The sequence below is a fragment of the Flavobacterium xanthum genome (genome assembly GCF_900142695.1).
Classification (GTDB): domain Bacteria; phylum Bacteroidota; class Bacteroidia; order Flavobacteriales; family Flavobacteriaceae; genus Flavobacterium; species Flavobacterium xanthum.
The window spans coordinates 1-57,671 of the sequence record NZ_FRBU01000021.1 but is presented as its reverse complement, the minus strand read 5'-3'; the positions used below and the strand labels follow the sequence as shown (position 1 = coordinate 57,671).

Here is a 57,671-nt window from a genome sequence, read left to right as displayed (position 1 = left end):
CTTCTGCTTTGGCTGGAATGATTTTAAAAATGATAAAAAGCAGTAAGATGACCACTACTAAAAAGAAACTCAATCCCATCATCCAATAGTAATTGCCTAAATACTTTTCGGAATGATTAAACACTGAAACGAATACATTAAACGGAAAAATAATAGCTCCTGAAAAGCTGCCGTATTGATTTATTATTTCTTCAAAAAGCCATCTTTTTTCTTGGGTTTGCTTTTTTCTTTTATTGTTTTTATTGTTTTTGAAAAGTTCGTAAAAAGTAAATCCTACTACAATAAGAGAGAGACCTACAAAAATCCATGCGCTATAAGCACTTATTTTTAAAATACTGTATAAAACTAGCGTCATGGCGATTGTCAATATAATTTTTGGGATGCCAAAGAAATCTTTGAAATGTTGCCAAACCAAACCATTGTATTTTTTACCCAAAACGGCTTGTCGTTTTTCGACCACATCCATAAACCCAAAAACACCAAACTTTTTGAATTCAAGTTGCAGCGCTTCATCAAACGAGCGATTTGGGTTTTCTTGCCATTGGGTTTCGATAGCGTTTGCTATGTGATCTACCAATTCTGATTGTAAGTCGTACCACTCTACATAATGCTGGCGAGTGAAAGTGAATAGGTGGTCAATTTGTTGAGAAGTTAATTTCATATTCTATTTTGCTATTCTTGAAAGTTATTTGTCACTTACGATTTTCTTGCTTTATTCGCTCTTTTTTGTCATGCTGAGGAACGAAGCATCTCTGTATTGCTACTCAAACAAGTGGTTCAAAAAATTCAACTTCGGATTAATTGTTTTTATTAGTGTGATTTTCTTGTCTTTTTTCCATCCTTTTATTTCTTTCTCTCTTGCAATTGCTATTTGAATCCAAGTGAACTTATGGAAATACAACAAATAATGTACATTATACTTGGCTGTAAACGAATTAGGATTTAAGGATTGCTTGTGCTGTTGCAGCCTTATTTTCAAATTATTGGTTACGCCAGTATATGAAACCGTTTTCGCTTTGTTAGTCAAAATGTAAACATAATACTTATGGTACCCTTCTTGAAATTCAATCATCTTTTTTCGCTCTAAAAGTGAATTGCCAATTTTGTGGAGATGCTTCGTTCCTCCGCATGAAAAATTTGTGCGATGTAGTTTATTAGTAACTGAACTAGCCTAATTTTCATTCTTTATGTTTTTGTGGCGTTATACACAAGACCGTTTGAAACCAAGATTTCCTCATATTGAGCGATTTGTTGTTTAGTTAGTTTCATTTTGTAACTTTATGAAAGTTGGTACTGTTTTTTGATTTTTGAAATAGTCATTTTTTGTAGGTGAATTGCTGTAATCATGAATAATATTCCTAATACCCAAAAACAACAAAAAAGCAATACGAGCCATTGGTGTTCCACTAATTCTTCTTTTAACTGTGTTGTGATGTTCATTCCTAAAGATGGAAAAGAAAACACTAAAAGGTTCGGATCCAAGGTTTGAAGAGTCAAAAATTGATTGCCATCAATTTCTTTACTTTTCCACCAATAATAAAGTAATGGTAAACCCAAAATCAATAAAGAAGAAAATAATACCGCTAAATATTTCTGAGGACTAACAAAATAAACTGAAAAAGCATATGCTAAATACACTAAAGTAATACTACCGATGATTTTTGGAAATGTTAAATAGTTCGCAATCATTTTTCTATGTTCTCTAGTTAATTCTTTTCTTAAACTTTTTGTACGCTCCTTTTCAATCGCTTTTATATCTTGTCTACTAAATTTATTAAATGCGTTTTCTTTCACCTGATCAAAAGTGAAATTAGGATTTATTGCCCAAAACTCCTCCATACTAGAAACTACGTGATCCGTCAATTCTAATTGCAACTCATACCATTTTATGCCAAAATCTGTAATTTTATTAAAAATATGTTGTGTTTGTTCTTGAGTTAATTTCATGTTATGTTTTGGTTTTTTTTGAATATTATTTACCGCATACGATTTTCTTGCTTTTTTCACTCTTTTTTGTCATGCTGAGGAATGAAGCATCTCTGCTCATTGCTACTCAAACAAGTGGTTCAAAAAATTCAACTCCGGATTAATTGTTTTTATTAGTGTGATTTTCTTGTCTTTTTTCCATCCTTTTATTTCTTTCTCTCTTGCAATTGCTATTTGAATCCAAGTGAACTTATGGAAATACAACAAATAATGTACATTGTATTTGGCTGTAAACGAATTAGGACTTAAGGATTGCTTGTGCTGTTGCAGCCTTATTTTCAAATTATTTGTTACGCCAGTATATAAAACCGTTTTCGCTTTGTTAGTCAAAATGTAAACATAATACGTATGGTACCCTTCTTGAAATTCAATCATCTTTTTTCGCTTTAAAAGTGAATTGCCAATTTTGTGGAGATGCTTCGTTCCTCAGCATGACAAATTTGCGCGATGTCGTTTATTAGTAACAGAACTTACCTAATTTTCATTCTTTATGTTTTTGTGGCATTATACACAAGACCGTTTGAAACCAAGATTTCCTCATATTGAGCGATTTGTTGTTTAGTTAGTTTCATTTTGTAACTTTATGAAAGTTGGTACTGTTTTCTGATTGTATTAATTGATTGCTTTTGAAGGTAAGTAGCACTCGCGACAAATAAAATCCCGAGTGTCCAAATCAAACAAAAAACTAGAACTACTGCTGGGTATTGATTAATTTCCTCTTTAAATGGATTAATTGAGCACATTCCTAATTGAGGCACTCCCATTATTGTTAAATAAGGATGTACAGATTCAATGGCGAGAAAACGTTTACCATTTATCTTGCGGTTTTTGTGAAAGAAATAAAGCAGTGGAATTGCTAAAACATATAATGACCAAAACAATGCTAGTATATATTTGTAAGGGCTTTCGAAATAGAATGATACTTTAAAACTTATAATAACAAGCAAAATACAACCCATAATTTTAGGAAACTTAAAATAAGTTCCAACCATTTTTCGTTGTTGTTTATTGTACTCTTCGACAAGAATTTGTTTACGCTGCTTTTCAATCGCTTTTAATTCTGGTTTTGTGAATTTTTTAAATGTGTTTTCTTTTACTTGCTCAAAAGACAGCTCAGGATTCTGTTCCCAAAATTCTTCCATACTAGTAACCATGTGATCGGTGAGTTCTAGTTGCAACTCATACCATTTGATATCTTTGGATTCAATGTGATTTGAGATGCATTGTATTTGTTGGTTGGTTAGTTTCATCCTTAGTTATTTTTTAATTTTCTTTCAAACTGAAAATGTTTCAGAGCAAATTGCAAATAAAACATACCCATTACAACATAAATAATAGATATAAAAATAGTAACAAAAGCAATTTTAAAATCCGGATGATTTAATTGCGCGGGAAACATTCCGATTCCTATCATAAAAAGAAATAAAATGACACCAAGACCTTTTTTCTTCATTAAGTAACTATACGTTGTTTGTCGCTTGGTGCTCCAAACCAAACCCAAGGATAAAATAACCAAACAAAATTCAACAACAATAAAAGATTTAAAAACTTGTTCAATGCTTTTGAACATGCTATTAAAAGTTGAATATGATATCAAAAACAAAACCAAGCATGTAAGTAAACCAGCTACAAAAAGTGCAAATAATAATTGATTTTTTATTAAATCATGGCATTTCGAAGTGATGATTTTAGGGTTGGAAAATCCAATTAATCCAGAAAAAGATAGCTGTAATTGTGGCTTCCATTTATCCAATACCAATTTAAAATTTTCTTCAAAAGGCAGTGCATTTTCCTCCATCAGAATTTCTATTTCTGAAGCCATATGATCCATCATCTCTAATTTTACATCATCATACATAATGCCGTTTGATAATAAGATGGAATCTATAAATTCTATTTGTTCCGCTGTTAATTTCATCTTCAAAAAATTAAAATTCTAAATTGGGTTTTGGGCTTACTAAACTTTGCATGTTCCTGATGAAATCTTCGAGCTCGGAGAGTCGGTTTACGGTTTCCTTGGTGCCAGCCTCCGTCAATTTGTAATATTTACGCATGCGATTGTCTACTTTCTCCATCTCTACGTCTAGAATTCCTTCTGCTTCCATTTTGTGTAGCGCAGGATATAAAGCGCCCTCGGTAATGTTGAGTTCGCCTTGCGTGATGGCCTTTACTTTTTGCGTGATTTCGTATCCATACATCTTGCCGTTTTCTTCTAGCAATTTCATGATGATGGTATTCAGACTTCCTTTGTATAATTGCGAGTTTTTCATTTTTTTAGTCATTCCGAGGCACGAAGCAAGCTCATATTGATACACAAATATACATAAGATTCTTATACATAACTTCATTAGGTATATAAATTTCAATCTTTTTAATTTTTTAGAAACCTATACACTTTAGTATATTTGCAAAAAAATAATCAGATGTCATCCTTTTTAAAATTAATTATAAAAGAAGTAAAACGCGAAACCAAAGATGCGGTTTCCATACTTTTTAATGTCCCTCAAGAACTAAAAGCGAACTATACCTTTATTGCGGGTCAATACTTAAACTTGAGATTAACCCTTGATGGTGAAGAAATTCGCCGTGCCTATTCGATTTGCTCTTCACCCGATAGCGGAGAATTACGTATTGCAGTAAAAGCGGTGCCTAGCGGTGCTTTTTCTCAGTTTGCTAATACCAAACTTAAAGTAGGTGATGCATTAGAAATAGGAACTCCAGAAGGTAAATTTACTTTTGAACCTCAGGCTGAACGCCAAAAAAACTATGCGGCATTTGCTGCTGGAAGCGGAATTACACCGGTAATGTCCATCTTAAAATCCGTATTGAAAAACGAACCGAATAGCTCTTTTGTATTGGTTTACGGTAACAAAACTCCCGAAGAAACCATATTTCATCAAGAATTACACGACTTGCAATTGCAATATGTGGGTCGCTTTTTTGTACATTATGTTTTCAGTCAAGCCAAAGTAGATCAGGCTTTATTTGGCCGAATTGAAAAATCAACAGTGAACTTTGTTTTAAATAATAAACACAAAGAACTTGATTTTGATAAGTTCTACTTGTGCGGACCGGAAGAAATGATCAATATTGTTTCCGGAGTTTTGAAAGAAAAGAACGTAAAGGAATCAAACATTAAATTTGAATTGTTTGCTACTTCAACACAGGTAAACGAGATCAAAAAATCATTAGGCGGACATTCTAAAATTACCATTTTGGTAGATGATGAAGAGACCACTTTTGAAATGTCACAAAAACAAACCGTTCTTGATGCAGCCTTGAAACAAGGTATTGATGCGCCGTATTCTTGCCAAGGCGGAATTTGCAGCAGCTGCTTGGCGCGTGTTACTTCAGGAACTGCCGAAATGTCTAAAAACTCTATCTTGACGGATAAAGAAATCGCCGATGGTTTGATTCTTACCTGTCAAGCACATCCAACATCAGAATCTATTTATGTAGATTATGATGATGTTTAAAAGATAAATTGCTTTATACATGAAACTTCTCTGAAAAGGGAAGTTCTTTTGTTTTAGGGAGGTTGGGATTCTTAGTATTTTGGTGAAATGATGAAACTGTAGAAAATCATCTAGTTACCAAAGGATAAAACACTAATAAAAGTGACTTTGCAGTTTTACATATCCTACTTAATTTAATGTGACAATCCATAACAACAATCTTAACATAATCTCAAAACCCTAGCGAGGAGGACAGAACGTTAAATTTTCCGAAAAAACATTTCAATTGTTACCAATATTTGGTACTTTAGTAAAAAATTAAAATCATGGGAAAGAACACATCAATCTCTTTAGGAAACCATTTTGAAACTTTTGTAGAAAAAAGTATTTCAAAAGGTCGGTTTCAAAATGCAAGTGAGGTTATCCGGGCCGGACTTCGCATGCTAGAAGAGGAAGAAGATAAAGTTTTACTATTAAAAAATGCCATTCAGGAAGGTATTGATAGTGGGCTTGCAAGAGACTTCGATCCAAAAAAACACTTAGAAACGTTACAAGCAATGAAAAAAGCAAATGGCTAAATATTATTTGACCAATTTAGCTGTTACCGATTTAGCTGAAATCTGGGAGTATACTTATGAGGAATGGTCAGAAAAACAAGCCAATAAGTATTATAAACTTCTATTAGCATCTTGTCAGGAATTAGCTAATTACCCTAACTTTGGCAAAAATTACGAGCTAATTCAACCTGATCTTTTAGGATTTAAAACTAATCATCACATTATTTTTTTTAGAATTATTTCGGTCAAAGAAATAGAAATAATACGAATTCTTCACGAAAGAATGGATTTAAAATCTAAGCTTTAATCCAAAAGTAGCCACTAAACCGTTTTTAAAATGAAATCCATTCGAGAACTTTTCAAAAATAACCCTTCCCTTCTTGACGAACCAGAAGTAGCGCAACTTTTGGAATATTGTGAGCAATTGCAAGATGAAATCGTGGAATTCAAATTTCAAAAAACAAACAACAAAGAATTAGCGATGCTTGATATGATTAAAGAAGTCATAAAAGGCTGCGATGCTACCGAGAAAGAACATGCTGAACATGACCGTTTTGGGTATGATGCGCCAAATTATCAAGAAACCATTTCGAATTTAAAAAGATATATTTTGGTTCGCTGTCGGGAGGAGAAAATTTGGCTTTAATTGCACTCCTTATTTAAACATCATTTTCAAAAATCAGTAATTTGATAATAGTCAAAACATTACAAGAAAGCATTCCACAAGAACATATTTTTCTGTCTTTTATTCTCTTCCTTGTCCTCTCCGTACGTATACCAATCCTTCGTTTTTTCTTCTATTAATGTTTTGAGTTCTTTTAAATCATAGGTTTTTTTAGCTATAGCAGGTTTAATCACAGTGCTATCTTTAATTTTTAAATCAATTTTGGTGGCTATGTATGACGTATACAATCTTGGTATTGAAAGTCCTAAAATCATTCCCGGTAAACCATTTATACTACATGGACCGCCAGAAATTGTAATGTCATCCGTATAAAAAGCAAACACATATACATCATCAAATATTTTACCAACCGCTTTTCGACAATTATAGCCTGCTATTTCTCTGCGCTCATTGGTGATTTTCCATTGAATATTCGGAATGCTATCCGCAATCACAAAATTAGTACCTACAATTTGTTTCTGAAGGTTCATTTTTTGGTTTGTAAAATCAAAATACCAAGAGTTTTCTTCGTCAGCTTCTTTCTCCTGTTTTGGTATTCTTGTTTTTGGACTCCATCGATCAAATTTAAATACACTTTTGTTGTCTTCAAAAGTATAGGTATAATACGATATTTTTAAGTCGGATAAATTATCTTTCATCATTTCATCCCAACTGTCATTGCTCATTGTTTTTTTGAGATTGGTGTTGACTTCGTATTCAATTACAGCTTTATCTACAAACTGTTGTGCATAAGATCCAGTAGTGAAAACAAATAATGTGAGGTAAAAATATATTGATTTCATTGCGTTGTATTTTAAAGTATTGAGATGATTAATTTTAAAAAATAATACTATTTTTCGATGTTGAATTACAATTTGTATCCGGCTTCTTTATTTTTTTTCGATGCCGCTTTTATTTTTAAAATTCCATGTAAACCCGATCATAGCATAGCGTCGGAGTCTATCATTTTGCTCTTCTCCTATTGTATTGTCATAAACAAATCTACTAATACCTATGTTTTGATTCAAAATGTCACGCACCATTACATAAGCGGTAAACTCATCGTTCTTAAAAGTACGTTGGAACCTGGCATTCCACAATTGATTGGTAAGATTATTTTGAAAATCAACTGTTTTTTGACGAGAATACAAATTATAATCTGTTGATAATTTCCATTTTTCTCTAAAATAAACGGCAACATCTAAACCTAAATTATTGGTATTAAATGATTTTACTTCATTGTTTTGAGAGGTACTGTTACGGCTATTTGAAAAAGTATTGCTTAGATTAATATCGTATTTCTTTTCTTTGGATTTATTCAAATAAACAGAAAAATTAGAACTTAATATATTCGAATTGTTGATTTGTCTATTAATGCTATTGACCGATTTATTGTAATTTATAGATGGACTAAGGTTAACATACATATTCATTTTTTTGACTTTAAACCCGTAACCCATATACAAGTTGGCTGAAAAATTACCATTTGTATTTATAGGTGTACTAATTGTTTTTGCACTTTCAGGGTCAATATCTCTATTGAAAGAAATCAAATTAGAGGTTGTTCTAAAAGAGAGGCTTTGATAAAAATTAGTTTCGGTCAAAATGCTGTAGCTGTTGTTAGAAACGTTGATGCTATTTGTGAAAGATTGTTTTAAATCCGGGTTTCCTAGCACTTGATTAAAAAAGTCTTGATTGTTTCGTAAAGGCTGTAATTGGTCAATAGTAGGCTGTCTTGTTGCACCTTGATAATTTACACGCAAATTACTGTTGCTTTTGTACTTATACGAAAAATTTGCGCTTGGGAAAAAGTTAGTAAAACTGCGTTTGTATTCCCTATTTAGGGTTTGATCTTGTAAATCAAATGAGGTAAAACCAAAACCACTACCAAAACTATAATTGATTTTTTTGGCATTATAACTTAATTTTAGAACGGGTTTATTTGTTGTAATGCTCTGCTTGAATTGGTTTGAAAGCGAATCAACTACTACATCATACTTGCCTGTTAGGTCTGAAAAATCGTAAGTCACAAAGTTACTATTGCCCGTATTGTGCGTAATTTGATAGGATAATTGCAAAGCAAATTTCTTTCCAATAGGCTCTGTATAGGCTACATTTAGAGCCAGATTTTGATTGCTTTTATCTCCAATTTTATTTTGATCTACCGCGTTACTAAAAGCAAAATCGCCTCCTTCATAACTCTCGTTAGCCGATTTTAAAAAATTATTAGCATTTGAATTCAACGTACTCCAACTCGTATTTACTGATAATGTTCTACGTGGTTTTACAAATTTATGCTTAAACAAAGCACTCGCAGACACCGATTCCTTGTTTGATTTTGTCGTAAATAATCGTTCCTGTCTGTTTCTTAACAATCCATCGCTTCCAGTGGTATTTCCCGTAGTAAATTCGTCACTTTCAGTATTATAAAAATTAGTTTTAGCCGTAAATTTCAGGGTATTTACTGAATCTATTTTTACATCATAAACCGCATTAAGTTTAAAATTATCTCTATCTACATGACTAGCAGTAGCTCTGTTCTCATTCAATTGAGTCGCTCCTACTTGAGTTTGCGTATTCCTAGTGCTATTGTTTTGATAACTTTGACTGTTGTATTTTGGTGATAAATTTAAGGAATGCTTGTCATTCCATTTGTTGTTATATTGCAATCCTGCATTAGTGTTTTTTATAAAACCGTTTTGAGTGTCTACATAAGGTTCGCCATCATTATCGCCACCGGTCCATTCGTAATTTACATTTCCGTCATCATCCATACTCATGCTGACATTTCCGTCTCCTCCACCAAATTTGTCACTGTCCTGCCAGCTTAACCCATCTTGACCCGTGTTTCCGTTTAACAAAAATGCCGAAAGCTTTCTTTTTCCTTTGAAACTACTCACCATGATATTGCTATTGTATCTAGAATCCGAACCAGTAAAGGGTTGGTTTGCTCCATCTATTTTACCAAAATAGCCTTTCTTTTTATCCTCCTTTAATCTCAGATTAATTGTTTTTTTAGAGTCGCCATCATCTATTCCTGTAAACTCCGCTTGATCGCTTTTCTTATCAAAAACTTGTACTTCTTTTATAGCATCGGCACGTAGGTTTTTTACAGCCATGCCTGGATCATCACCAAAAAATTCTTCGCCATCAACTAGAACTCTTTCTACTGTTTCGCCCATAGCTTTGATGGTTCCATTTTTATCAACTTGTATTCCCGGCAATTTTTTTAGCAATTCTTCCACATTGGCATTGGCATCAACTTTAAAATCACTAGCCCTGTAACTAGTTGTATCGCCTTTAATCTTGATAGATCCCGTTTTTATAATCACCTCTCGCAACAATTCCATTTTGCTCATCAAAGCAATGGCTCCTAAATCCTTATCAGTGCTAGTTACGGTAATTTCATCTAAATAATCCGCATATTGACTGTGCGATGACATTAGAATGTAATTACCCGGTTTTACATTATTAAGGTTGAATTTACCCGCTTTGTCTGATCGTGTAAATTGGTATAAAACCGAGTCTACCGGAGTTAATAAAGCAACAACTGAATTGTAAATGGGGGTTTTTTCACTTCCAGCGGTCAAAATACCTGAAAGTTTATTTTTTTGAGAAAACGCAGAAAAGGAGAAAATCAACAAAATTGCAATTGTTACCGTAATTTTTGACATAAATAGTTTCATATTTTTGTTAATGGCATATTTCAAAGTATTTCCAAAAAGTTGAACTAGCAAATAAGCATTTTTATTTAGTCTTTACTTTACGGTTTACGCTGAACGTATCAAAATCAAAAATAGTATTTTTCCCACTATGTGTTTATGCCTATTTGTTATAAAAGTGTTAAAATTAGCATTGCGTGAAAATTACATCAAACATACAAAAGGAAAATACAGTCAAGGATATGTAAACTGTAGCTAGAGTGCCTTAAGAATTGTATCAACGGTAATCGTTCGCATGGCATCTTCATAACCAGCTACTTTCTTGTTCCCATACACCGAAGTTGGTAGTTTAGGAAACCCATTTCTATCCGATACCAAAGCATTTTCCATTGGTTGATTAAAAGGTGAAAATCCCGAATACGGATGCGTAGCGCCCCAAAGCGTAATGACTTTTACACCAAGCATGGCCGCAATATGCGCATTCCCGGAATCCATGGAAAGCATGACATCAAGATTGCTAATGAGTTGTAATTCCTGCTGAAACTTAATTTTTCCTGCAACAACAATCACATTGTCTTTATTCGCAGCAAGCGAATTTAAGAGTTCTATTTCCTTTTTTCCACCGCCAAAAAGCAGAATAGTTTGGGTTGAATCCAAAGCCAATTGATCAATCACTTCCTGCATCAAATCCAACGGATACACTTTAGAATCGTATTGTGCAAAAGGTGCAATTCCAATTAGTTTCTGATGATTGGTTCCAATTATTGTTGAAATCTCCAGACTTAAAACTACCTTTTCAGGAAAAACTACATGCGATAAATTAACATTAAAACCGAGTTGTTCAAACACTTTCACATGTCTTTCGAACATCGTAGGCAGTTGCTGGAACACTTTATTCTCGGCTTGCGTCAAAGCTTTCTTCTCTTCTCTTCCTTTATCCACCGAAGCTGTTTTTTTTCCGCTTAACGCAAAAAGGTTTTGGATTATTTTAGAACGTAAAACGTTATGTAAGTCGGCGAAAGCATCAATTTCTAAACCTTTCAAATCTTGGAACAAACGCAACAATCCTAAAAATCCTTTGTGTCGTTCTTTTTCATCGAAAGCAAAAAAAGAAAGATTAGGAATTCCTTCAAAAAAGGGTTTAAAAAAAGGTCTAGAAATAACGGTGATTTTTACTTCTGGGTACTGATTTACAAAAGCGCGTAAAACAGGAACCGTCATGGCGACATCTCCCATTGCGGAAAGTCTCATGACGGCTATATGTTTGATAGTAGTTGACAATTAATTAATGTTTAAAAACCATTAAGGTATTGAGGAAAACTTAATGAATCTTAATACCTTAATGGTTCAAAAAATATTTTTTTACTTCTTGTTCTGATACAAAACAGGATTCAATTCATCGTCATTGTACATTTTCATTTGTTTGTACACTTTCATGAATTTATCACCGTTTTCGATGTCTGTTAACAAATCATCTATAGCGGCTGACAAATCGGATCTTTGTTCCAATAAAATATTCAATTTGGCCTGACATTTATCTCTGTGGTCTTGGGAAGCTTCAGAACGAGTCGCTTCTTCATTCATGTGATAAATTTTTAAAGCTAAAATTGACAATCGGTCAAAAGCCCAAGCTGGACTTTCTGAGTTGATTTTTGCCTCCTCTTTTACTACAACATGACTGTATTTTTGAAGAAAATAACTGTCAATATATTCCACCATGTCCGTACGTTCTTGATTAGAAGCATCGATTCTTCTTTTCAAAGTCAACGCTGCAACTGGATCGATATTTGGATCCCGAATAATATCTTCAAAATGCCATTGAACGGTGTCAATCCAGTTTTTGTGGTATAACAAATGTTCGAATTTATCCTTCGGGAAAGGATTGTTTATAGGCTGATCGACATTATCAAATTGATGATAATCCTTGATACTTTGTTCGAATACGGAGTACGCTAGTTTTGAAAACATATCTTTATATATTAAAAGACAAAGATACTTTTTATACTTTTATACCATAAAAAAATAACTAGAAGTTTAATTACAAATATACAACCATGCAAATTCATTATTTATCAGAAGGAAACAGTGTCCTTAATCATTTTTTGGGGCAAATACGGAATGTGAATGTTCACAATGACAGCATGCGTTTCCGAAGAAATATTGAGCGTATTGGCGAAATAATGGCGTATGAATTAAGTAAAGAACTGCATTACGCACCCATTGAAATCCAAACGCCGTTAGGCATAAAAAATACGACTGAGATCAAAGATCAGTTGGTTTTATGCTCCATTTTACGGGCTGGCTTACCTTTGCATCTGGGTTTTCTGAACTATTTCGATAATGCCGAGAATGGTTTCGTATCTGCTTTTAGACATCATCCCAATAATGACGATTACTTTGATATTTTAGTCCAATACCAAGCCATCGCTGATATCAATGGGAAAAATTTAGTACTAGTAGATCCCATGCTTGCCACAGGTCAATCCATAGTTGCTGTTTACAATAAATTAATGGAAAATGGGACACCAAAAGAAATTCACATTGCAGTTGTGATTGCCGCGCCTGAGGGAATTGCTTATCTAGAGGAATACTTGCCAGAACAATGTCATCTTTGGGTGGCTTCCTTAGATGAAAAATTAAATGAACACCGCTACATCGTCCCAGGATTAGGTGATGCAGGTGATCTTGCCTATGGAAATAAGTTATAGCTGGCTAAAAAAAGCAAATAAACTGCAGATAATTAGTACTGAAAGTACCATCTCTTGCTTTAATTTAAGCTGTGGTATTTCTATATAACTAGTTGCCATTATTGCTAAAGGTGCAACCGTAAAAATTAATAGGTCATTGCTTTTATTAGATGAGATCAAGAAAATAAGTACTCCAATAAAAAAAGAAGCAATGATTTTTTTGAAAGAAGTATGCAATAGTTGTGGTCTGCCTGATAATGTGGCAAACATAGAGACTAGAAAAAATAAAGCGATTGTAGCATAGATTGACAAAGCCGCATTTTGATAATTATTAGTAAAATAATCAATGCTAAAGTTTGTCGTTACACTATTAGTTATGTATTCTAGCACGTTTACATTGAACACTGTAGCATATACTAAGAAAATAATTGAAGTAATAAAAAAAGCAATAAAAGGCAGTATCCAGTTTCTATAGTCTCTAGAAACATGGAAAATTATAGATATAAAAACCAATACAATAAAAATTATACTCCAGAAATGAAATAATGTTGCCAGAAAAATCCACAAAGAAGCATCAAATATTTTTTCTTTGGACGCTTTCAAAGATTGTAACGAAATCAATCGGCGTAGGGCTAATAAAATAAAGAAATTAGACAAAATCAGACTTAAATTATCCAGTACGGTTGGAAAAAAAAGCAGCAATAAAAAATAAAAAAAGATCGTGTAGGTACTGTCTTTGCTCAATCCGTTCTTTTTAGCTACAAAATCTGTAATGAAGATAGAAGCCAATAAAAGACACAGTAATCCACCCTTACTTAGCATTAATAAAAAGGAATTGGTCCAAGATAAATCTTGAATTTGAAACAGGAAAAAGAAAATCAGCATTAAAATTAAGACCAATGAAAAATTTAATGGTGTAGATTTTCTAAAAACACTTGTTATCATAAGGATATTTTATACTTTTGTGTTCGTAAATATAATACTTGTTTAAAAAGTAAACCCTGCAAGTTCAAAAAGATTCTTCTAAATAAGACTTTTTACTTTCCAGAGTTCCTCAAAAACAATTAATAAAATTAATTTTATACATTATGAAATCATTTTTCGAAGGAATACAGTACTTATTTGTAAATATTTTATTTGCTCCTCTAGACTTTTTACGCTCATTAGAGCTATCTTCTTGGTTTGTTGCTAATACAATCAACTGGATTTTCATGATTATTTGTGCCTCTGCCATGGTGTATTGGATCAAACAATTGAAAATTTTTGAAGACGCTGGAACAGAGAAGCAAGATACTACCGCTCACTCTTTCTTAAAATAATATTTAAAAAAAAGTGAACGATAATTGGAAATTATTTTAAATCGTTTCCAATATCTTTTCTAAAATACATCTTATCAAAGTGTAGCTTGTCTATATTTTGGTAAGATTTTTTTATGGCCTCTTCAAAATCATTTCCATACGAAGTTACGGCTAAAACCCTTCCTCCATTTGACACTATATTTCCATTATCCAGTTTGGTTCCAGCATGAAAAACAATTGAATCTTGAACGTTCTCTAATCCAGAAATTACTTTTCCTTTTTCGAAATCCTCCGGATATCCACCAGAAACAACCATAATTGTAGTGGCGCTTCTTTCGTCAATTTCTAAGGTGATTTCATCCAGTTTTTTATTGGCTACAGCCAAAAACAATTCTACTAAATCTGTTTTCAATCTAGGAATCACGACTTCGGTTTCCGGATCGCCCATTCTTACATTATATTCTATTACGATTGGCTCATTATTGACATTAATCAACCCAATGAAAACAAAACCTTTGTAAGGAATTCCATCTTTTTGAAAACCATCAATTGTTGGTTTTACAATACGTGTTTCAATTTTTTCCATCAAAACAGCATCAACATAAGGAACTGGAGAAACTGCTCCCATTCCGCCTGTATTCAATCCTGTATCGCCTTCGCCAATGCGTTTGTAATCTTTAGCAGTTGGCAATATTTTATAATTTTTTCCATCGGTGAGAACGAAACAGCTTAATTCTATTCCGTCAAGAAATTCTTCTATTACCACTTTAGAACTGGCGTCACCAAATTTTTGATGAACCAGCATGTTTCTTAATTCTTCTTTGGCTTCTGCCAAATCTTGAATAATCAAAACCCCTTTTCCTGCAGCTAATCCATCAGCTTTCAAAACATAAGGCGGTTGCAGCGTTTCCAAAAATTTACATCCATTTTCCACCGTTTCAACTGTGAAACTATCATAAGCGGCAGTTGGAATGTTATGTTTGATTAGAAATTCTTTGGCAAATTCTTTACTACCTTCCAATTGTGCTCCCATTTTTGATGGACCGATGACCGGAATATGATTTAACGCAGGATCATTTAAAAAGAAATCATAAATCCCTTTTACCAAAGGATCTTCTGGTCCCACCACTACCATTGCTACTTTTTCCTGAATTACAAATGCTTTTATGGCTTCAAAATCAGTTGGACTCATCGCAACATTCGTCGCTATTGAAGCAGTTCCAGCATTTCCTGGCGCTACAAAAAGTGTGTCGCAAAGCGGACTTTGAACCATTTTCCATGCAAAAGCATGTTCTCTTCCGCCCGAACCCAGTAGTAAAATTGTCATGTGTAGTTGTGTTTAGTTGTCGTGCAAAAATAGTTCGTTTTATGTTGAAATAATAATTTTTTTTACTTACTTTTAACGTTAGTAACGCTAAAGATATGATAATTTCATTTGGCTCTAAAGAAACCGAAAAAATATGGAATGGAATTGTTGTAAGGAAGCCTTCAATTGAATCCCACAAGAAAAAACATTCTTATACCTGCGAAATGACAAAGTGGGCTCCTGACGACCTTGGGCAAATAACTGCTCTTCCGGAAGAAATTCAAAAAATTGGCAGACGAAAATTAAGAATGCTTAACAATTCGCAAGATTTGAATGACTTGAGAATACCTCCATCTAACCGATTAGAAAAATTAAAGGGCACTTTAAAGGATTTTTACAGCATTCGAATTAACAATCAATGGCGTATTATTTTTATTTGGAAAGACGGAAATTCAATTGCTGTGGAAATAATAGATTATCATTAAAATCGTTAAAATGGAAAAATTAAAAAACATACATCCAGGTGAAATTCTGTTGGAAGAATTTCTTATTCCTTTAGAAATATCAGCCTATAGATTAGCTAAAGATTTGAAAATTCCACAAACCAGAATTTCTGAAATTACTAAAGGAAACCGACGAATTACAGCTGATACCGCTTTGCGTTTAAGTCTGTATTTTGGCAATTCTGCGAAGTTTTGGCTTGGTCTTCAAGATGATTTTGACATTGAAGAAGAAAAGGAAAATAAAGCCGAGGAATTGCAATCCATCAAACGTTTTGATGTTTCAAAAGTAGCGTGATGTTTCCACTATTCGACTTATCCTTGCGACTAAATGGCTTTCCTATGAAGGAAGCTAAAGCCGAATTGCGGAAAATTGTAGCCTTTTCTGAAAAAGAACATCAAGTTTTTGTTCAAAATAAAAAATTGGAAATTGTCCATTTTCATTTGCAAAATAACGCTTTTTATAAAGATTTAGTCGGTTCAGAAAATTATGAAAACTGGGAAGATTTACCAGTTCTAAATAAGAAAAACTTACAAAAACCATTACTGGAAAGACTTTCAAAAGGCTATTTCGTTAAAAACAGTTATGTAAACAAAACTTCCGGTTCCAGCGGGACTCCGTTTATTTTTGCCAAGGACAAATATTGTCATGCCTTGACTTGGGCTTCAAATATGTACCGTTTTGGTTGGTACGGAATTGATTTTAATACTTCCTATCAAGCGCGGTTTTATGGAATTCCGATGGATTTTATTAGCAACAAAAAAGAACGTTTCAAGGATTTTTTAAGCCATCGTTTTCGGTTTTCCATTTTTGATTTATCGGATGACGTTTTAGAAAAGATACTGAAAAAATTTCAGAATGAAAAATTCGATTACATCAATGGCTATACGAGTTCCATTGTTTTATTTGCTAAATTTTTGCAAAAGAAAAACATCGTATTAACTTCAATTTGTCCGAGTTTGAAAGTTTGCATGGTAACTTCTGAAATGCTTTTTGATGACGATAAAATGCTTTTAGAAAAACAATTTGGCATTCCTATCGTCAATGAATATGGTGCTTCAGAATTGGATTTAATTGCTTTTCAGAATACGGAAGGAGAATGGCAAGTGAATTCAGAAACGTTGTTTGTAGAAATTTTAGACGAAAATAATAAAGCGGTTGCAAATGGTACTTCGGGCCGAATCGTCATTACCTCCTTGTTCAATAAAGCGCATCCTTTTATACGATATGACCTTGGTGATATTGGAATTTTGGATGAAAAAAGTACGTTACAAAAACCCATTCTGAAAAAATTAATAGGAAGAACTAATGATGTAGCAGTTTTGCCCAGCGGGAAAAAATCACCTGGACTTACCTTTTATTACGTCACAAAAAGTATTATTGAGGATGACGGAAACGTCAAAGAATTTGTGATCAAACAGACCAAAATAGACTGCTTCGAAATTGAATATGTCAGCGAAGCCGAATTGAATTTGGAACAAATAAAAAAGATTAAAAAGGCGATTGAATTGTATCTCGAACCGCATTTGAATTTTATATTTATCCGAAAAAATAGTTTAGAAAGAAGGAATCGAGGAAAATTAAAGCAGTTTAAATCGATGCTTTAATGGTTTTAGAATAGCGTGGTTTGAGTAGCAATTGTGTGAATAAAAACCCGATCATACAAAGCGTTGCGCCAATTAAATTCAAACGGTGATGCGTTCTATAAACCGAAAAATTATGTTTAATCAGATCGAGTTTAGAGGCCGAAATCGAGTTTTCTCGAATGCGATACAGCGCTAAACTTTCCGGAACAGGTTGTGCGAATTGTATTTTTTTTAGAATAGTCAACCACATCATCCAATCTTGCCGTTTCCGAATTGAGGAAATAGCAATTTTTCCAAAATAATTGACATCATAGATTCCCGTAAGGTTCCCAATATAATTACAAAAAAACAACTGTTGGTACGAAAGATGCAAAGGCGCTTCTACTCTTTTGTTCAAAGGTATGCCTGCTTCGTTAATGCAATCATAAAATGAAAAGGTGAAAGGAAGGTTATTCGCTTTCATAAAAGTAAGCTGTTTGTCTAATTTTTCGGGTTTCCACAAATCATCCGCATCTAGAAAAGCAATGAATTTGCCAGTTGCTTTCTCCAAAGCAGTATTTCGGGCAATTCCAGTTCCAGCGTTTTTCTGGAGTTGAAAAAGATGAATTCTATTGTCATTATTCACGATTTCTTCAATAATGGAAATCGTTTCATCTGTTGAACAGTCATCCACAATAATCATTTCCCAGTCCTGATACGTTTGATTTTGGACTGATTGGATCGTTTCTGCAATGAATTTAGCCGAATTAAAAGAGGGTGTGATTATGGATACAAGTGGGTTTTCCATTTCTAATATGCTTTTTTATCACCTCTTAAAGTGTTGTATATTGTGATGAAAATGATCTTTATGTCTAATAAAATAGACCAATTTTCCATGTAAAAGATGTCAAATTTGACGCGGTTGATAATATCCTCATCGGTTTCTACTTCACCTCGAAATCCTTTAGTTTGAGCAAGCCCCGTAATTCCTGGTTTGACAAAGTGACGCACCATAAACTTATCAATTTTTAGAGCATACATTTGGGTATGACTTACCATGTGCGGTCTAGGCCCAACAACAGACATATCTCCAAATAATACATTGAAAAATTGTGGAAGCTCATCAATGCTTGTCTTGCGTATAAAGCGCCCTATTTTAGTAACGCGTATATCATTTTTACAAACCTGATTTAAATGTGCCTCCTCATTAATCTCCATCGATCTGAATTTGTAGCAACTAAATTCTTTATAATTTAATCCGTTGCGCTTTTGGATAAAAAACAAAGGTCCTTTGGATTCCCACTTAATTAAAATTGCAAGAATTATACTCAACCATGAAAGCAGACCAAATATGACTACAATCGAAAACAAAAGATCAAAAACGCGTTTGATTATCTTATTCAAAGTATCATCTAACAAGATATTTCTCAACGAAATTACCGGGATGTAATTGTAATATTCAAAAGTGAAATTTCGAGAAAGAATTTGCTTTTCATCAGGAATAAACTTTAACGTCTTCAGATTATTATCAGCAAAATAAACGATCTCATTCATCTGATTTTGTGTTAAATCACGCATCGAGCAATACATTTCATCTATTTTTTGCTCTAAAACATAGTCAAAACTCTCCCGAAGAATGCGGGTTTTATCCTTTTCAAGATCAAAAACACGTTCTAACTTATATCCATAATCTGGATTCTCCGTAAAGAAATGCTGTAAGGGTTCAATACTTTTAGCTGTTCCTAATAAGATAACCGTTCTGAAATTCCCACCGAAAAGAACTCTGAATTTCTTTAGAAAGTAATAAATACATAATTTAACCACTAAGATTACTGCAAGTGATAGCGCAGTAAAAAGGACAACTTTTTTAAAACTAGAATTTTCCGAATCAAAAAAAGCTAAGGCGAGACAAAAAAGAGTAAACAAAACACCTTGCTTTAGGGCGCAGTTTAGTATTGATATCACTTTAGTGTATCTGTAAACTTCGTAAAAGCCAAGGTTTGCAGCGATGACAAACCAACTGACACTGATAAATAAAGGATAAAAAATCTTATCTACAGGGAAGTCGGTCAAGTATACTGAAAGTACATTGATAACAATCAAGTCTATGACAAATGAAAAAGGGCGAATATAGCCTGAATATCTTCCCGTTTTGGTTTTCACTACTTTATACAATTAGAAAAGTCATGCTACTTTTCTTTTACTACTATGATTACACTCCGACGCCAATAATAAGTGGCTGTAAAAAGCACTATTTTCACACCTAAATTATACTTTTTAAAACAAAAACAACGAAGTGGGTTAGCTAAATTTTAAAATAATTCATTGCTCACTTATACTCCGCAATCCAGCGTGTAAAGATGGTTTATATTAGTACCATAAAAGATTAAACATTGTATAATAAAACCATACATAGCCTTTAAAAAATAATTTTTGCGTCTAAATCACGGCTTTAAAAAATATATTTTGAAAAATCCTTATGTTCTTCTTTAGACAGCTCTTCTATAGACAAGGATTTGAAATAATCGTAGGTGATTTTCATTCCTTCGGCCCTGCCTACTTTGGCTTCCCAGCCTAATAACTTTTTAGCTTTAGTAATGTCAGGCTGACGCTGTAAGGGATCGTTTATTGGTAACGGATGATAAACCACTTTTTGATTCGTTCCGGTAAGTCTGATGATTTCTTCTGCAAAATCCTTTATTGTTATTTCATCTGGGTTCCCAATATTTACTGGAAAAACATAATCTGAATGCAGTAATCTGAAAATACCTTCTACCTGATCATCGACATAACAAAAGGAGCGCGTTTGCATGCCGTCACCAAAAATCGTTAAATCTTCGCCACGAATCGCCTGACCAATGAATGCTGGAATCACACGTCCATCATTGAGTCGCATTCTTGGACCGTAGGTATTGAAAATGCGCACAATTCTAGTTTCTACTCCGTGAAAGGTATGATAGGCCATGGTAATTGATTCCTGAAAACGTTTGGCCTCATCGTATACGCCTCTTGGCCCTATCGTGTTTACATTACCGTAATATTCCTCGGTTTGTGGATGGACCAATGGATCTCCATAAACTTCAGAAGTAGAGGCGATAAGAATTCTGGCTTTTTTTACTCTAGCCAATCCTAAAAGATTGTGCGTTCCCAAAGAACCCACTTTCAAAGTTTGAATTGGAATTTTTAAATAATCTATTGGACTTGCCGGTGATGCAAAATGAAGTATATAGTCTAAATTACCTGGAACGTGAACAAACTTTGTAATATCATGGTGATAAAATTCAAAATGTTCCAATTTGAATAAATGTTCGATATTTTTTAAATCTCCTGTGATGAGATTGTCCATTCCGATAACAAAATAACCTTCCTTGATAAAACGGTCACAAAGGTGTGAGCCTAAAAATCCTGCAGCTCCGGTGATAAGTATTCTTTTCATGAAATATTTTTGTGTTCGCAATATATAAAAAATGCTCGTTTTTAAAAGCGAATTATAGAATTATATTACGTCTTCTTTTTTACTAAACTGCAATGGCGACTTAGAATCATAACCTATGGCGGTGTTAAATAAATAAGAAAAATTATTGCCGTTTTACTTCCTTATGATTTTCACAGCATTGTGTAATTTAGCTTTTAATCTGGAACGACGAAATGGCTATTAATTTCACTGCAATCTAAATTAATGAAAATCATAAAGACTGGTATCAATTTTAAAAATTATTTTTCATCCAAGAAGTAGTTATTGCCACGCTCTCCTCTAATTTATAAGGTAACTCTCCACATAGTTTTTCTAATGAGGTAGTATCATATACCATATTTGTGATTAGGTTATTTAATCTAAAAGTCGTTAATGGTGGATTTTTCCAACCTACTTTTTGAAGTGCATCGCCTATTTTGGAAGCCATCTTTAAGGGCAACATTGGTATAGTTTTTATCTGTTCTTGATTAAATTCTACAGCAATCAAGTTAGCCCATAATTTCAATTCTAAAGCTGGATAATCCGCTAAATAGTAATTTTGGTAAACCTTTTCCTTTGACGCAAACAGTATTTTTTCTATTTGAAAAGTCGTATTGTGCACAAAACCAAATGATTTTTTAGGATTATGGTTTCTGGGAATAAAAAACATTTTTTTTCGAACAGCATCAAAAAAAGTTCGGTATGGAATTTCGAAATATGGTCCCCAAATAGAAGTAGGTCGGACAATTACAAAATCATGGTTGGCTTTTTCTTTTACTATTTTTTCTCCAATCACTTTACTTTCTCCGTATAAATTAGGAGGACAAAAATCGTCAAATGATTCAGGCGCATAATCTATTCTGCATACCATTCTACTAGAGGCATAAATCGTTCTTTTGATGGTTGGATATTTATTTATGAGGTCGATTATATTTTCGACACCTTCGATATTTGTGGCATATCCCGTAATAGATTGTTTTTCATCTAAATCTGTTCGTGCTGCTAAATGAATCACATAATCCGGGTTAAAGGACTCAAAACATGCTGCAAGATCTTTTTGATTTAGAATATCTCCTTTGACCCAGTTTTTTATAAATGATTTATTTCTGGGCTTTTTAATATCATAATTGATAACCTGATGATTTTTAGAGCTCAAATATTCAACAAGGTTTGAGCCTATAAAACCTGAACCTCCTGTTACTAGAATCTTAACCATAAGAATTAATCCTTTTTTGATGTTTTTTTATATAGTAAATCAACTTCAATATATTTGTTTTTATGTCCTAAATTGAAATCAAGCATTCCAGAAAGTTCAAAATGCTTACTCAAGAGATGCGTGTTCATTTCAGTAAATGAAGGTTGATTTGTATAAAGTTGTTCTAAATTAGCTTCAATTATAATATAATCTATGTTTTTTAATGATTCTTCAGCCCCTTTTAAGACTTCTAATTCATAACCTTGAACATCTAATTTTAACAACGTAATTTCGGCCTTTAAACTATTTGTCAATAAAAGAGAATCTAGCGTTTTAATTTCTACCTTAATCTGCGACAAGTCATTCTCTTGTTTTGGGTAGTGTATATTGTCCGAGCTGATATCTAATATAGAACTAATATGACCGTATTTGTTTTTGTTGAAATTGATTACACCCACCTCGTTTCCTAGAGCAAGGTTGTATGTTTTGACTTTTTTATTGGAATCGAATAATTTTTCGATTTTTAAATACAAATCTGGTAATGGCTCAAAGGCGTTTATTTCTGCGTTAGGATAAAAATGGCTAGCGACTTTAGAGAACTGGCCTGAATTAGAACCTACATCAATAATCGTATCTAACTGGGGTACCATTTTTTTTAAATTAGAAACTACTTCAAAAGAAGCTATGGAAAAGAGTTTTCCTTTAACTAATTGTAAAGCCCATTTAGATTTTGCAACAATAAATAGCTGTTTGATCAGTGTAGAATACCTCATTATTTTTTAATTGTCTAGCGCTTCTATTAACTTAATTTTACTAGTGCAAGGTAAAATAAAACCTAAACAATATCCTGTTTAACACTACTATTTTGCTTTTATTGTTTAATTAAAGATACCCACTGATTTTAAGGGTTTACTGCTATAAATATTGTGTGGTTTATCAAGAAATAAAAGATCAATTGAAGCATTTAGGGTTCCATTTACGAGCATTAGAAAACGGATTCTATGATAAATTTACTAAGGAACAGCTGGAAGTTGATGGTACATTTTATAAATAAATTAAAATACATCAAGAAACTTAATTCCTTTTTTTTATCAAATCTTTCTCAAACTGCGGCAATATACTTTCGAGAGCAAAATTTTCTACCACGTATTGTCTGGCTTTTAATCCCATTGATTTTGCCATTTCTGGATTTTTTTTTATCCTAAACAACAGTTGTTTTATGATTTCAATGTTGTTTTCATGGAAATAAAATCCACCTTGAGAATGCTCAAAGTTATTTTTTATCTCAGAATCTCCATGGCCAGTAACTATGGAAGGCTTTGCGCTTGCCATCATTCCCAAAATTTTTGAAGGCATCACTAGGTCTTTGAACTCTGGTTTTTGGAACAATACATGGACATCTGCATGACACAACAAATCATTTAACTGATTGTAAGGTACTGGTGGACAATAGGTAAAATTCCCAAGACTTTGCAACTGCCCCACAATCTCCTCTCGTTTTGCTCCTTCACCAACCAAATAAAAATGGAATTCAGGATGAACCTGCATTGCTGTTACAAACTCCATGTAGAAATCCCAGTCTTGTTTTTCACCAATGTTACCAGAGTAAAGAATGTTGAACGTAGTAGAACTACTGAATGTCTTGTTCTCTTGGGCAGTTTCAGGATTTATCATAGAATAATCGATCCAATTAGGAAAGTAAATTGGATTAACCTTAGATTTTTGCGCTAATTTAATCATCATGCCTTTACTGATGGTGCTGCTACAGTCCGCTCGGTTTAATGTCCATTTTTCAATTTGAAATAAAATCGTAGAGGTGATCTGATGCTTCGACGGCATCTTAGTCTTAAAGGCGGCATCAAATTCAAAATCCTGAATGTGAATCCATAACATACCTCCTTTACTTATTTTTAAAAACCAACCCAAGATAATGGAAACTGTGAAAGGCACAACGACAATGATCACATCTGATTTTTTGATTTTTAAACCATTAACAACAGAACCAATAAAAAAATGAACCATTTGAAGGACTCTCTTAAAAAAAGTTGGTTTCGCGGGCGTGTATTGCTTGAATCTATATACCGTGACATGGTTTATCGTTTCTTTCGAAAAAAGGGGGCTATCAACATAATCAGCATGGACCTTCCAGTGCGGATAGTAAGGAACGCCAGTTATAATGCTAACCTCATGTTTGAGCGCCAAAAATTCGGCCATACCTGTAGTGTATAAACCAATCCCGCTGTCCTCTGGAAAATAATTATGCCCAATTATAGTAATTTTCATAGGTGCCGTTTATTTCCTTATTGTTTCTAAAATTATACTTTCTAGAGTAGTAATAAATTTAGTTTCAGTAAACCTAAGCCTAGCATACGCGCCATTTGCTATTGCTTTTTTTTGCAATTCCTCCCAATTTGAAATTGCGTATTTCAATTTTGAATACAGATCTTCTTCACTTTTTTCGACGCAAAAAACAGCATTTTCCTCTGAACAAATATCCGGAATTCCGGCATGTTTTGTAGTAATTATTAAGGAATTAAAAGCCATCGCCTCCAGAATACTAATGGGTTGTCCTTCCATACTGAAAAAAGTGGGTAAACAAAAAACATTTCCCCAAATCAACAAGTCTTGCTTGATTGTGCCGGAGACAATTCCCAGATAGGCTACATTACTTAATTCTGCCAGCAATGCATCTACATTATTGTCTTTGATTTTATTTCCTGCGATTTTAACTTCAAGAAATAGACCCTCTTCATTCAGTCTTTTTATCACTTTAAGCAACAGGTTTATCCCTTTTTCCTCTAATAGATTACTTAAAAAGAAAAGTCGTATTGCTGAAAAATCTTTTTGCTGCAACACTATTTTCTCAGAAAGCAATAATTTATCTTCCACAAAATTATACAATTCACAAACAGAATCCTCCGCAATAAATGGAGTCAAATTATCTCTTAATGAATTAGAAAGTACGATTCCTGTATCGAATGAAGCAATGAGTTTAAAAAAAAGGGCTTTTTTTATTCCATGTAATGACTGATATTCTTTTTTTAGATGGTTGCTGTGCAAATGAAGGAGTGTCTTCTTGTTTAAAATTTTCGCCAAAATGATGAAAGGTGCGTATTTTACAACGCCAAAAAATGTAATACCAATCGTGATATAAACAGCATCAGCTGTAAAAATTTTGTAGCTCTGAAAATAAGTCTTTAGGAAGGACAATTTCTCAAACGAGAAATCACCAATGGCGCTATTGACAGTATCTGAAAGTTCCGTATTTATTTTTTTTACATTCCAACCCCTCTTGGACAAGCCATTTGCAACAACTTCGTTCGACAAACTAATTCCTTTTGGTGGACCTGGAAAAGGGCCAATGATAAGCACGTTCTGTCTCATTTTGAACTATTTTTATCAAACTCTGAACTGTAAATAAACATACTGCTAATAAAGGAGTAAATGATTATTCCGTTTTGCCGTTCCAAAACACTTTCGAAAAGAAAAACAAAAATAAAAAATAATAAAAAAACGATTGCTTCCGGATTCTTTCGTTTAATAAACTTTTGAATGAAATAAAGTAACGAAAAGAAATACAAACAAACACCAACAACACCAATAGCGATCGCTATTTGAAGAAATTGATTGTGCGCATTATAATTTTCTTTGGATAAAAAATCGTAACCATCCAAAGCCAATTGTTTGCTTAAAACTTCTTGGGCATCTCCTATGCCATATCCCAAATAATTTGAATTTTGAATTACTTTTTCACTTGTATTCCATAGAATATACCGAATTCCAGTGGATGTTTCCTTGTTATTTACCACTTTACTGCTGTCGAATAGTTCTAAAAAACGGCCTCTGATTTCAGTAACACAAAGTGATAAAAGAAATAATCCGATAAAAACAAACACCAATTTAGCCGTGTGTTTTTTATCCTTTTTAAGGAATAAAAAAATACCAGATAGAACAAAAAAGGAAGCGATTACACCTTTCCTGGCTAGTATTAAAAGTCCAAAAATTAAAATCAAAAACAAAATAGAATTGAAAATCTTGTTTTTGAATCCTTCTATCAAAATAAAAAACAAGGCGATTGAAAAAAAGATGGAGCTATAAATAGGATGTTCATTCAAACCCCAAAATTCATACGTTATATAGGAATAGTAAGTATACAAATCCAGTTTTTGGCTAGAATAACCCAATTGGAATAAGTAAATAAATAGCAGACTTGAGTAGATACTAGCAGCAATAATAAACGTTTTCCGGAATAGTTTATTAAAAATAATTTTTGTTTCCAAAGTCAAAAAAGAATATCCAAGTGGAATGAGGACAATGGGAATACACCGAATTAAAATTGTAAAACCCCTTTGAATATTTTCCGAAAACAGTAGGCTGACTGCATAGCTAATGAAGAAAATACTGCCTATAATTAGCGTTTTTATTTCAATTTTAATGGTTTTTCTGTTTTTAAAAAGCGAAAAAAGACTCCAGACAAAAAAAACAAATACCGTTAAAGGCTTTAGTTTAAAAGGCAATAAAACGAATAAACCACAAAAAAAAGCAACATAAGTGCCTATTTTTTCAAGTGTGAAATCTTTTATTTTCATCCTCATTGTTTCTGGAAATTACTAGAATTTGTTTTAAGAGGCATTTTAATTTTAACTCTTTTTAAAATAAAATAAAGCACATAAAGCGCCATCGAATAGTAGATAAAGCGATGGGAAGACCTAAGGTTGTATTCAAAACTATGAACTACATATAAAGCTAAAACCAAAAATTGGAGTACTGCCCATAAGTATTTTTTATGAAGGACTTGAGTTTTTATAAAAAAATCTACTGCGGCAAAATAATAACCCAATCCCGAATAATAAAAAATACTGAAAAGTGGGTATCTAGCCAGTTCACCTATGGCTGTATAGGGAGCGATTTCATTTATCCTGAGTTTTGAGGCAATTGCATACCAGTTTGTCAACCTTCCAGGTAATGGGTTTAATGTGGTGACTAAATTACGTATAGAAGCATTTTCATAAAGGTGAATGGTCTCCGAAGTAGCATAAAATCCAAAAATAAACGTATAATAAATATTCATGATTGTATACTTGAACAGAATCTCCGGTTTAGAAACCGTTGCCTTCAAATAGGGAATAAGCCCATGCGTATTGGACTCCAATCGCAGCGAAATATTATACCCAAAAAAAACAATAACAAAAGGAATAAAGAAAACAAAAAATCTTTTGGCACGCTTATGATTCAAAAATACCGAATAACTTAATCCAAATGCTACTAAATAAATTGTTGCTGACCTACTCCCCACTCCTATCCCAACGGTCATTGCAATAAGAAAAGCCGCTACTGCAAGAGATCTATTTTGCCTGTAAAGCGTCCCTGACAATAGGCAAAGCACAATAAATAAATTTTGATAAATAATTTTAAAAATTGAATTGTCCTTAGGGATATATTCGACCCGATAAAACAACATTGAACCATAATCAATGTAAACCAAAACGATGCAAACAATAGCTATCGCAAATATTACGATGGAAATTTGATTGGTATTGAGCTTTATATTTTGAACGTTTATGATTTTGATCCGCTGCTTCGCTAAAGTAAAATACGATTTATTCAAAAAGGAATATATAAAAACGCCTATTAAGAAAAGTAAAAGCATTTTTATGTAAACTAAAAAGGTTCGGTTAAACTTATTTTTTCCAATAAAATCAAATTGAAAAAAATTAAATTTCTCATACCTAGGATAGAAATTATGATATAGAACCGTTGAAACTAAAACCCCAATAAAGAATAACACAAAAACATCAACAGGAGACAGCAAAAATATTTTTCGCTTCCAATAGAGCATCCCTACCAGCAAGAACAAAAAAAATAAAATTACGATCATCATTCTATGTTTTGGAAATACTAGCTTCTTTCAAGCGCTTTAATTGCAGCGTTTGTATTGTAAAAATTGGCTGTATGTCCTACAATATACATATAGAGCTCGCCCTCTTTCTCGTCCATTAAGGAAATTTGAGGACTCGATTCTGGTCCTTTGAATACTTTAATAGAATACGTTGGTGTTTTGTAAACTGGAATACTATCCGCATTTGTAGCTTCATACCATCCAGAAGCATTCTTCCCTACAAATACCTTTCCTGTTAACCGGTTTAAAACGACTAAGGTATACTCATTAGCCTCTACTTGATAGAGTTCCATTTGATATTTTTGTTTGTTTACAATTTCTTTTAGACTGAAAGAATCCGCTTTCTTTTCCTCCTCTTTACAGGATACTACCAATGCTAAAACAAATATCAAATAAATATACTTTTTCATTTTTTAGTTTTTTTTAATTCAGATTTTGTACAAATATAGTAGCTATTTTTAATTTTCATTATTAAAACACATTATAATCATCACCTTTTAATATCGTTTCCTGTATCTTATTTTAGGTTCTAATTACAATAACGTTTTCTTTTTAACAGCAAAATAAAAAATAAGTAAAACCATAATTATATCAACACTTATACGAAGAATAACTAAATTTTTAAAACTCATTTGTCCCATAAAGTACAGCAACAATACTACAAAAATATAAATCAAACAAGAAAAAACAAGCGCGTAATTATATTGTTTTAATGCCCCAAAAGCTACTAATGAACAACTTCCTATGATAATGGAACTACTGATCACTGGTATCAATACTACCAATTGTTTCAGTAAATAAGCATACTTCCCCATGGAAATCCCACCAAAAAACACCATTAATTCTTCGGAGAAATAATAAATACTTCCTGCAAACAACAAAGCGCAGCAGATAGTAAAAAGAACTAGTTTTTGTAAGAATAGTTTATTCCTAGTGCGAACAATAGAAGGAAAAACAGCTTGTTGAATGACTTCAAATGGAAAAATGAAAGCGAAAATTATTTTAGACGCAATGTCAAAACCGGAGACTAAATTTTTAGAACAGAAATAACCAATCAAAAAGATGGTTCCGAAATTTAAAAAAAGTGTTGAAAATCGTCCTAAAAAAAATAAGTATCCTTCTTTTAGGTACAATTTCAGCGTCGCTAGAGGAACGACTATAAATTTAAAGTTGGATACTTTTTTCAGGAAATAAAATCCCAATCCTCCCCAAACTAAGTTCGAAAGTACCAAAATAAATACATAGACTAAGATATGACTAGCATTTTTTACAAACAGTATTGTAAGAATAACCAATAAAGATCTTGAAATAACACTAACAATGGCAATGGGTTTCATTTTTTCGATTCCTTGAAAATACCAAATTGGAAATAAAATTTCTCCAATTCCCATCAGTAACATAAAAAATAGCAGGTGGATAACTTTCGTTATTTCATCATTGAAAGAAAATAACCCCAGAAGCACAAAACCAAAGACAAATAATCCTGTTTTTATAGTTAAAATGGCAGAAATAATTTCGTCTATTTTAGCCTTATTTTGTTTGTTTTCAACAATATATTTTGCCACATACATGTCAAACCCAAAATTAACCAGTATTAAAAAGTATTGCGTAAAGGAATCAACCCAAGTAAGAATGCCATAACCATGTTCTCCTAAAGTCCTTATTAAATAACCCAACAAGATATACTTTGAAAGTATATTGGTAAACTTAATAACGCTAAAATAAAAGAAGTTATGTGCGACTTCATTACTTAATGATAGGTATATTTTTCTCCACATTTACTTTCAAATGAGTTGTGTTTCCTTAGACTAAATTGTTTCGTCCCATGTTTTAATTTCAATATCAAATGTCTTTTTGATCTTACTTTTATCTAAAACACTGTAGCGAGGTCTGTGTGCAGGGGTTGGATACTTTGAGCTTGGTATTGGTTGTAAATCAATTTTGATGTTGTTAACTTCAAATATTTTTTGGGCAAAATCAAACCAGCTGCATGCTCCTTCGTTACTGAAATTGTAAATACCGTAAGTGTTAATTTCTGGATTTTTAAAAGTATACAAAATAATCTGTACCAATACATTCGCTAAATCCACCGCATGTGTAGGGGTTCCTATTTGATCATCAACCACCGCTAATTCGTTTCTTTCTGTGGCCAATCGCAACATTGTTTTCATGAAATTATTCCCAAATTGTGAATAAACCCAGGATGTTCTTACGATAAAATAGCTTTGTAAAATGCTTTGAATCGCTTCTTCTCCATCTAATTTAGTTTGTCCATAAACGCTTTGTGGATTTGGAATTGCTTCTTCTGTGTACGGTGTTTTTGCGTTTCCATCAAAGACAAAATCCGTAGAAACATGAATTAATTTGGTTTTAAACTCTTTGCAGGCTTCCGCCAAATTTTTGGCACCGGTCACATTGATTGCAGTTGCTTTATCTGGTTCGCTTTCGGCCTTATCAACGGCAGTGTACGCAGCTGTATTAATACAAAAATCAGGTTTAATTGTGTTGAAAACGGACGCTATTTCTACCTTTAAAGTAATATCGAGTGCTTTAGAATCACAAAAAACAAAATCAATTTGAGAGTATTTATCGGCAACAAATCGAAGGGATTGCCCCAATTGTCCATTCGCACCTGTTACAAGCACTACTGGGCGCATTTTGCGTTCTCTAAGGTTGGCAATAGGTGGTCTTTTTCAGAAATAACTAATTCCGTTGCTGGAAATTGCCAATCTATATTGAGTTGCTCATCATTATACATAATTCCACCTTCTGAATCCTTGTTGTAAAAATTATCACATTTATAAAAGAACGTGGCTGTTTCGCTCAATACTAAAAATCCATGCGCAAAACCTCTTGGTACAAAAAACTGCCTTTGATTTTCGCCAGAAAGTACCACTGAAATGTGCTGCCCAAAAGTCAAAGAATCCGGTCTAATATCTACCGCAACATCTAAAACTTCGCCTTGTAAAACGCGTACTAATTTAGCTTGTGCATGGATTCCGGTTTGATAATGCAATCCTCTAAGTACGCCTTTAGTTGAAAAGGATTGGTTGTCCTGAACAAAATGAACGTCTTGATGGACTCCTTTTTGAAAGGTATTCTCGTTGAAACTTTCCATAAAATAGCCCCTTTCATCTTTAATGATTTTAGGTTCTATAATATAACATCCTTCGAGTGTAGTAGGTATAAATTTCATAAATTATTTTAAATAATATCTAACAAATGCGTGCCGTAGCCACTTTTTAGTAACGGTTGTGCTATTGCTTTTAACTGTTCGGCATTGATGTACCCCATGGTATAAGCAGCCTCTTCGATAGAGCCTATCTTAAGTCCTTGGCGCTCTTCAATAACTTGTACAAACTGGGATGCCTGCATCAAAGAATTAAAGGTTCCGGTATCAAACCAAGCTGTTCCTCGATCCAGAATACTGACTTTTAATTTTCCTCTTCTAAGATATTCCTTATTCACATCCGTAATTTCAATTTCTCCGCGTTGACTCGGTTTAATATTGGCTGCAATTTCAACAACGTCATTGTCATAAAAATAAATACCTGGTACTGCATAATTGGATTTAGGTACCAACGGTTTTTCTTCAATAGAAAGTACGTTACCATTGGCATCAAAATCAACCACGCCATAACGCTCCGGATCATTCACATGGTACGCATAAATTATCCCGCCATCTGGATCATTATTAGCTTGCAACAAGCCTGACAAACCCGTTCCGTAAAAAATATTATCTCCTAAAACCAAAGCTACTTTATCTTTGCCAATAAAATCCTTGCCTATGATAAAGGCTTCTGCTAAACCGTTTGGGTGTTCCTGAACAGCGTATTCAAAACGACAGCCCAACTTAGATCCATCACCAAGCAATTGTCTAAATAGTGGTAAATCATGCGGTGTAGAAATAATAAGTATTTCTCTAATTCCTGCCCACATCAAGGATGATAGTGGATAGTAAATCATGGGTTTGTCATAAATAGGCATCAATTGTTTGCTTACGGCTAACGTCAGTGGATGCAAACGAGTTCCTGATCCTCCTGCTAATATTATTCCTTTCATAGATTGCAATTATAGTTCAAATTATATTGCTATTTGTTGTGCCTTTAACACTTGCTTTTTATAAAAAGCGATAAAAAATGAAATAGAAATGAAAATAAAAATAAATAAAAACGGCAGTATTAATTTCATTTTGCCATTAATAGAGGCTGTATTTTCAATATTTATGGCGGTGCTATTCTCTTTTATAATTTTATCCGAAGTTAACAACGCAATTTTTAAGTTTCCAATTTCTGTAAGCAATGATTCTTTCGTTTTAATGACATCATTCAGTTGTGTATTTTCATTGTAGTACACTAATTTATCACTTTTTTGATTGTTTCCAGCTGTAGCATTCGAAAACTCGTTTAAGATTCCGTCTATTTGAGAAACAATTCCCTGGTTGGTCTTTATCCTTTCTTGAATATTAATCACGGACGCTTTCTGAATTTTAGTATAGTAATCGCTCGTGTTCAAATAGTTTAAAATCGGTTGTATCCCCTTTTCATTATTAGTTATTCCCTTTGTTAAAAAAGTAATGGTATGAAAAGCATAATTCTTACTGGTGGTCGTTTCCTTCACAATGGATTTTAAATCTCCATCTTCTGCCATTAACTTTAGCAGTGCAAAATTTTGATCGCTGTTATTGATAAAACTATAAACGTCGACAATGGGTTCAATAGAGATTTTTGTTATTTTAGTTGGCTCTAGAATACCGATTGATTTCAAAAAAACAGTATCTCTTTCTTTTACTTTAGCTGCTAATAAATCAATTTTCGAATATAAATAATCCGTACTGCCAAAATTAGGAGCTACAATAACCTCACTTTTATAACTCTTATTTCTGTAGTCTATAAACAGTCCTAAAGCAAGACCAACTACAAACAAAATCAAAATTACTCTCACATTCTTTACAAAAAACCCAATGCAGCTGAATAAGAAAGTATTAAAATCTTGCAGCAAATTGCCAATTTTTTTTGAAATTTGAGTCAAATCTATTTCTTGTTCTTCTGAATTATTGGGCACGTTTGTACTCATTTATAGTATTATTTTGCGTTGAAAATTTGTTCCAATATTTTAATGGTAATCAAATAAGTTGGCTTTACACCCGTAGTTCCTAGTCCTCCTGAAGCTAATGTACTTCCGGTTTCCAAAGGATTATCAGAGGCATAATACGCATATCTTACCTTAACATCATGAGGAACACTCTTTCTGATTTTTGAAGCAGATTGAATGGCTTTTTGATAATAGGATCCTTCCATTTCCAACCCAATAATTCCCCAAGTTGATTCGTGGAAAAACTTCAATAAATCCCTATTTTGTAATGACGTTCCTAATACAGTAACCATTGGACCTGCAAAAACAGCAATATCATTTCCTTCAAACATAGCAGCTGTTAATTCATTTTCGAAAAAATAATTATCCGCTGTACCTTCATTAATATGTGCATTTGGAATCATAATATCTCCTTTTCCACCTTCCAGAATTCCTGCTTTCCCCATAATAGAAACCGATTCTACATTTAATAATGTATCTTTTTTAAACGGTTTCAACAGCTCGTCAATGGTTTCATAGGCTTGTTCTCCAAATGCATAATCCATAACAATAAGCACTGGTTTTTTATCACCGGTATTTGCTTTAGGAAAAGATGTTTTTGCCCAATCCATTTTGGCAGTGTCAAAAATTTGAACATCTATATTAGTCCCAGAGGTGTCTGGAATCGAAATCATACCGCTTTTTAAAGCTACTTCTTCTACTTGGTTTCGTAGGGCATTCGCACCAGACTTACTCAATTCCTCATAAATAAAGAAATCGGATTTGTCTTTGAACTTGGTTTTTAAAACTTCTGTCGCAAAAATAGAGTTCATCACACTGTGCATGTTTGCACTTATTACGTGAATGGGACGGTCTAAAAGTTCGTTTTCTTTCAAAACCTCCTTGATGCTAGTCGCCCAAATCTCCCCGTGAATGTGGTGCCCCAATCGTTCTCTTAAAATAGGACTGAAGGTAATGGTTCTCTTATTATCATCTACAATTTCTTCAATGGCTAGTTTCCCCAACCAAAATATAACATGCAAAAAGCGATCCGGTGCAACTGCTGAACCAAAAGCATCATAAATGTCCAAAACTTCTTCAAAAGTTCGTCCAAGAATGTTCGCTGCATGTGAAATCGCTTTCTCTTTTTCTACCTGAGTCAGTTTTTTATTTTGTGAAACTGCTTGTTCCAGTTTAAACCAATCGCGCGAAACTTCCCCGGCATCATCCAGTAATACTCGGTTTCTAATCTTGTGTGATTCAATGAAAATAAAAGTCAAATGCGTCAAAATATCATAAATATCGGAACGCCCGCGGGTAATCTCCACGTTCATTTGCTCTTCATCGATACGGTAACAATTTCTTTTTCTTTTAGGAGGGACAATTGCTTTAAAATGAGATTTAGAATATCCTTCTTCTGAAGTTAAATTAATAAACCGACATTCCTCAATTCCCACTGGAAGACGCTCAATTACATATAAAAGCCCGTTCAATTCTACTTTTTCTTCAGCAATATTTCCATAAATTTCTGGTCGTAATGCTAATAATGCTTCCCGCAACGTATCGCCTGAAATACCCATTGGCTTGTAAAATCCCCTGTTGAAAAGATGACGCATGGTGATGTACATTTTTTCAATGGCTGCCGATGATTCTTGTGCTCTAGAGCGTGATATATTTTTTGTTTCTTTCATTTTCTAACTATTTTCTAACCTGCAAAGGTAGTTTTTTTATTTTCTAATTTGTTAACGTAAGATTAATTGCGGGCTCGATAACTACTTTATTCATGTTTTCTTTTAACGAAGAACCTTTTCTTGAAATCCATTTCCCTTCTCGATACGCAACTGTATTTTCCGTTTCAACTTTATGCACCATGACAGCGGGAGCGTAAGTTATAGAATACGTATTTGAAGATTCTTTGGAAAAAGATTTATATAAATATTTATTTTCTTCGATTATCATCCATTCATACGCTATAAAAATCCCATTATCTGGGAAAATTATATTGAATTTGGACAAATCAATTACATTTTTAATTTTTCCTGATTTTACAACAACTGTAATATCTTCTTTCAATAAATCTTCTCCTGGGAAACCATTTCCCATCACTGAAAAAATTCTCAATTTGAATTTTGCATTTTTAATTTTGCTCTTTGTAAACACGATTGCATTTTTTAAAAAAGGAGTTTTTTTATACACCCCATCAAATTCAAATCGTTTAGCATAAATCCAGGGCACAGAACCTGAAAAATGGCTTCCAATAGATATTTTAAAATTTCCAATTTCTCTTTCTATTGATCCTTTGCTTTTAGTGATTACAATTTCTTCAAGATTATAAACGGCGGTCTGCAAAACCACCTTATCATTATTTGAAATTTTAATTTTCTTAGTTTCAAAACCTACTGCTGAAAAAACCAAAATCTTTTCATTGGTTGTATTAATTAAGAATTCTCCATCCTCATTTGAAGTCGTTCCGATATTTTCATTTTCAACCCAAATATTAACATAGGAAATGGGTTTATTACTTTCATCAAGAACAATTCCTTTAAATTGTGAATAAATAGAACTACTAACAACTAGTAAAAGCAGCGTTAATTTTCTCATTTTATAATTGGTAAATTTTCTAATTGATCCACTATATTTCGATCATTAGAAAGTCTTGGAATTTTATTTTGTCCACCCAGCTTCCCAATAGATTTCATATAATCCTGAAATCCGTTTTTAACAACCTTCGTAACGACCACTTTTTGCAATACTTTGCCCACAATCAAATCATCGTAATACATGTTTTGTTTTCGCATAGCGTTGTCCAGCGCTTCCGCAAAAGTTACGCTGTCTTCCGGTTCGTTCTCAAATTCGATGCACCATTCATGATACGGCAATCCATTTAGTGGACTAATTTGTGGCGCCACCGTAAATTCATTGATGCGAATATCTGTACCAAGAATTGCTTCCTGCAACGCACTTTCCACTTCTTTACCTATCACATGTTCTCCAAAAGCAGATATATAATGTTTGATTCTTCCAGAAACGATAATTCGATACGGTTTCAAGGAAACAAACTGAACCGTATCACCAATATTATAACCCCAAAGCCCTGCATTGGTGGAAATAATCAAAACATAATTTACATTTAATTCCACTTCACCAATAGTATACCGCTCTGGATTTTCAGAATAAAATTCATCACTTTTTATAAATTCATAGAAAATTCCCGAATCCAAAAGCAGTAACATGCCGCGTTCCTTCTGTGAATCCTGATACGCAAAAAATCCTTCCGATGCCGGAAATAACTCAATGCTATCAACTTTCCGACCAATCAAATTTTCAAATTTAGCGCGATACGGTTCGTAATTAACACCACCGTAAATAAATAAATTAAAGTTTTTGAAGATTTCGCCGACGGGCTTTCCTCCTTTTTGGTGTATTTTTTCAAAATACATTTGTACCCAAGAAGGGATTCCCGAAATTACCGTCATGTTTTTATCAAAAGTTTCTTCGACAGTCGCATTTACTTTGGTTTCCCAATCCTCAATACAATTGGTTTCCCATGAAGGCATTCGGTTTTTTTGAAGGTATTTCGGAACAAAATTAGCTACAATTCCAGACAAGCGACCTAATTTAATTCCGTTTTTTTCTTCTAATAAAGGGCTTCCTTGCAAGAAAATCATTTTTCCATCCACAAAAGCAGCATTTCCAGTTTCATGAATATAGTGTAAAATTGCATTTCGAGCCGCTTCAATATGAAAAGGCATGGATTCTTTAGTCAGCGGAATGTATTTTGCTCCCGAAGTAGTTCCAGAAGTTTTAGCAAAATAAAGGGGCTTGCCTTTCCAAAGAATATTTTCGGCACCTTTCACTACTTGATCTACATACGGTTTCAACGCTTCATAATCGCGTACAGGAACTTGTTTTGCAAAATCCTTCTCGTTTTTTATTGTTTCAAAATGATGGTCTATACCAAATTGAGTGTTTTTTGCAGCTGCTATTAATTCCATTAACACTTTTTTTTGAGTTACAATAGGATTAGTAGCCCAAAGTTGTGTTTTCTTGTATATTTTTTGTGCAAATATTTTTGCCGCAATTGATTTTATTGACATTTTTTACTCTTGATTTTTATTGTTTTTTACCACATGCATTCAATATTATGTGCACTGAAAACTGTTTTACTTTTCTGAGTTCTGGCTTCCTCTCCTTTGGGGAGGGTTGGGGTGGGGATTCTCTTCCACCGCTACTTGTTTTCGCAACTCCATTTCTTGCTTTGAAGCTGATAAATTAACTTGCGGTACCACTTCATCTGCAGCCGAAAGTATAGAATCTTTATTGAATTTTGCATATTCTAGTTCACCGGTTAACACTTTCTGGATTGATTGAATATAAGCTTCATTGCGCTGCAGCGCTTTTGACAAAGAATCCGACTTTAAAGCGAGTTCCAGTGCATCTCTCTTTAATTTTGACGAGGAATAGCCTGGTATAAATTCTCGTAACGGGGTAAAAGCTATGATAAATGTAGTGACAATTGTAATAATTATAGCTCCTAAAGTAGCTACCACAAAAACATTCATTAAGGTAAGTTTCAACGAAAAAGTTTCTTCAAAAGTATCCTCGTTTAAAATAATTAAACGCCTTTTATTGAATAGGTTTTCCTTTATTACTTTGCGTTTTTGTCTTTTCTTGGACATCTAAATTGATTATTGAACAAATATAACAATTATTGTCATTGATTGTATTCCCTTGCATTGACGTCACTGTTCTTAACGTAAATTTATTTTTAGCAAATTTTTAACGCTTATGAAACCAAATAAATGCTACAAAATGATTTTCGGTTAACTAATTCTATATACCTTTGCCTGCAGTTTTATTACTAATTTGCTTCGGCAATAAATTATTCAATCATGGGAAGATTAGGTGTTACAGAAATCCTTGTTATATTAGCGATTGTTTTATTACTTTTTGGTGGTAAAAAAATCCCGGAATTGATGAAAGGTTTAGGAAGCGGAATCAAAGAATTCAAAAACGCTGCTAAAGACGGCCAGCCAGCTGATAAAAAAGAAGAAGAAACAAAATAAAAAAAAGGCTTTTCATAATTTGAAAAGCCTTTTTTTATGGTTTAAATAACCATCGTCAACTGAATTCTCTTTCTATCCTCATCAACTTCCACCACTTTTACGGTAACATGTTGGTGTAATTTAACCACTTCATTCACATCGCTTACAAATCCTGCTTTTAGTTGGGAAATATGAACCAAACCGCTTTCTTTGACTCCAATATCCACAAAACAACCAAAATTTGTAATGTTATTGACAATTCCAGGTAAAACCATTCCTGTTTTTACATCTTTTATTGTTTTTACATTCGGGTCAAATTCAAAGACTTTAGCTGATTTTCTTGGATCTAATCCTGGTTTTTCTAATTCTTTAATAATGTCTTTCAATCCCAATAACCCTATATCTGGTGTAATGTAATTTTCTGGTTTTATCAACGCTGTTTTTTCTTTGTTGGCAATCAAATCATGCACTGTCAATTTCAAATCTTTCGCCATTTTCTCTACAATTCCATAGGCCTCCGGATGAACCGCTGAATTATCTAACGGATTTTTGGCATTCGAAATTCGAATAAAAGCAACGCCTTGCTGGTATGCTTTTTCACCCAAACGCGGTACTTTTTTAAGTTGTTTCCGATCTGTAAAAGGACCGTTTTCCGAACGATAATTTACAATATTTTCAGCCAGCTTCTCTCCTATTCCACTCACATAACTCAACAAATGCTTGCTTGCAGTATTGATGTTTATCCCAACTGAATTCACACACCGAATCACTGTATTGTCTAATTCTTCTTTGAGTTTAGTTTGGTCTACATCGTGTTGGTATTGGCCTACGCCAATGGCTTTCGGATCAATTTTAACCAATTCGGCTAACGGATCACTCAATCGTCTTCCGATAGAAACCGAACCTCGAACCGTAACATCATAATTGGGAAATTCGTCTCTGGCAATTTTCGATGCGGAATACACCGATGCTCCAGCCTCCGAAACGATGAAAACCTGAACCGGTTTATCGAAAGCAATTTTCTTGATAAAAAATTCGGTTTCCCGCGAAGCGGTTCCGTTTCCTATAGAAATCGCATCAATTTTATATGAATTCACCATCGAACGAATTTTTTTCATTGCCATCGCTTCCTCTTTTTGAGGTGCGTGCGGATAAATAGTTTCGTTATATAATAAATCCCCTTTTTCGTCCAAACAAACAATTTTACAACCGCTTCTAAATCCTGGATCAATGGCCAGAATTCGTTTTTCACCCAAAGGTGGTGCCAATAATAATTGCCCTAAATTATTCGCAAAAACCTGAATCGAATTGGCATCAGCCTTCGCTTTGGCCTCTTGCAACGCCTCGTTTGAAATGGCCGGATTCAGCAATCGTTTGTAACTGTCTTCTATGGCTAATTGCACATGTGGGGTGGTTTTGTTTTGTCCTTTTAAAACTAAAGCATCAATAAAATCATACGCTTCGTCAATATCGACTGCTACTTTGAACTTAATAAAACCTTCATTTTCAGCACGAAGCATTGCTAATAATCTGTGCGAAGGTGCTTTACTTAATGGTTCTGACCAATCAAAGTATTGATTGAATTTCTGTGCGCCTTCGTCGTCTTTCTTCGTTTTTACAACTTTAGTAGTAATGATTGCTTTACGTTCATACAATCGTCGGAGTTGCTTTCGAACATAAATATTTTCATTAATCCATTCGGCAATAATATCTCTGGCGCCTTGTAATGCCGCCTCTTCATTGATGACATTTTCGTTTAAATATTTTGTCGAAATAAAATCGACATCGTCATTATTTTGCGCCATTATGATTGTTGCCAATGGTTCCAATCCGTTTTCGCGGGCAGTATCGGCTTTTGTTTTTTTCTTCTTTTTAAAAGGTAGATAGAAATCTTCCAATTCTTGTAAATCAAAACTTTGCTGGATTTTTTTGTCTAATTCTGGGCTAAGCGCGTTTTGTTCTTGAATCGATTTTAAAATCGCTTCTTTGCGTTTTACTATAATTTCGTATTCCTTTTGAAGCTTGGCAATTTTCTCGATTTGGACTTCATCTAGATTTCCGGTCGTATCTTTTCTATAGCGTGAAATAAACGGAATTGTGCAATCTTCTTGTAATAATTGTACGGTATTCTGAATGTTGATTGCTAGTGTGGCAACCTGTTGTTTAATAAAATTGATGTTTGTCATGTTGCTGACCATTTAGGCGGATATTAATTTATTATTTATACAAAAATACATCGTTTTTCATCTAATTTTTAAAGTTGATTAAATAAAATTGAATTTTCATGTTGTAGAATGTAAATTTTTTATTAATTTTATAAGTCCCTGATTTACAGATATTAAAACCTACTAACCATAAAAAGTAAGTAATCAATTAATACCTCACAAATATGGAAACTACTACTACTATTAAAAAAGTTTTGCTGATTGGATTGGCTTTAACTTTAATATCCTTTGAATTGCCTTCTGGCTGGTTTAAATCTGGAAGCGAGCCAGAAAGTTATGACATGAGGATTGAAAAAGGTGCCGGTTATGACGGGAAAAATGCGGCTACAATTGAATCCATAACTCCTACCGTTTCCGGTTTTGGAACTCTGATGCAAAGTTTTATAGCTGAAAAATACTTGGGAAAAAGAATCCGACTTTCAGGTTACGTTAAAACAAAAGACATTGCGGGAAAAGCTTGTTTTTGGTTAAGAGTAGAGAAAGCTAATTCTCAACAAATATTGGCATTTGATAATATGAATAACCGACCTATAACCGGAACGAATGATTGGAAAAAATATGAAATTGTATTGGATGTACCTGCAAGTGCGTCAAAAATTTCGTACGGCGCTTTAGTAAAAGGAACCGGACAAATTTGGTTTGACAATCTAAGCTTCGAAATAGTAGACAGCAGTGTAGCGACCACGGGAAAAAAAATTGAAAAAGTAGAGAAAATTATCGAACCTTCTAATTTAAATTTTGATGAATAATAGATCTAAATTTTTAATCCGATTAATCAAAAAATGAAATTCCAATCTCGAAAAATTATGTTTTCAAGATTGGAATTTCTGTTTTGAACCACTATTTTTTTATGCGTTTACAAAATTTGAATCACAACCAGTCCATTATAATTGTAAGGATAGTATTCTAATTAGACCATTTACTATTGTTCGCTTTTTATGCTGCCAAAGTGTTATCTTTGGTTCAAAATCCCCTGTTTATGTCTTTTCTATTTTGGTATTTTCCTCTTAGTAACTTAATAGCTTTTTCAATAATTGGAATAGACAAACGACTGGCTATTCAGCAAAAAAGACGCGTTTCAGAGCGAAGTTTATTACTTACAAGTGCAATAGGCGGTACGATTGGTTCCGGATTAGCGATGCTTTTTTTTAGACATAAAACAGCAAAAAGGTCTTTTTTATGGAAGTATTTTTTAATTGCAATGCTACAGATTATTTTAGTGTATTTCTATGTTATAAAATCTAAATAATTACTCTTGTTTATTACTTCAAAAGTAGCATCCGGATATGCTTTTGCGAAAGCAGCAGGGATTTTGACTTTTTTAGTTTCACTCCATTTAAACTCAAATCCAGCCAGTTCTTCTCCTATTTCTTCCAACCAATCCAGTTCTTGCTGATCATACGTTCTCCAAAAATAATTTTTAGCTTTTATCTTTTGATAATTTTGTTTTTTAACTCTTTCTGAAGCAAGATAATTTTCCCATAAATCGCCAATATCAGTCCTAGAATCCAAACGATTAAAGTTATTGATAATACCATTCCGAATGCCATTGTCATAAAAATACCAGCGACTGGATTTTACAATTTCCTTTCGAAGATTCCTGCTAAAACCTTCTACTTTGAAGACAATAAAAACTTTAGAAAGCAAATCTAAATAATTTGCAACTGTATTTTTAGACATGTGTAATTGAGTTGCCAGCTCCAACAACGAAACTTCTTTCCCTACCTGATACGCTATCAAGCGCAACAAATCGTATATTTTATCAGAATGTTTGATGCCATCAAATATCAAAATGTCTTTTAACAAATACGAATTGATGATTTCATACAAATACTCTTTTTTATCTTCCCAATCCACGTATTGCTCTAGTTCCGGATAACCACCAAAAAGCAATCGTTGCTCTAGATTCTCGCTGGTTTGTTTGTAATTTTCATAAGGAGCAAACTCAATTTGTGCCAATGGAAAAAGATATAAAGTGTTTTTTCGCCCCACTAAAGGCTCGCCCAAATTATTATTCAAATCAAATATAGAAGAACCCGTCGCAATGATTTTTATACCAGGAATAGAATCAACAATCAATTTTAAAATCAAACCGATATCAGGAATAATTTGTGCTTCGTCTATTACTAATAAATCGATATTCATCAACAATCGTTGGTAATTGCTCACGGAACGTTCCTTGAGTAAATTCGAGTCGTTAATATCTTCTCCATTAAGTTTCAAGTAACTTTCACTGGGAATGGTTTGAAGATAATTTGTTATCAGTTCCGTTTTTCCCACACGTCTTGCCCCTAATAAAATCAAGACTTTATTTGGAAGTAATTTTCGATTAAATTCTTGAACAATCGCTCTGTTAAAATAATTTCCCATATTATTGTTTTAGAAATCTAGAACAAATATAAGTAAAAAACGTTAATTCGGTCAACGCACTGACCAAATTAACGTTAATTCAGTCAGTGCGTTGACCGAATTACTATAAATTTAGTCATTTGAAATAAAAAATCGCCGAATTGTTTTGAAATAATTCGGCGATTTCTCTAAGACAATAGGTTCTAACGTCCTATTTTATTTTGTTTTACTAACAGCTAATCTTGTCTACTCTTGTTTGGTGTCTTCCACCTTCAAAATCCGTGTTTAAAAAGGCATCGACCATTTCTACTGCTTGAGGAATTGAAGTGAAACGAGCAGGAATACTAATAATATTGGCATCATTGTGCTGACGAGCTAAAACCGCAATTTCCTTCATCCAGCATAAAGCCGCACGAACTTTAGATTGCTTATTTGCTGTCATTGAAATTCCGTTTCCGCTTCCGCAAATAACAATTCCAAAATCAGCTTTTCCTTCAGCAACATCTGTGGCTACAGGACGACCAAAATCAGGATAATCTACGCTTTCCACTGAATCGGTTCCGTAATTCATTACTTCATGTCCTTTTGCTTCAAGCATTTCAACGATTGCTTTTTTGTAATCCGGTCCTGCGTGATCGTTTCCTATGGAGATTTTCATATGATATGTTTTAAGTTGTGTGCTGCAAATTTAAATAAAGTAATCTAGTATGAGGAATTTAAATTTCGCTTCTTTGATAGATTTTTCAATTTTATTTGGGTATCATAAATAATGTAAATTACCAAAACTGTAACTAACAGTCCGTGATACAATTAGCAGTTATCAACAATTGGATTATCTGTATAAATAGCTGTAAATCAATATAAATTATCTACTTTAAATGTTAAAAATTTACATTGTTAATAGCGAAACCTAATTGCTTGATATTCAGTTAACTTTAAGTTAACATTAAATGTTGATAAGTTCGGATAGAATTTTAGAAGTTTTTTTGGGTACTTAAATAAAAATAAGTAATCCAAAACCTGTTTTTTAAAACCTAATTTAGTTTGATAAAATTTTAGAATAGTTATCAATATTAAAAAGTAGGTTATCAACAAAAAGGAGTAGTGTGAGTTATTTACAAAACCAATAGTCTTTCTGTTATCAACCATTGTTAATTAAAATATAAAAACCCTTTAAAACGAATACTTTATCCTAAGATAAGTATGTTAATAACTCCCAATAACATCTTTAAACTTGATTTCAATGCGTTTTAAAATAAATTTATTGCCACTATTAACAAGCTATAATAACAACCAAAAAATAATTTAAATTTAATTTTTCTTTTTGTTTATATTAATATATGTTGACAACTTTCAAAAAAATTAAAGTCAAAAAAATGATTTTAGATTGATTTCAGTTTCAAACAATTTTCAAATTGCTATTCAAATTATCTAACAGTTCTTGAACTTTTTCAAAATCGTTGAAGTGAATTTTGAGTTTGATTCCACCGTATGCGAAACTGCCAAAAGGATCGATGGATACCAACGTTTCATTTTCAAAAAAAAAGTTAATCTCTTCCTGCTCTAGCAAATGCTTTATTACTACAATTTCATGGGAATAATTGAAAATTGCAATAGTTTGAAAATCTTCCATTTTAATACTTTTTATAAAGATACAACTATTCTGTAAAGTTATATTTTCTTTAAAACTGTGCACTCTTTATGGATAACAGTTTAGTATTTTGTAATTTTAGACTTTTAAGAACAGATTTATGAGTAAAAGATTAAGAAAGCCGGTAAAAAAAGGGAAAGACTTCTCTGAAAAAATAGTAAAAATATTATCGCAAAGTGCTAATAAAGCATTCAATTATAAACAAATAGGAGCAAAGTTGGAGCTCGATGATACTGAGAGCAGAAACCAAATTATTAAAGATTTGAAGATTCTGGCTTCGCAAAACAAAATTATAGAATCAGAACCTGGAAAATATTTAATAAAAGCAATCAGCAAGGACTATTACGAAGGTAAAATTGACATGACTGGGCGTAAAACAGCCTATTTTGTATGTGCTGATTTAGAAGATGATGTTTTTATTCCTACCAATAATTTAAATCATGCTTTAGACAAAGATATTGTCAAAGTGTATGTTTATAACAAAAGAAGTGGTAAAAAACCTGAAGGTGAAGTTATTGAAGTATTAGAAAGAAATAAAACAGATTTTGTTGGTGTAATTGACATCCAAGCTAATTTTGCTTTTGTTTCTACTGCAAATCCAAAAATGTACACTGATATTTTTATTCCAAAGGATAAAATAGGCGAGGCGGAGCAAGGCGATGTAGTTTTAGTTCATATCGAAGATTGGCCAGCCAGAGCGGATAGTCCTTTTGGTTCCGTAATTAAAGTTTTAGGGAAACCAGGAGAACACGATACAGAAATCCATGCGATTCTTGCTGAATACGGACTACCGTCAGAGTTTCCTATTGAAGTAGAAACGTTTGCACAAAAAATCGATACTTCGATAGAAGAAAGTGAAATTGCCAAACGTCGCGACATGCGCGATACATTGACTTTTACTATTGATCCAAAAGATGCAAAGGATTTTGATGATGCACTTTCATTCAAAAAATTAGAAAATGGTAATTACGAAATTGGTATTCACATTGCCGATGTTTCTTATTATTTACAAGAAGGAACAATTCTGGATGATGAAGCATATCAAAGAGCAACATCCGTTTATTTAGTGGATAGAGTAGTGCCCATGTTACCGGAAGTGTTGTCCAATTTTGCGTGTTCTTTACGTCCAAATGAAGAAAAATATACGTTTTCGGCTATATTTGAAATCACAGAAACTTCTGAAGTGGTGAATCAATGGTTTGGAAGAACGGTAATTTATTCCGATCAACGTTTTGCTTACGAAGAAGCGCAGTACATCATAGAAACCAAAGACGATGTGATTCCGGAAGAAATTTCGATTACAGGAAGTTCGTATCAAGTTTCAGAAGCAATTGTTGCTGCGACGCTAAAAATGGATGAATTAGCTAAAATTCTTAGAAAAAGAAGAATGGCTGATGGTGCCATTTCTTTTGATAAAGTAGAAGTAAAATTTAATTTAGATGAAGCTGGAGAACCTCAAGGCGTTTATTTTAAAGTTTCCAAAGATGCCAATCATCTGATTGAAGAATTCATGCTTTTAGCCAATAAAAAAGTAGCAGAATTCATTGGAAAACAAAAGAAAACTTTTATTTATAGAATTCACGATGAGCCAAATGAGGATAAACTTTTTGCGATGCAAGCAGTAATTGCCAAGTTTGGACATAAAATTGATTTCAAACAAGGTTCTATTTCACAAGCTTTGAATAAATTAATGGAAGATGTAAATGGTAAAAAAGAACAAAATCTTATTGATACTTTAGCGATTAGAAGTATGAGTAAAGCCAAATATTCTACAGATAACATTGGACATTACGGCTTGGCTTTTGAATATTATTCTCATTTTACATCACCAATTCGTCGTTACCCAGATGTAATGGTGCACCGATTATTGCAGCATTATCTCGATGGTGGAAAATCTGCTGATGAAGAAACCTATGAAACCAAGTGCTTACATTCCTCCACAATGGAAGGTTTAGCAACCAATGCGGAACGAGATTCTATCAAATACATGCAGGTAAAATACATGCAAGATCATCAGGATCAGGAATTTTTAGGAGTAATTTCGGGTGTAACCGAATGGGGAATCTATGTAGAAATCATCGAAAATAAATGTGAAGGAATGTGTAGAATTCGAGATATAAAAGACGATTACTACACTTTTGACGAAAAACAATATGCACTAACCGGCGCAACTTCTGGTAAATTATTACAATTAGGAGATGAAATTTACGTTAAAGTAAAAAATGCCGATTTAGTTAAAAAACAATTGGATTTTAATTTTTTAAGAAGAATTGAAGAACCATTAAAATAGATAAAATGAAAAAATTAGTGATTATTGCTTTTGTATTTTTAAGTCAAATAACACAAGCACAAGTAACTAGAAACTTAGGGGATTTTGATGAAGTTAAAGTATTTGATAAAATCAATGTCAAATTAATTCCTGCATCTGAAAATAAGATTGTCGTAACTGGAGCACGCGCTGATGAAGTAGAAACGGTAAATAAAAATGGAGAATTAAAGATTAGAATGCCTTTTCCACAATTATTATCCGGTGAAGATATTATGGTTAAATTATATTTTAAAAACCTCGAAAGTATTGCTGTGAGCGAGGGAAGCTATGTTTCCAGTGAAGAAGATTTCAAACAAACAAGCTTAGATTTAAATGCAAAATCAGGAGGAGAAATTAATTTAGATATAGATGTTGACAAAGTAAATGTAAAGGCGAATGCTGGTGGAATAATTACTTTATCAGGAAAAGCGAAAAATCAAGATGTTGTAATAACTTCTGGAGGAATTTTAAACGCTAAGGATTTAGAGACTTTACAAACTACAATAAGCGTTGCTGCAGGAGGAAAATCTGAAATTAATGCCTCAACATTAGTTGATGCAAAAGTTCGTGCTGGTGGCTCTATATTTATCTACGGTAAACCCAAACAGATTAACAAGGAAGTTTTCATTGGAGGTACAATTTTAGAAAAATAGTAGTACTTTGGTTTAGATTTTAGCGTAATAAATTTAAATTTTTAATGATAAACGACATTTTAGCTGGTATTCCTTGGGGAATTTTCTTGAGTTTTATGATTGGTCCTGTTTTTTTTATTTTACTAGAAACAAGTATTATAAAAGGATTTAGAGCGGCTTTGGTATTCGATTTAGGAGTTATTTTAGGGGATATTGTTTTTATTGGAATTGCGTATTTAGGCAGTTACCGCTTGATTCAAAGTTTAAAAGATCAACCGGCTCTTTTTATATTTGGTGGAGTATTAATGTTGGCTTATGGTATAATTTCCTTCATACAGTTAAAAAAAGAACAGAAAATCAATACGGATATTATCGACAAGGAAATTGTCAAAAAAAACTATATAAGCCTTTTCATCAAAGGATTTCTATTGAATATCATTAATATTGGTGTTCTTGGTTTTTGGTTGGCAATTATCATTTCTGTAGGACCAAAACTCGAAATGCAAACCTCCAGAATGGTCACTTTTTTCACCTCGGTAATTATCTCTTATTTAGTTGTTGATTGTGTTAAAATACTTTTGGCAAAACAGTTAAAAACAAAGCTTACACCTGTAAATATTCTAAAAATTAAAAAAGGAATCAGTATTATAATGATGGTTTTTGGTATCGTTTTGATTACGCAAGGTTGGTTCCCAGAAGAAAAAGAAATGGTTAAAAAAGCATTTGAAAAAATAGATAAGTAATAATAATTTTAAAAAATAGTAAAAGCCTTGAATGTAATTTATTTATATTCAGGGCTTTTTATTTAAACATATAAGTCATTTAAGTTTTTTTAAATCACTAATAAATTAAGTTTTATTAAGATGTAGACTTAATTTTTCTTAATTACAAATGGTTAAAAATGTAAACTTCTTTTATTCCTTCTAAAATTAGACTTTAAAAAACCGCCAAATTACTTTGTACGTTTTAGAAAATTATCCAGATTTGAACTATAACTTACTTAATTTTTTCTAAAAATTAGTCCTAAAAAAAAGAGACACATTTCTGTATCTGTTGTTATGGCATCGTCTTGATTCGAACGCTATATTTACTTAATTTTTCCTAAAAATTTGACATAAAAAAAGAGACACATTGCTGTATCTCTTTTAGAGGCATCGTCCGGATTCGAACTATAACTTTACTTCATTTTTATTAAAAATTAGACATAAAAAAAGAGACACATTTTTGTATCTCTTTTAGTGGTATCGTCCGGATCCGAACCCTATATTTACTTAATTTTTCCTAGAAATTAGACATAAAAAAAGAGACACATTGCTGTATCTCTTTAGAGGCATCGTCCGGATTCGAACTATAACTTTACTTCATTTTTATTAAAAATTAGATATAAAATAAGAGACACATTTCTGTATCTCTTTTAGAGGTATCGTCCGGGTTCGAACCCTATATTTACTTAATTTTTCCTAAAAATTAGTCCTAAAAAAAAAGAGACACATTGCTGTATCTCTTTTAGAGGCATCGTCCGGATTCGAACCGGAGTAGGAGCTTTTGCAGAGCCCAGCCTAGCCACTCGGCCACGACGCCATCGTTGAATGGACGGCAAAAGTACTCAAAAAGTTTAGAGTTTTAAAGTATAAAGTTTAAAAGTTTTAAAAAATATTTTTATTCTAACTCCTATACTCTTCCATTTCTATAGTAACTGCTTCAACATCACCGCCAATAGGAGGGTTTAGTTTAGAAACTGCGACAATAATTCTGGAAACTTCAGGAATTTCTTCAAAAATTCGAGTCACAATTCGGTGTCCTACATGTTCTAATAAATCAGAACGAATAGCCATTTCTTCTACAACAATGGTATTCAAAAGCACATAATCCACTGTATCTTTTAAATCATCCGAAAGGCTGGATTTTCTCAGATCGGTCTTAACTTCTAAATTTACGGTGTAGTCAGAACCAATTTTACCTTCTTCAATTAAACAACCGTGATAGGAGTAGGTTCTGATATTTTTAAGTTTTATAATGCCCATTTCTTAACTGTTTTAGTGAGAGTAATCATTTACTGAATTCAGTTCTAAAGAAAACTGTAAACTGTAAACTGAAAACTGTAAACTTTTTTATCTTTGCTAAAATAAAACAAAAAAATGTCAACTGAAGAAAAATCACTCCATTTTATAGAACAAATTATTGAGGACAGTTTATCCAATGGATTTCCGCAAGATAAATTACGTTTTCGTTTTCCGCCAGAGCCTAATGGGTATTTACACATTGGACATGCTAAATCGATTTGTTTAAATTTTGGTTTAGGATTAAAATACAATGCGCCAGTAAACCTGCGTTTTGATGATACTAATCCAGCTAAAGAAGAGCAGGAATATGTAGACGCAATTAAAGAAGATTTAAAATGGTTGGGTTTTAATTGGACCGAAGAATTGTACTCTTCTGATTATTTTCAACAATTATACGATTGGGCTCTTGCCATGATTAAGAACGGTAAGGCCTACATTGATAGTCAATCGTCAGAAGATATGGCTGTTCAAAAAGGAACACCAACACAACCTGGAGTTGACGGTCCTTATAGAAACCGGTCAGTGGAAGAAAACCTTACCTTGTTCGAAGGAATGAAAAATGGTGATTTTCCGGAAGGAAGTCATGTCTTACGTGCCAAAATTGATATGACTTCGACTAATATGTTGATGCGTGATCCATTGATGTACCGTATTTTACATCGTCATCATCACAGGACAGGCAATCAATGGAATATTTATCCAATGTATGATTATGCACACGGTGAAAGTGATTATATCGAGCAAATTTCACATTCTATTTGTACATTAGAATTTGTAATGCACAGAGAATTGTACAACTGGTTTTTGGACCAAATTTATGATGATTCAAAAGTGAGACCACATCAATATGAATTTGCCCGTTTGAACTTGAATTACACCGTAATGAGCAAGCGAAAACTATTGCAATTGGTTCAAGAAAAAATTGTAAATGGTTGGGATGATCCAAGAATGCCCACAATTTCAGGATTGAGAAGAAGAGGGTATACAGCGAATTCTATTCGTAAATTTTGTGATATTATTGGTGTTGCTAAAAGAGAAAATATCATTGATTTCTCGCTATTGGAATTTTGTTTGCGTGAAGACTTGAATAAAACTGCTCCAAGAGTAATGGCGGTGTTAGATCCAATAAAATTAGTAATCACGAATTATCCTGAAGATAAAGAAGAATGGCTGGAAGCCGAAAATAATCAGGAAGATGAAAGTGCCGGATTTAGAAAAGTTCCTTTTGCAAGAGAATTATACATTGAAAGAGAAGATTTCTTAGAAGAAGCTCCTCCTAAATTTTTTCGACTGAGTTTAGGACGTGAAGTACGACTTAAAAATGCTTATATAATCAAAGGAGAAAGTGTTATAAAAGATGCTGCGGGAACGATTACGGAGATTCATGTAACCTATGACGAAGACAGTCAAAGTGGGAGTGGGAGTGAAGCGAGTCAACGAAAAGTGGCTGGAACCCTGCATTGGGTTTCAATTCAACACGCTTTAGAAGCCGAAGTGCGTCTTTATGATCGCTTGTTTATTGATGAAGCACCAGACAGTCATAAGGAAAAAAATTTCTTGGAATTTATGAATCCTAACTCGTTACAGATTGTAAATGGATTTGTAGAACCAAGTTTAGTTTCGGTACAACCGGGAGACAAATTCCAGTTTCAACGTTTGGGTTACTTCAGTGTGGATAAAGATTCAGCTGAAGGCAAAATTGTCTTTAATAAAACTGTTGGATTGAAAGATGCGTGGGAAGAAAAAGGTAAAAAAGAAGAAAATTTATTGATGAACACTCAAAAAGAAATCAATAAATATGTAAAAGAAAAGGATGAAAACAATGCTAATTTGATTCTCAACAGCATTGTTGCTAACATAAAAAGTATCGACAATTATAGTTTAATTATTCACACCATCGTCAAAAATGTTAAGAATGACAATAACTCCTTGTTGTTTTCTAATTTGATTTTGCATTATTCTGATAAAGTAAAAGTAAAAGATATTGAAGAAGAGGCGTTGATTAAATTATATTCTATGTCATTGAAAAGTCAATTGGCTGCCGTTAGAATTTTGGCCATTGAAAATTTACAAAATGACTTGAATCATTTTAGTCTTTTAGAGCATCAGCTTATAGAGTTAAAAACAAAGGAAAAAAATGAAAAAGTACTGCAATTATTAAACAATCTTAAAATATAAGTTATATGAATAAGTATAGGTTTTATCAATTAAAAGCTCTCTTTTTAGAGGGCTTTTTCTATTATTTAAAATTCTTATAACAATTGGGTTTTTCATATTATTTTTCAATTAAAAACGAAGCGCATAAGTTGGTTTTAAGCTTACTTTTTTGAATTTATATAAGTAAGTATAAAATTAAAATATAGGTTGTTTAGCACGCTTTTATTTGATTTTTGACCTATAAATTTGCACTTTAACGAGTTGTTAACGGGATGTTGTTAATAAATCTGTATCTTTATGAAACAAACTTTTAAACTTTAGAATTATGTCGAATAGTACAGGTAATACATTAGTGGCCGTTTTAACTGGAGTAGTTATTGGAGCTGGATTGGGAATTTTGTATGCACCAGATAAAGGTTCTAAAACCAGAGAAAAAATAAAAGATGGGTATGATGATGCCAAAAACGATTTGCAAAATAAATTTGACACGGTCTCTTCACAATTTAATGATAAGTTGACATCTGCTAAATTTGATTTAGAAGAAACATATGAGGATATGATTTCCAATATGAGTCACAAAACCGAAGAGGTAATTTCTTTTTTAGAAGAAAAATTAGCGGAGTTAAAAAGGCAAAATGCTAAACTTCAAAAATAATATGGTTTAACCCATCTACTAAATCTTAAAACAAACTACATGGCTTTTGAAGAATTAAAAGAGAATACAGAGGAAATTCAAGACCAGATTCATGCTTATATACAGAGTAATGTATCTTATTATAAATTATGGGGTTTTAAAGTGGCGATGAAATCGACCACTATGATTTTCAAATTTTCTTTGATTTTTTTGTGTTTGGGTATGGTTATATTATTTTGCTCCATCGCGGGAGCCATGGCTATAGGTCAATCTTTAGAAAGTTATCCCTTGGGATTTTTAATAATGGGTGGAATCTACCTCGTGGTTACAAGCCTCTTGTTTTTAATCAAAGATAAAGTTATTGAAGGACCAATACTCGAGAAATTTTCTGAAATATTTTTTAACGAATAAATTATGGAAACCAAAAAATATTCCTCTTATGCTCAAATAGATAGAGAATTAGAAATTTTAAAAATTGAAAAAGAGATTAGTTATCAAAAATTAGTTTTTGGAGTAAAGAAAACAAAAGAAAGTTTCACACCTCAAAATATTGTAAGTGACTTAATAGGCAGTTATAGTGCTGCAATTCCTTATGGAGCTCTCGTTTCTACAGCGGTGCCTTTTCTACTAAACAAAGCAGTTCCATTTGTCAAAAATTGGTTTGCAAAAAGAAAAAGAGGCGTTTAAGCCTCTTTTTTTATGATTATTAAAGTATTTATTCCTCATTATCTGGAGTTTCTGGGGTTTGTGGCAATTGATAATCGGTTGTATCTTCTTTTCTAGTACTTCTTTTCCCATTTTTATTTTTCATCATTTCACCTACTTGGTTGGAAGCGCTAAAGGATGCAATCATATTGTTGAGCATGTCACTTCCGGCTTGTGGCGAATTAGGTAACAAAATTAGATTAGAATTGGCATCAGCACCAATAGCTTGTAACGTATCATAATGTTGTGTTACTACAATTAATGCTGAAGCTTCTTGAGAATTGATTCCAACTCTGTTCAATACATCAACACTTTCTACTAAACCTTTAGCTATTTCTCTTCGTTGGTTTGCAATACCTTGTCCTTGTAAACGCTTGCTTTCTGCTTCAGCTTCAGCTTTTGCTACAATTCTAATTCTAGATGCTTCTGCTTCAAATTCAGCTACTGTTTTTTCTCTGTCAGCAGCATTGATTCTATTCATCGCATTTTTTACTTGAATATCCGGATCGATATCTGTTACCAAAGTATTGATAATCGTGTAGCCATAAGTGGTCATAGCCTCATTTAATTCTCTTTTTACTGCGATGGCTATATCATCTTTTCGTTCAAAGACATCATCTAGTTTTAATTTTGGAACTTCAGCACGTACAACATCAAATACATAAGATGTAATTTGATCGTGTGGATATTCTAATTTATAAAAGGCATCATAAACGGTTTCTTTGATAACCATAAATTGAACGGAAACCTTAAGTTTTACAAAAACATTGTCTTTGGTTTTTGTCTCAATGATAACATCTAATTGTTGGATTTTTAGATTGACGCGCCCAGCAATTCTGTCAATTAAAGGAATCTTTAGATGCAAGCCTGATTGTCTGATACTTAAAAATTTACCAAATCGTTCTACAACTACAGCCGTTTGCTGTTTTACTGTAAAAAAGGAGGATAGTAAGATAAAGAATCCAAAGACCAGTAGGATAATTAACGTAATATTCATAATTTTTTTTGTTTTTAGTTAAAATTTATCTCACAATTTACAAAAAAACTTTAGGTTTGTCTTCGTAAATTTTAATTATATGAGAAAGTTAACACTTGTCTTACTTCTTATTTTAGTATCTGTATCCGCCTTTTCCCAATACAGATATAGGGATTCAAATAGGATTGGAATTAGTTTTGGAGGCAATCAATTTTCCTTAAATACTAACAATTTTGAGGCAAAACCAGACTTGGGTTGGAATGCGGGACTTTCTATGCGGGGAAATTTCTATAACAATTTGGAAATGGTTTATTCGATGCAATTTAGTGAGAATAATTTTTCTGTTGCCACAATTAATTCGTCCAGCGGTAGAGAAGATGTTGCTTATAAATTGGCTTCAGGACAAGTTGCTTTATTGGTCAGTTATGTTATTATCCAAAGTCATTTGAGTATTGAGTTTGGACCTGTTGTTCAAGTCAATGGCAAATTAAATTTGGATAGTAGTAAAGAAAACAACGTCATTGCTGGAACAACTTTGCTAGCCAAAGATATTAAAGCTATTTCTAATTTTAATTTTTATCCAACAATTGGAATCACATTTGGAGTTCGTCATTTTAGAGCCAATGTTTCGTATCAATATGGAGTCAATAACATGCTGGAAAATTTGAACAAAAAGAATTTAGGAGTCAATTTTAAAGGAAATCTTGGAATACTAAACGGAAATTTGATTATTTATTTATAACCAATCACATAATGAATAAAGTTAGAAGGCTCAAAGTTCACTAAATTTAGTGAACTTTGAGTCTTCTTTGTTAACTTTGTGTTTAAAAACTATAAAGTAGCTATTGCTTTTTGAATTCTGCTAATGGTTTCGTCTTTTCCAATTACTTCAACGATATCAAATAGGTGAGGACCTTTCAGTGCACCAACTAAACTCAAGCGAAAGGGTTGCATTACTTTTCCCATTCCAATTTCGTTTTTTGTCATCCAGTCTTTGACTATCATTTCAATGTTGACAGAAGTAAAATCACTAATTTCCTCCACAACAGAAATTAATTCTTGCATCAAGGCTGGAGTTTCTGCTTTCCAGTTTTTAGTGGCTTTTTCATCGTAAGCGCTTGGAGCTACAAAAAAGAAATCACTCATTTCCCAAAATTCAGAAACAAAATGCGCTCGTTCTTTAATCAAGGAAACGATTTTTATAAGTTTTTCATCTGTCATATCGAGCGCAGTCGAGATACCTTTTTCAGTCAAAATAGGAGCATAGGCTTTCGCCAAAGTGGCGTCTTCTTGCTTGATCAAATACTGATGATTGAACCATTTGTTTTTTTCAGGATCAAATTTGGCTCCAGATTTATGCACTCTATCTAGATCAAATGCTTCCACTAATTCTTCTAATGAAAATATTTCTTTGTCCGTGCCATCATTCCAGCCCAACAAAGCCAAAAAGTTGATCACGGCTTCCGGGAAAAACCCTTTTTCTCTATAGCCTGATGAAATACCTTCGGCCGTATTCCAATCCAATGGAAATACTGGAAATCCCATTTTATCTCCATCACGTTTGGATAATTTTCCGTTTCCAACAGGTTTCATAATCAATGGTAAATGTGCAAATTCCGGCGCTTCCCAACCAAATGCTCGGTACAATAAAACGTGCAAAGGCATCGATGGTAACCATTCTTCACCACGAATTACATGAGACGTTTCCATTAAATGATCGTCCACGATATTAGCCAAATGATAGGTTGGCATTCCGTCACTTTTAAACAATACTTTATCATCTAAAAGGCTCGTTTCAAATTTTACATCGCCACGAATGATGTCATGCAAATGCAAGGTTTCGTTCACCGGAGTTTTAAAACGGATTACATAATGTTCTCCAGCAGCTATTCTTTTGGCCGTTTCAGCCTCTGAAATCACTAATGAAGTGTCCAGTTTTTCTCTGTTGGTATGATTGTAAATAAAAGTTTTTCCTTGTTCTTCTTCTAATTTTCTTGCTGCATCTAGATCTTCAGCGGTATCAAATGCATAATAAGCATTACCGGAATTGATTAATTCGGCTGCATATTGTTGGTACAACTCTTTTCTTTCGCTTTGACGGTAGGGACCAAATTTTTCGTTTCTTCCAATGGTTTCATCTGGCGCAATGCCTAACCATTCGAGTGCTTCCATGATGTATGCTTCGGCACCAGGAACAAAACGGTTTTGATCTGTATCTTCAATTCTCAGGAAGAAAACCCCATTGTTTTTTTTGGCAAATAAATAATTGAATAAAGCGGTACGAACGCCGCCAATATGTAAAGGTCCAGTTGGACTTGGTGCAAAACGCACCCGAACTTGTTTAGACATTATTGTTGATTTTTGGCAAATATAATTCTATTTCTATAGATTACTTCATATTTACAGGTATTCGTTTATTCATCACAGCAAACCAAAGGGGTGGAAAAAACGATAAAACCATTGACGTAGGATATCCATAAGGCATTTGGGGTGACACATCATGGTATTCTAGAATTTGGTATTTTTTTTGAGATTTAAAGTGGTGATCGCTATGTCTGGTAAGTTCATATAGTATAATTCGGCCAAGGACATGGTTTGAATTCCAAGAATGTTTTTCGGTCACCCGTTCATATCTACCGGAGGCAAGTTGATTTCTTTTCAAGCCATAATGCTCAATATAATTGATGGTTTCCAGCAGCAGAAATCCAACAATTCCTGAAAATATAGCAAAGAATAATCCAGTAAAGCCGAAGAAATAATAAATAGTAAGTAGGTAAGTTACTTGAATGACAGTAAACCAAAACATATCATTTTTAATAGATAGTAAAGAGCGATTCTCTATTTTATTTAATTTTTTTTGTATTTGCCATGCTTTTGAATAAGTGCCAGTCACGGTTTGAAACCAAAAAGAATACAGGCTCTGATTGAATTTCGCTGTTGATGGATCTTCGGGGGTGGAAACGTGCAAATGGTGTCCATGATTGTGTTCAATAAAAAAGTGGGTGTAATGACTGGGAATTAAAAGTATTTTCCCCATTATCTTTTCAAACATTGTATTTCTGTGACCTAATTCATGGGCAACATTTATTCCATTTGCGCCCAAAATAATTCCTAAGCTAAGGGTCATTCCTATAATTTCATAAATAGGCAGTTGGTTTTGCGTAATGCGATACAAACTAAAAAGTATCGCTCCATAAACTATAGGGACGTTTAGTAATAGTAAAACGTCAAAAAATTTATTGTGTAAACGTTTTGAGATGGTCTCGGTATCATAATTTTTTTCATCAATGGGCAATATTAATTCTAATAGTGGGATCATGACAAAGGCAAACAATAAGGCAGCATAGGTCCAGAAACCTCCAAAATATATTCCTATCATACCAATAACAGGAATACTATAGGCAAATAAATATTTCATAGTCAGTGTTTTTCCATAAAATTAGTAAAAGGTTTTACATTTCTAATCATAAATAATAACAACATTTATTTAACAAGTAGCACTAAATATAAATTAGTACATTTATTGGTTCTTGAATTCAATTAATAAATGCGAAAGTTAGGAATCTCAAAGAAAGATGAAATATTTTTTCAGAACAAAGAAAAGAAAATTAATTCTTTTCCCTG

60 protein-coding genes and 1 tRNA gene (1 of these 61 running past the window's edge) are annotated in these 57,671 nt (G+C 33.1%); 20 read left to right on the top strand and 41 right to left on the bottom strand.

The genetic code is table 11. The features are described 5' to 3' along the window. The 7 genes from BUC11_RS10275 to BUC11_RS10245 form a co-directional block, all read right to left on the bottom strand. On the bottom strand, positions 1-661 hold the 5' portion of the coding sequence (locus tag BUC11_RS10275) for a hypothetical protein (protein WP_073353846.1). 47 nt of this gene lie to the left of the window's left edge; 661 of the gene's 708 nt are visible here — the first part of the coding sequence; it begins with the start codon at positions 659-661; its stop codon lies beyond the left edge, outside the window. A gap of 99 nt (positions 662-760) precedes the next feature. Next, the gene (locus BUC11_RS10270; protein WP_073353845.1) at positions 761-1,072 is read right to left on the bottom strand and encodes a GIY-YIG nuclease family protein; all 312 of its coding nucleotides are present in this window, start codon (positions 1,070-1,072) and stop codon (positions 761-763) included. Positions 1,073-1,278: 206 nt separating this feature from the next. Then, positions 1,279-2,007 (bottom strand): hypothetical protein, encoded by a 729-nt coding sequence (locus BUC11_RS10265; protein ID WP_084129608.1) that lies wholly within the window; start codon positions 2,005-2,007, stop codon positions 1,279-1,281. A gap of 42 nt (positions 2,008-2,049) precedes the next feature. Next, the gene (locus BUC11_RS10260; protein WP_073353844.1) at positions 2,050-2,361 is read right to left on the bottom strand and encodes a GIY-YIG nuclease family protein; all 312 of its coding nucleotides are present in this window, start codon (positions 2,359-2,361) and stop codon (positions 2,050-2,052) included. A gap of 206 nt (positions 2,362-2,567) precedes the next feature. Then, positions 2,568-3,128, bottom strand: a complete 561-nt coding sequence (locus BUC11_RS10255; RefSeq protein ID WP_139259454.1) for a hypothetical protein — start codon at positions 3,126-3,128, stop codon at positions 2,568-2,570. A gap of 110 nt (positions 3,129-3,238) precedes the next feature. Then, positions 3,239-3,904, bottom strand: coding sequence for a hypothetical protein (locus BUC11_RS10250; RefSeq protein WP_073353842.1), 666 nt, complete (start codon positions 3,902-3,904; stop codon positions 3,239-3,241). Positions 3,905-3,914: 10 nt separating this feature from the next. Further along, a complete protein-coding gene (locus tag BUC11_RS10245) occupies positions 3,915-4,256 on the bottom strand; it encodes a PadR family transcriptional regulator (protein WP_073353874.1) in 342 nt (113 codons plus the stop codon). 153 nt (positions 4,257-4,409) lie between these two features. Between BUC11_RS10245 and BUC11_RS10240 the strand changes: the two genes are divergently transcribed. The 4 genes from BUC11_RS10240 (at position 4,410) to BUC11_RS10225 (ending at position 6,644) form a co-directional block, all read left to right on the top strand. Then, positions 4,410-5,462 carry a ferredoxin--NADP reductase gene (locus BUC11_RS10240; RefSeq protein ID WP_073353841.1) on the top strand — a complete coding sequence of 351 codons (1,053 nt, stop codon included), beginning with the start codon at positions 4,410-4,412 and terminating at the stop codon, positions 5,460-5,462. 305 nt (positions 5,463-5,767) lie between these two features. Continuing rightward, positions 5,768-6,019, top strand: a complete 252-nt coding sequence (locus BUC11_RS10235) for a type II toxin-antitoxin system ParD family antitoxin (protein WP_073353839.1) — start codon at positions 5,768-5,770, stop codon at positions 6,017-6,019. Beyond that, positions 6,012-6,305, top strand: coding sequence for a type II toxin-antitoxin system RelE/ParE family toxin (locus BUC11_RS10230; protein WP_073353837.1), 294 nt, complete (start codon positions 6,012-6,014; stop codon positions 6,303-6,305). Before BUC11_RS10235 ends, BUC11_RS10230 begins: the two co-directional genes overlap by 8 nt. A gap of 30 nt (positions 6,306-6,335) precedes the next feature. Then, the gene (locus BUC11_RS10225) at positions 6,336-6,644 is read left to right on the top strand and encodes a hypothetical protein (protein WP_073353835.1); all 309 of its coding nucleotides are present in this window, start codon (positions 6,336-6,338) and stop codon (positions 6,642-6,644) included. 59 nt (positions 6,645-6,703) lie between these two features. On the opposite strand, the gene BUC11_RS10220 is transcribed toward BUC11_RS10225, so the two are convergent. The 4 genes from BUC11_RS10220 to BUC11_RS10205 form a co-directional block, all read right to left on the bottom strand. Beyond that, the gene (locus tag BUC11_RS10220; protein WP_073353834.1) at positions 6,704-7,465 is read right to left on the bottom strand and encodes a GLPGLI family protein; all 762 of its coding nucleotides are present in this window, start codon (positions 7,463-7,465) and stop codon (positions 6,704-6,706) included. Positions 7,466-7,552: 87 nt separating this feature from the next. Next, positions 7,553-10,336, bottom strand: coding sequence for an outer membrane beta-barrel family protein (locus BUC11_RS10215; RefSeq protein ID WP_073353832.1), 2,784 nt, complete (start codon positions 10,334-10,336; stop codon positions 7,553-7,555). Between the two features lie 243 nt (positions 10,337-10,579). After that, positions 10,580-11,575: a glycosyltransferase family 9 protein gene (locus tag BUC11_RS10210; RefSeq protein ID WP_073353830.1), complete on the bottom strand. Its 996-nt coding sequence runs from the start codon at positions 11,573-11,575 to the stop codon at positions 10,580-10,582. A 111-nt stretch (positions 11,576-11,686) separates the two neighbouring features. Continuing rightward, the gene (locus BUC11_RS10205) at positions 11,687-12,292 is read right to left on the bottom strand and encodes a DUF4254 domain-containing protein (protein ID WP_073353829.1); all 606 of its coding nucleotides are present in this window, start codon (positions 12,290-12,292) and stop codon (positions 11,687-11,689) included. 86 nt (positions 12,293-12,378) lie between these two features. On the opposite strand from BUC11_RS10205, the gene upp reads away from it, so the two are divergent. Next, positions 12,379-13,032 (top strand): uracil phosphoribosyltransferase, encoded by a 654-nt coding sequence (gene upp / locus BUC11_RS10200; RefSeq protein WP_073353826.1) that lies wholly within the window; start codon positions 12,379-12,381, stop codon positions 13,030-13,032. Here the strand turns inward: upp and BUC11_RS10195 are convergent. Then, positions 13,027-13,956: a DUF6427 family protein gene (locus BUC11_RS10195; RefSeq protein WP_073353825.1), complete on the bottom strand. Its 930-nt coding sequence runs from the start codon at positions 13,954-13,956 to the stop codon at positions 13,027-13,029. The genes upp and BUC11_RS10195 overlap by 6 nt on opposite strands. Positions 13,957-14,099: 143 nt before the next feature. On the opposite strand from BUC11_RS10195, the gene BUC11_RS10190 reads away from it, so the two are divergent. Beyond that, positions 14,100-14,330, top strand: a complete 231-nt coding sequence (locus BUC11_RS10190; protein ID WP_073353823.1) for a DUF6341 family protein — start codon at positions 14,100-14,102, stop codon at positions 14,328-14,330. A gap of 31 nt (positions 14,331-14,361) precedes the next feature. On the opposite strand, the gene purD is transcribed toward BUC11_RS10190, so the two are convergent. Next, on the bottom strand, positions 14,362-15,636 hold the full coding sequence (gene purD, locus BUC11_RS10185) for a phosphoribosylamine--glycine ligase (RefSeq protein ID WP_073353822.1): 1,275 nt from the start codon (positions 15,634-15,636) through the stop codon (positions 14,362-14,364). A 95-nt stretch (positions 15,637-15,731) separates the two neighbouring features. Between purD and BUC11_RS10180 the strand changes: the two genes are divergently transcribed. The 3 genes from BUC11_RS10180 to BUC11_RS10170 are packed head-to-tail and all read left to right on the top strand — an operon-like array spanning position 15,732 to position 17,723. Continuing rightward, a complete protein-coding gene (locus BUC11_RS10180; RefSeq protein WP_073353821.1) occupies positions 15,732-16,100 on the top strand; it encodes a type II toxin-antitoxin system RelE/ParE family toxin in 369 nt (122 codons plus the stop codon). A 10-nt stretch (positions 16,101-16,110) separates the two neighbouring features. Beyond that, positions 16,111-16,413: a HigA family addiction module antitoxin gene (locus BUC11_RS10175; protein WP_073353819.1), complete on the top strand. Its 303-nt coding sequence runs from the start codon at positions 16,111-16,113 to the stop codon at positions 16,411-16,413. Next, positions 16,413-17,723: a phenylacetate--CoA ligase family protein gene (locus tag BUC11_RS10170; protein WP_073353818.1), complete on the top strand. Its 1,311-nt coding sequence runs from the start codon at positions 16,413-16,415 to the stop codon at positions 17,721-17,723. Before BUC11_RS10175 ends, BUC11_RS10170 begins: the two co-directional genes overlap by 1 nt. Here BUC11_RS10170 and BUC11_RS10165 read toward each other — a convergent pair. From BUC11_RS10165 to BUC11_RS10075, 19 genes are all read right to left on the bottom strand, one after another. Next, a complete protein-coding gene (locus BUC11_RS10165; RefSeq protein WP_073353817.1) occupies positions 17,707-18,489 on the bottom strand; it encodes a glycosyltransferase family 2 protein in 783 nt (260 codons plus the stop codon). The genes BUC11_RS10170 and BUC11_RS10165 overlap by 17 nt on opposite strands. A gap of 2 nt (positions 18,490-18,491) precedes the next feature. After that, positions 18,492-19,844, bottom strand: coding sequence for an exopolysaccharide biosynthesis polyprenyl glycosylphosphotransferase (locus BUC11_RS10160; RefSeq protein ID WP_073353873.1), 1,353 nt, complete (start codon positions 19,842-19,844; stop codon positions 18,492-18,494). Between the two features lie 289 nt (positions 19,845-20,133). Continuing rightward, the gene (locus tag BUC11_RS10155) at positions 20,134-21,117 is read right to left on the bottom strand and encodes a UDP-glucuronic acid decarboxylase family protein (RefSeq protein WP_073353815.1); all 984 of its coding nucleotides are present in this window, start codon (positions 21,115-21,117) and stop codon (positions 20,134-20,136) included. 271 nt (positions 21,118-21,388) lie between these two features. Then, positions 21,389-22,351, bottom strand: coding sequence for an NAD-dependent epimerase/dehydratase family protein (locus BUC11_RS10150; protein WP_073353814.1), 963 nt, complete (start codon positions 22,349-22,351; stop codon positions 21,389-21,391). Between the two features lie 5 nt (positions 22,352-22,356). Then, positions 22,357-23,103 (bottom strand): FkbM family methyltransferase, encoded by a 747-nt coding sequence (locus BUC11_RS10145; protein WP_073353813.1) that lies wholly within the window; start codon positions 23,101-23,103, stop codon positions 22,357-22,359. Positions 23,104-23,404: 301 nt separating this feature from the next. Then, on the bottom strand, positions 23,405-24,613 hold the full coding sequence (locus BUC11_RS10140; protein WP_073353811.1) for a WcaI family glycosyltransferase: 1,209 nt from the start codon (positions 24,611-24,613) through the stop codon (positions 23,405-23,407). A gap of 9 nt (positions 24,614-24,622) precedes the next feature. Beyond that, positions 24,623-25,714 carry a glycosyltransferase family 4 protein gene (locus BUC11_RS10135; RefSeq protein WP_073353810.1) on the bottom strand — a complete coding sequence of 364 codons (1,092 nt, stop codon included), beginning with the start codon at positions 25,712-25,714 and terminating at the stop codon, positions 24,623-24,625. Then, a complete protein-coding gene (locus tag BUC11_RS10130; RefSeq protein ID WP_073353808.1) occupies positions 25,711-26,919 on the bottom strand; it encodes an O-antigen ligase family protein in 1,209 nt (402 codons plus the stop codon). Before BUC11_RS10130 ends, BUC11_RS10135 begins: the two co-directional genes overlap by 4 nt. Before the next feature lie 2 nt (positions 26,920-26,921). Continuing rightward, complete coding sequence (locus BUC11_RS10125) at positions 26,922-27,980, bottom strand: hypothetical protein (RefSeq protein ID WP_139259452.1); 1,059 nt, start codon at positions 27,978-27,980, stop codon at positions 26,922-26,924. Positions 27,981-28,228: 248 nt separating this feature from the next. Beyond that, positions 28,229-28,639, bottom strand: coding sequence for a hypothetical protein (locus BUC11_RS10120; protein WP_073353805.1), 411 nt, complete (start codon positions 28,637-28,639; stop codon positions 28,229-28,231). A gap of 123 nt (positions 28,640-28,762) precedes the next feature. Next, positions 28,763-30,007 carry an oligosaccharide flippase family protein gene (locus BUC11_RS10115; RefSeq protein WP_073353804.1) on the bottom strand — a complete coding sequence of 415 codons (1,245 nt, stop codon included), beginning with the start codon at positions 30,005-30,007 and terminating at the stop codon, positions 28,763-28,765. A 30-nt stretch (positions 30,008-30,037) separates the two neighbouring features. Next, complete coding sequence (gene rfbD / locus BUC11_RS10110; RefSeq protein ID WP_073353802.1) at positions 30,038-30,886, bottom strand: dTDP-4-dehydrorhamnose reductase; 849 nt, start codon at positions 30,884-30,886, stop codon at positions 30,038-30,040. Then, positions 30,874-31,425, bottom strand: a complete 552-nt coding sequence (gene rfbC / locus BUC11_RS10105; protein WP_073353801.1) for a dTDP-4-dehydrorhamnose 3,5-epimerase — start codon at positions 31,423-31,425, stop codon at positions 30,874-30,876. The genes rfbD and rfbC overlap by 13 nt, the downstream gene beginning before the upstream one ends. A gap of 8 nt (positions 31,426-31,433) precedes the next feature. Next, positions 31,434-32,291 (bottom strand): glucose-1-phosphate thymidylyltransferase RfbA, encoded by an 858-nt coding sequence (rfbA, locus tag BUC11_RS10100; protein ID WP_073353799.1) that lies wholly within the window; start codon positions 32,289-32,291, stop codon positions 31,434-31,436. Between the two features lie 21 nt (positions 32,292-32,312). Next, positions 32,313-33,305, bottom strand: coding sequence for a hypothetical protein (locus BUC11_RS10095; RefSeq protein WP_073353798.1), 993 nt, complete (start codon positions 33,303-33,305; stop codon positions 32,313-32,315). Positions 33,306-33,313: 8 nt separating this feature from the next. Then, the gene (locus tag BUC11_RS10090) at positions 33,314-34,993 is read right to left on the bottom strand and encodes a DUF6909 family protein (protein WP_073353796.1); all 1,680 of its coding nucleotides are present in this window, start codon (positions 34,991-34,993) and stop codon (positions 33,314-33,316) included. A gap of 43 nt (positions 34,994-35,036) precedes the next feature. Continuing rightward, entirely contained in the window at positions 35,037-35,903 is an 867-nt protein-coding gene (locus tag BUC11_RS10085; protein WP_073353795.1) for a carboxypeptidase-like regulatory domain-containing protein, read from the bottom strand. After that, on the bottom strand, positions 35,900-37,399 hold the full coding sequence (locus tag BUC11_RS10080) for a GH3 family acyl-acid amido synthetase (protein WP_073353793.1): 1,500 nt from the start codon (positions 37,397-37,399) through the stop codon (positions 35,900-35,902). The genes BUC11_RS10085 and BUC11_RS10080 overlap by 4 nt, the downstream gene beginning before the upstream one ends. Before the next feature lie 66 nt (positions 37,400-37,465). Next, on the bottom strand, positions 37,466-37,981 hold the full coding sequence (locus BUC11_RS10075; protein ID WP_073353792.1) for a peptidase: 516 nt from the start codon (positions 37,979-37,981) through the stop codon (positions 37,466-37,468). Between the two features lie 213 nt (positions 37,982-38,194). On the opposite strand from BUC11_RS10075, the gene tatA reads away from it, so the two are divergent. Next, positions 38,195-38,368: a twin-arginine translocase TatA/TatE family subunit gene (tatA, locus tag BUC11_RS10070; RefSeq protein WP_066075957.1), complete on the top strand. Its 174-nt coding sequence runs from the start codon at positions 38,195-38,197 to the stop codon at positions 38,366-38,368. A 41-nt stretch (positions 38,369-38,409) separates the two neighbouring features. On the opposite strand, the gene BUC11_RS10065 is transcribed toward tatA, so the two are convergent. Continuing rightward, positions 38,410-40,533, bottom strand: a complete 2,124-nt coding sequence (locus BUC11_RS10065) for a Tex family protein (RefSeq protein WP_073353871.1) — start codon at positions 40,531-40,533, stop codon at positions 38,410-38,412. A gap of 203 nt (positions 40,534-40,736) precedes the next feature. On the opposite strand from BUC11_RS10065, the gene BUC11_RS10060 reads away from it, so the two are divergent. Together BUC11_RS10060 and BUC11_RS10055 are read left to right on the top strand one after the other, a co-directional pair. Further along, complete coding sequence (locus BUC11_RS10060) at positions 40,737-41,321, top strand: hypothetical protein (RefSeq protein ID WP_073353791.1); 585 nt, start codon at positions 40,737-40,739, stop codon at positions 41,319-41,321. Positions 41,322-41,551: 230 nt separating this feature from the next. Then, positions 41,552-41,821, top strand: coding sequence for a DUF1294 domain-containing protein (locus tag BUC11_RS10055; protein ID WP_073353869.1), 270 nt, complete (start codon positions 41,552-41,554; stop codon positions 41,819-41,821). On the opposite strand, the gene BUC11_RS10050 is transcribed toward BUC11_RS10055, so the two are convergent. From BUC11_RS10050 to BUC11_RS10040, 3 genes are all read right to left on the bottom strand, one after another. Beyond that, the gene (locus tag BUC11_RS10050; RefSeq protein WP_073353789.1) at positions 41,800-42,942 is read right to left on the bottom strand and encodes an ATP-binding protein; all 1,143 of its coding nucleotides are present in this window, start codon (positions 42,940-42,942) and stop codon (positions 41,800-41,802) included. The two genes, BUC11_RS10055 and BUC11_RS10050, sit on opposite strands and share 22 nt — an antisense overlap. A 208-nt stretch (positions 42,943-43,150) precedes the next feature. Then, positions 43,151-43,579 (bottom strand): ribose 5-phosphate isomerase B, encoded by a 429-nt coding sequence (gene rpiB / locus BUC11_RS10045; protein WP_073353788.1) that lies wholly within the window; start codon positions 43,577-43,579, stop codon positions 43,151-43,153. Between the two features lie 741 nt (positions 43,580-44,320). After that, a complete protein-coding gene (locus tag BUC11_RS10040; RefSeq protein ID WP_073353786.1) occupies positions 44,321-44,554 on the bottom strand; it encodes a hypothetical protein in 234 nt (77 codons plus the stop codon). 118 nt (positions 44,555-44,672) lie between these two features. On the opposite strand from BUC11_RS10040, the gene rnr reads away from it, so the two are divergent. Genes rnr through BUC11_RS10025 form a run of 3 tightly spaced genes read left to right on the top strand, consistent with a single transcriptional unit; the run spans position 44,673 to position 48,255 of the window. Next, entirely contained in the window at positions 44,673-46,862 is a 2,190-nt protein-coding gene (gene rnr / locus BUC11_RS10035) for a ribonuclease R (RefSeq protein WP_073353783.1), read from the top strand. Positions 46,863-46,867: 5 nt separating this feature from the next. Next, positions 46,868-47,533: a head GIN domain-containing protein gene (locus BUC11_RS10030; protein WP_073353782.1), complete on the top strand. Its 666-nt coding sequence runs from the start codon at positions 46,868-46,870 to the stop codon at positions 47,531-47,533. Positions 47,534-47,577: 44 nt separating this feature from the next. Next, on the top strand, positions 47,578-48,255 hold the full coding sequence (locus tag BUC11_RS10025; protein WP_073353780.1) for a LysE family translocator: 678 nt from the start codon (positions 47,578-47,580) through the stop codon (positions 48,253-48,255). 767 nt (positions 48,256-49,022) lie between these two features. On the opposite strand, the gene BUC11_RS10020 is transcribed toward BUC11_RS10025, so the two are convergent. Next, a tRNA-Cys gene (locus BUC11_RS10020) sits at positions 49,023-49,093 on the bottom strand. Between the two features lie 83 nt (positions 49,094-49,176). After that, a complete protein-coding gene (gene folB / locus BUC11_RS10015; protein WP_073353779.1) occupies positions 49,177-49,536 on the bottom strand; it encodes a dihydroneopterin aldolase in 360 nt (119 codons plus the stop codon). 114 nt (positions 49,537-49,650) lie between these two features. On the opposite strand from folB, the gene BUC11_RS10010 reads away from it, so the two are divergent. The 4 genes from BUC11_RS10010 to BUC11_RS09995 all read left to right on the top strand — a co-directional run bounded on the left by BUC11_RS10010 (position 49,651) and on the right by BUC11_RS09995 (position 53,053). Continuing rightward, positions 49,651-51,753, top strand: a complete 2,103-nt coding sequence (locus tag BUC11_RS10010; RefSeq protein ID WP_073353777.1) for a glutamine--tRNA ligase/YqeY domain fusion protein — start codon at positions 49,651-49,653, stop codon at positions 51,751-51,753. 304 nt (positions 51,754-52,057) lie between these two features. Beyond that, positions 52,058-52,387, top strand: a complete 330-nt coding sequence (locus tag BUC11_RS10005; RefSeq protein WP_073353776.1) for a YtxH domain-containing protein — start codon at positions 52,058-52,060, stop codon at positions 52,385-52,387. A gap of 39 nt (positions 52,388-52,426) precedes the next feature. Further along, positions 52,427-52,777 (top strand): competence protein, encoded by a 351-nt coding sequence (locus tag BUC11_RS10000; RefSeq protein ID WP_073353774.1) that lies wholly within the window; start codon positions 52,427-52,429, stop codon positions 52,775-52,777. A gap of 3 nt (positions 52,778-52,780) precedes the next feature. Beyond that, the gene (locus BUC11_RS09995; RefSeq protein WP_073353773.1) at positions 52,781-53,053 is read left to right on the top strand and encodes a DUF6327 family protein; all 273 of its coding nucleotides are present in this window, start codon (positions 52,781-52,783) and stop codon (positions 53,051-53,053) included. 28 nt (positions 53,054-53,081) lie between these two features. On the opposite strand, the gene BUC11_RS09990 is transcribed toward BUC11_RS09995, so the two are convergent. Continuing rightward, positions 53,082-54,068, bottom strand: a complete 987-nt coding sequence (locus BUC11_RS09990; protein ID WP_073353771.1) for an SPFH domain-containing protein — start codon at positions 54,066-54,068, stop codon at positions 53,082-53,084. A gap of 79 nt (positions 54,069-54,147) precedes the next feature. Between BUC11_RS09990 and BUC11_RS09985 the strand changes: the two genes are divergently transcribed. Then, positions 54,148-54,789 (top strand): hypothetical protein, encoded by a 642-nt coding sequence (locus BUC11_RS09985; RefSeq protein WP_073353769.1) that lies wholly within the window; start codon positions 54,148-54,150, stop codon positions 54,787-54,789. Between the two features lie 89 nt (positions 54,790-54,878). Here the strand turns inward: BUC11_RS09985 and gltX are convergent, their stop codons facing one another. Together gltX and BUC11_RS09975 are read right to left on the bottom strand one after the other, a co-directional pair. After that, a complete protein-coding gene (gltX, locus tag BUC11_RS09980; RefSeq protein ID WP_073353768.1) occupies positions 54,879-56,396 on the bottom strand; it encodes a glutamate--tRNA ligase in 1,518 nt (505 codons plus the stop codon). Between the two features lie 40 nt (positions 56,397-56,436). Further along, complete coding sequence (locus BUC11_RS09975) at positions 56,437-57,465, bottom strand: alkane 1-monooxygenase (RefSeq protein WP_073353766.1); 1,029 nt, start codon at positions 57,463-57,465, stop codon at positions 56,437-56,439. Positions 57,466-57,671: the final 206 nt, after the last annotated feature.

Bases quoted from the DNA above. Each gene is read 5' to 3' on its own strand.
- BUC11_RS10075 (WP_073353792.1), bottom strand. From the start codon at position 37,981: ATGTCCAAGAAAAGACAAAAACGCAAAGTAATAAAGGAAAACCTATTC.
- BUC11_RS10085 (WP_073353795.1), bottom strand. From the start codon at position 35,903: ATGAGAAAATTAACGCTGCTTTTACTAGTTGTTAGTAGTTCTATTTAT.
- BUC11_RS10010 (WP_073353777.1), top strand. From the start codon at position 49,651: ATGTCAACTGAAGAAAAATCACTCCATTTTATAGAACAAATTATTGAG.
- rfbD (WP_073353802.1), bottom strand. From the start codon at position 30,886: ATGCGCCCAGTAGTGCTTGTAACAGGTGCGAATGGACAATTGGGGCAA.
- BUC11_RS10135 (WP_073353810.1), bottom strand. From the start codon at position 25,714: ATGAGACAGAACGTGCTTATCATTGGCCCTTTTCCAGGTCCACCAAAA.
- BUC11_RS09985 (WP_073353769.1), top strand. From the start codon at position 54,148: ATGAGAAAGTTAACACTTGTCTTACTTCTTATTTTAGTATCTGTATCC.
- BUC11_RS10005 (WP_073353776.1), top strand. From the start codon at position 52,058: ATGTCGAATAGTACAGGTAATACATTAGTGGCCGTTTTAACTGGAGTA.
- BUC11_RS10000 (WP_073353774.1), top strand. From the start codon at position 52,427: ATGGCTTTTGAAGAATTAAAAGAGAATACAGAGGAAATTCAAGACCAG.
- BUC11_RS09990 (WP_073353771.1), bottom strand. From the start codon at position 54,068: ATGAATATTACGTTAATTATCCTACTGGTCTTTGGATTCTTTATCTTA.
- BUC11_RS10065 (WP_073353871.1), bottom strand. From the start codon at position 40,533: ATGACAAACATCAATTTTATTAAACAACAGGTTGCCACACTAGCAATC.
- BUC11_RS10260 (WP_073353844.1), bottom strand. From the start codon at position 2,361: ATGATTGAATTTCAAGAAGGGTACCATACGTATTATGTTTACATTTTG.
- BUC11_RS10095 (WP_073353798.1), bottom strand. From the start codon at position 33,305: ATGAGTACAAACGTGCCCAATAATTCAGAAGAACAAGAAATAGATTTG.
- upp (WP_073353826.1), top strand. From the start codon at position 12,379: ATGCAAATTCATTATTTATCAGAAGGAAACAGTGTCCTTAATCATTTT.
- BUC11_RS10080 (WP_073353793.1), bottom strand. From the start codon at position 37,399: ATGTCAATAAAATCAATTGCGGCAAAAATATTTGCACAAAAAATATAC.
- BUC11_RS10210 (WP_073353830.1), bottom strand. From the start codon at position 11,575: ATGAGACTTTCCGCAATGGGAGATGTCGCCATGACGGTTCCTGTTTTA.
- BUC11_RS10040 (WP_073353786.1), bottom strand. From the start codon at position 44,554: ATGGAAGATTTTCAAACTATTGCAATTTTCAATTATTCCCATGAAATT.
- BUC11_RS10140 (WP_073353811.1), bottom strand. From the start codon at position 24,613: ATGAAAATTACTATAATTGGGCATAATTATTTTCCAGAGGACAGCGGG.
- BUC11_RS09995 (WP_073353773.1), top strand. From the start codon at position 52,781: ATGGAAACCAAAAAATATTCCTCTTATGCTCAAATAGATAGAGAATTA.
- BUC11_RS10165 (WP_073353817.1), bottom strand. From the start codon at position 18,489: ATGGAAAACCCACTTGTATCCATAATCACACCCTCTTTTAATTCGGCT.
- BUC11_RS10215 (WP_073353832.1), bottom strand. From the start codon at position 10,336: ATGTCAAAAATTACGGTAACAATTGCAATTTTGTTGATTTTCTCCTTT.
- BUC11_RS10150 (WP_073353814.1), bottom strand. From the start codon at position 22,351: ATGGTTAAGATTCTAGTAACAGGAGGTTCAGGTTTTATAGGCTCAAAC.
- BUC11_RS10175 (WP_073353819.1), top strand. From the start codon at position 16,111: ATGGAAAAATTAAAAAACATACATCCAGGTGAAATTCTGTTGGAAGAA.
- BUC11_RS10205 (WP_073353829.1), bottom strand. From the start codon at position 12,292: ATGTTTTCAAAACTAGCGTACTCCGTATTCGAACAAAGTATCAAGGAT.
- BUC11_RS10235 (WP_073353839.1), top strand. From the start codon at position 5,768: ATGGGAAAGAACACATCAATCTCTTTAGGAAACCATTTTGAAACTTTT.
- BUC11_RS10120 (WP_073353805.1), bottom strand. From the start codon at position 28,639: ATGAAAAAGTATATTTATTTGATATTTGTTTTAGCATTGGTAGTATCC.
- BUC11_RS10060 (WP_073353791.1), top strand. From the start codon at position 40,737: ATGGAAACTACTACTACTATTAAAAAAGTTTTGCTGATTGGATTGGCT.
- folB (WP_073353779.1), bottom strand. From the start codon at position 49,536: ATGGGCATTATAAAACTTAAAAATATCAGAACCTACTCCTATCACGGT.
- BUC11_RS10245 (WP_073353874.1), bottom strand. From the start codon at position 4,256: ATGAAAAACTCGCAATTATACAAAGGAAGTCTGAATACCATCATCATG.
- rpiB (WP_073353788.1), bottom strand. From the start codon at position 43,579: ATGAAAATCTCCATAGGAAACGATCACGCAGGACCGGATTACAAAAAA.
- BUC11_RS10090 (WP_073353796.1), bottom strand. From the start codon at position 34,993: ATGAAAGAAACAAAAAATATATCACGCTCTAGAGCACAAGAATCATCG.
- BUC11_RS10225 (WP_073353835.1), top strand. From the start codon at position 6,336: ATGAAATCCATTCGAGAACTTTTCAAAAATAACCCTTCCCTTCTTGAC.
- BUC11_RS10270 (WP_073353845.1), bottom strand. From the start codon at position 1,072: ATGATTGAATTTCAAGAAGGGTACCATAAGTATTATGTTTACATTTTG.
- BUC11_RS10170 (WP_073353818.1), top strand. From the start codon at position 16,413: ATGTTTCCACTATTCGACTTATCCTTGCGACTAAATGGCTTTCCTATG.
- BUC11_RS10125 (WP_139259452.1), bottom strand. From the start codon at position 27,980: ATGCTTTTACTTTTCTTAATAGGCGTTTTTATATATTCCTTTTTGAAT.
- BUC11_RS10220 (WP_073353834.1), bottom strand. From the start codon at position 7,465: ATGAAATCAATATATTTTTACCTCACATTATTTGTTTTCACTACTGGA.
- rfbA (WP_073353799.1), bottom strand. From the start codon at position 32,291: ATGAAAGGAATAATATTAGCAGGAGGATCAGGAACTCGTTTGCATCCA.
- BUC11_RS10115 (WP_073353804.1), bottom strand. From the start codon at position 30,007: ATGTGGAGAAAAATATACCTATCATTAAGTAATGAAGTCGCACATAAC.
- BUC11_RS10025 (WP_073353780.1), top strand. From the start codon at position 47,578: ATGATAAACGACATTTTAGCTGGTATTCCTTGGGGAATTTTCTTGAGT.
- BUC11_RS09975 (WP_073353766.1), bottom strand. From the start codon at position 57,465: ATGAAATATTTATTTGCCTATAGTATTCCTGTTATTGGTATGATAGGA.
- tatA (WP_066075957.1), top strand. From the start codon at position 38,195: ATGGGAAGATTAGGTGTTACAGAAATCCTTGTTATATTAGCGATTGTT.
- BUC11_RS10180 (WP_073353821.1), top strand. From the start codon at position 15,732: ATGATAATTTCATTTGGCTCTAAAGAAACCGAAAAAATATGGAATGGA.
- BUC11_RS10055 (WP_073353869.1), top strand. From the start codon at position 41,552: ATGTCTTTTCTATTTTGGTATTTTCCTCTTAGTAACTTAATAGCTTTT.
- BUC11_RS10050 (WP_073353789.1), bottom strand. From the start codon at position 42,942: ATGGGAAATTATTTTAACAGAGCGATTGTTCAAGAATTTAATCGAAAA.
- BUC11_RS10130 (WP_073353808.1), bottom strand. From the start codon at position 26,919: ATGAAAATAAAAGATTTCACACTTGAAAAAATAGGCACTTATGTTGCT.
- purD (WP_073353822.1), bottom strand. From the start codon at position 15,636: ATGACAATTTTACTACTGGGTTCGGGCGGAAGAGAACATGCTTTTGCA.
- rfbC (WP_073353801.1), bottom strand. From the start codon at position 31,425: ATGAAATTTATACCTACTACACTCGAAGGATGTTATATTATAGAACCT.
- BUC11_RS10230 (WP_073353837.1), top strand. From the start codon at position 6,012: ATGGCTAAATATTATTTGACCAATTTAGCTGTTACCGATTTAGCTGAA.
- BUC11_RS10240 (WP_073353841.1), top strand. From the start codon at position 4,410: ATGTCATCCTTTTTAAAATTAATTATAAAAGAAGTAAAACGCGAAACC.
- BUC11_RS10190 (WP_073353823.1), top strand. From the start codon at position 14,100: ATGAAATCATTTTTCGAAGGAATACAGTACTTATTTGTAAATATTTTA.
- BUC11_RS10250 (WP_073353842.1), bottom strand. From the start codon at position 3,904: ATGAAATTAACAGCGGAACAAATAGAATTTATAGATTCCATCTTATTA.
- BUC11_RS10155 (WP_073353815.1), bottom strand. From the start codon at position 21,117: ATGAAAAGAATACTTATCACCGGAGCTGCAGGATTTTTAGGCTCACAC.
- rnr (WP_073353783.1), top strand. From the start codon at position 44,673: ATGAGTAAAAGATTAAGAAAGCCGGTAAAAAAAGGGAAAGACTTCTCT.
- gltX (WP_073353768.1), bottom strand. From the start codon at position 56,396: ATGTCTAAACAAGTTCGGGTGCGTTTTGCACCAAGTCCAACTGGACCT.
- BUC11_RS10255 (WP_139259454.1), bottom strand. From the start codon at position 3,128: ATGGAAGAATTTTGGGAACAGAATCCTGAGCTGTCTTTTGAGCAAGTA.
- BUC11_RS10195 (WP_073353825.1), bottom strand. From the start codon at position 13,956: ATGATAACAAGTGTTTTTAGAAAATCTACACCATTAAATTTTTCATTG.
- BUC11_RS10145 (WP_073353813.1), bottom strand. From the start codon at position 23,103: ATGAGGTATTCTACACTGATCAAACAGCTATTTATTGTTGCAAAATCT.
- BUC11_RS10030 (WP_073353782.1), top strand. From the start codon at position 46,868: ATGAAAAAATTAGTGATTATTGCTTTTGTATTTTTAAGTCAAATAACA.